Raw genomic sequence first — 57,671 nt, 5'->3', positions numbered from 1 at the left:
CCGGCCAACGATTGTTGCCGGACAAAAAACTGGCGGCGAATCCGTATCTTCCGCTTGGCTGCGACAACTGCGCAGCCGCCTCCAGCAGCCGTTCCCATGTCCAGCCGCTGTCCGGCTCGGGAAGCCCGGCAGCGTGGAAATGTTTCCGATTATAGGCGAGAATGACCGGCGAAAACACCAAAGGCCGGGCATAGCTGATGCCGTCGACAAGCAGTTCGTCGCGCAGAAACGGATACGTGTCGTCCGCGAGCCGCATCGGCTCCAATACGTCCAGCCGACGGTGCTCCCGGGCATGCTGATAGTAAATATGATTGGTCATCATCACGTCGAAGCGGCCGGATGTCATCAGATCGTCGATCGTATCCGACGAATAGTTTTGCGAGATGGAAATCGGACGGATCTCAATATGCGGATGCTCCCGGTGAAACAAGGCAAGCAGTGCGGCCAAGTCGACATCCCGGTACATTGTATCGTGAAACCCGAAATGAACCGTTTCCTTCTTGACGACCTTGCTGCCTACCCGGCGTATTTTGACCAGCAAGCCTTCGGCCGCCAGTTGGTCAAGCCCCTTTGCCACCGATTTGTAGCTCACATCGAACTGCTCGGCAAGCCTATCCTCCGAAGGCAAAAACGAACCTGGCACGTAAACGCCCGACTCGATATCGCGGCGCAGCGTGCGGATCATTTCGTCCATACGGTCTCTGAATGTGCTTCGGCTCGGCTTTGAATTCATCGCTGTACCTGCTCCCCGCCTGATTGAAGATGGATTTTTGGACTTCTCCAAAATCTTATCAATTCGCACCGGTGATTTCAAGTCCTGCCTACTATCTACGGAATATAATGGCCAGTGAAACGGCAAAAAGAAGCGAGCGGTTCCGTTTCCACGCCTTCGAACCGACGCTCGGCTCGACCTTGGTTCACAGCTAATTTGCCACGTGAATAGTGTTGCCGATTCAAACTTGCAGTTCATGCCTGACAAGCAGATTACAGCCGACTCTTACGCCTGAGCAAATACAGAAAAAAAGGCGCCCCGATCACCCCCGTCACGATTCCTACGGGCAATTCGACCGGTGAGAAAGCGATGCGGGCGAGCGTATCGCACAAAGTCAATACAAAGACACCGAGCAGCGCGGTGCAAGGCAACAATATCCGATAATCATTCCCTACCAGAAGCCTTGCGGCATGAGGTACGATTAATCCTATGAAACTTAGAAGTCCGACGACGCTTACGGAGCTTGCGGCAAGAAGAGCGCCAACGGAAATGAAGAAAAAGCGGTATCGTTCTACATGAAGACCCAGCGAAAGGGACTCTGCCTCGCCAAGCATCAGAACATTCATCCGTTGCGCCCCCCAGAAAGACAGCAATGCTCCAATAACCGTATACGGCAATAGCGTGTCGACGTGCGACCAGCTCTTCGCGGCCAGACTGCCTACCATGTAGGAGACAGCGCCTTCCACGCGATTGCTGTAAAACGTAAACAAACCCGAAATTCCCGAATTCAACAAGGCGGAAACCGCAACGCCGGACAAAATAATGCGCATCGGCGATACGCCTTGATCCCAGGCGAGTAAATAAATGAGCAAAGCCGAGGCCATAGCGCCTAAGAAGGCAACGGGTACAAGCAAATGCGCGAAGGATGGGAATACGATAATCATCATAATTCCCAACAAACCGGCTCCCGACGATACCCCTATGATGTGCGGGTCCGCCATCGGATTCCTCATAATACCTTGCAACAATGCTCCGGACAAGGAAAGTCCGATACCGGCTAAAGCGGCTACAATCGTCCGAGGTAACCGAATGTTCCATATGATCGGGTAATGCTCGGCATCTGTATTTCCAAAGACGATTCGGATAATTTCAGGGAGCGGAACATCGACGGCGCCGTAAATCAGCCGCGGTATCCGCCTTATCTACGATTTTGCCGAGCAACAGCGCATTGTTCTGCATATCCTCTATCGTTTTTATCGTCAAGATGGCAAACGGAATTCCCGCTTGTTCGAACGAAGGCGCCAATTTGGTATGGAAAACGGGCTGGCCGACTACTAAATCCGGTTTCAGGCTAAAGATTTTCTCCATATTCACATTGCTGATCAAACCGACCTCTTCTGCCGCTTTCGCTAGTTCGGGTACCGGGACGCCGGGGGCAGTGGCGCGGCCAACCATCTCCCCTCCCACTTGCTCGAACACATGCAGCAGTTCGGTGTTCAAAACGACAATTCGCTCCGGCTTCTTGGACAAGACGACTTTCTTCCCGGCCTGATCCTCAAAAGATAAATGCGTTGCAGGCTCGGCAGGCGGCGCAGTCGCAGCAGGTTGATTTCGGTGAGAGGCTTGGCTGCACCCGAGTAAAGCCGAGCACACCGTCACCATGAGAGCAAAAAGGATTAGCCAACGTTTAATAGTCATTATGCAGGTCCCCCGTTATAAAGATTAAATATTAGACAAGCACCGCCATATTTCAACCCGATCGAAATCGTGTATTTCAAGAGCTCGATCACCTCGATTCCCATTCTTCGGTTTATTATCGCAGCGCTACATTTTTGCTATAGGTAAAGGTCTGATTCAAGCTGTCTGTAAAATGGACCTTAATGTCCCACCGCTCTACACCGGCTTTCATGAAATTTCCTGCGGCCTCATAGGTGTACTTGTGAAATCCTTCGTAGCCGTATGGATCGGGACCGCCCACGACGAAGGACAACGGAACTTGCAGGGAGATAGCCGGTTGCTCGTCGGCTTCAGTTTGAAGCCGCAGCTCGGTTCCGGCCGGAGCCCCTACGCCGGACGGTAGCCATACATCCAATCGCACGGATTGCCGATCGTTTCCTTCCGATGAAATCCGTAAAGACATGTGGGCTTTTTCCCCCATTTCATGCCAGTACACGGGATCCGCTCCGACTCCATCTGCCGGGGGAGCGGTGGTGGTAAGCATGCCGGCCAGAACGAAAAGCGCCGCCGCCAGCACGATCTCGGCGCGAACGCCTAATACGAAGCCGCGCAGCGCCTTGGTCCGTTCGACAGCTGAACTGCCCGAGATGGCCGAACGAATACGAGGCATGAAGCGAAGCCGATGAAACACGGCTATGACCAGAACAACGAACAGAAGCCCGCTCTTGACCAGCACCAGTCGGCCGTATCCGCTGTTCGTCAAATCCGTCCATCCTTCAAGGCGAATGACGGTCAGCCACACCCCGCTTGCAGTTACTATTCCGATCAACGGCAGCGCGAACGCGGAAAAACGGGTAATTAGCGCATCCAGCTCCATCCATATCGCCGCCCGTTCCCACGCGGCAAACGTAGCCGCAAACAAGCCTGTCAGCCCGCCAAACCAAAGAGCGGAAGCCAGCATATGCAACGTGTGCGAAAATACGGCCGTCCACTTGCCCGATTCGCCGGCGAAGGCATGCCCGGTCAAGGGGAATGTCACGATCAGCCCGCATGCCGCGATCGCTTTCAGCCAACCGGCCCACCTCCGATCCCGTTCGGGAGCGAAGGCCAGCATGAAAATGAGCAAGGCGGCCACCGGACGAAGCCATGCCGACGCGCCGAACAGCGTGGACGCGACGATCATCCTCGCCCGTTCTCCGAGCGGGTACATGCCGGACTCGCTTAACCGTTCCGCCAGCAGCCACACTTGAGCAATCCCTGCCGCAAGAAGGATGAGTGCAGCGAGCAGTGCCAGCTTCTTTTCGTTTCGCTCGGAGAATGGCGGAGGAGCAGTCCCCCGATTCCGCCCCCATACGGCATCACGGAAAAAGAGGAAGCCTGTCAGCGCGACAACCGCCAGCACATCGGCGATCCGCAGCGCATGCCCGACAAAGGATCGCCAATCGATCGGCTCGTGCGATCCGCCGCCATGGTCATGTCCGTGGTCATGCGACTCTACAGTGGAATCCGTTGTTCCAACGACCGGCGATGATTTGATTATCGGCGAGTCAGTAGAAGGCTGCTTTACCGGCATAGGTTCGACCAAAGCCGTTCTCCCGTTCGAATCGGCGGGCGACTCCCGTACTGATTCGGAAGCGGACGGCTGTATGGCTTCGGCAGTTTCAGCCACCTCTGCTGCTGACTCGGCCCTTGAAACGGATGGCGCAGCACTGGAAGTCGTCGGTGCTGTCGCGACAGGCTTCGTTAGCGGAGCTCCTCCTTCCGCATGCGGTTCAGCCTCCGAGGCCGTACCCGGCTCATGAGCTTCCTGCGAGGAATGATCATCCGTTTGCTGTCTCTGTGCAGACGACGGTATTGCAGTTGCAGCCGGTATCTGAGAATCGGTCGTTCCAGTGTCCGCCTTACCTGGTGTCCGGGGATCGCCATCGAGAGAAATCGTTTCGCTCGAACGCGATTTTTCCATAGGGGTATTGATCGAGAATCGATACGAGCCTTCCGTTGCATGCGTATCTACAGACAGCACTTGCCATTTGACCTTGTAAATTCCGTTATCCAGCTTTCCGATTTTGTAAATAAGCACATTGCCTTTCTCCGAACGAAGCTCGCCAGCCACCTTGGCTCCCTTTTCGTTCTCGAGTGCGATCGTACTGAGCTTCGGATCGATGTTCTCCGTAAATTGAATACGAATCTCCCCGGGGGACTCCTTCAATTCCGCATCCTGCAGCGGAGTCGATCGCTCCAAATTGGCATGCGCGTTCGCCGGAGAAGCCATGCCGCACACGATCAGCAATACGACTAGGGTACAGCGTAGTAGCGATATCCAACTAGGTTTGCATGCATTCAACCCGGGTCTCCTCTCTCGATAGACCGCAAGATAAGAAAACGTCTATCGATGTATTTCATGGATGAGCGACCGCGATTCGGCGGTTGTTTTTCCTTGGTAAGAAAGTCTCATTTCGCATTAGTACTTTGCAAAGTTAACTTTCTTTATCGTTAAGAAGAGCCGCCGGAATCGTTCCGACGGCTCCGAACCAAAGCGGTTAATCTTTGGTATATAGAAGAATCGCAGCTCGCAGGCCGCCTGCGGCAGGCAAAAATTCAATCGTTGCGCCTGCTGCTTCGGCTGCTGAGCGTAAAGTTACCGTTCCGTTTCCGGCATACCCCGCATCCAGATATGCGCGAATAAAATCGGCGTTGACACGGGCGGACCCTTCCTCAATGACGGCCTCTTGGTCCGTGACCGGCTTGCCGTTAACGTACAAGAAAGGTACCGGATTCGTATTTATTCCCGGCAGGCGCGCCGTTCCGTTCTGCACCGAAAAAGTCATTGTCGCTTCATAGTTGACGGTGTCATACTCGCCTTCCTTTTTCTCGGCCGAGCTCGGTTTGGCTCGCAGCAAATAGTAGTCGGCGGCGCCGGTTTCGAATGTAATGACTCCGAAAGCATCCGTTTTGAACACTTGCGACTCAGAGTTGCTTTTGCGGATCAACGAAACGTCCGTATCGGCGAGCGGTGTACCTTTCAACAGAAGCTGCACCGATACTTGCTCCTTCGGAGTGACGGCTGCCGGATTAAACAACGGGACTATCTCCGCCCGATCGGTATTGACAGGTCGGGAGAACCCTTGCAAGGCTTGTACCCGCTCCACGGTCGGGATATCGCTGACGGCCACGAACGATTTGGCGCTGCGCAACGTCCGGCTCGCCGATGCGGCACTCTTGAACATGCTGTCGCCTTCGACCGTTATGATGTAGGCGCCCGGCGCCGATGCCGAGAAGGAAGCTTCGAAGCCGTTGTTCACCGCAGGCTCGGTTTCCGTAGCCGCCTCGCCGGTGTAGAAACGGGTGCTCGTAATATCGGCCTTTTTGCCGGATGGCGGGGTAACGAACACTTTGCTTGAATCCGGACTCCATTGCCCGGCTATCCGGTAGCTCTTATGCCCGTTGGAATGGTTGCCGAGCAAAAGCTCCACATAAGACACTTCCCCCGGAGCGATAATCGGCGATTTCGTCTGCGACCAGCCGTCGTGGGCGAACGCCGAGACCGAAACGGACATGAACAGGGCGGCGGACAAAGCGGTTGAAGCCATCGTTTTTTTCCAATTCATACTGATACTCCTCCTTGGCGAATACGTTTCTCCTTCTGAATCATAGCTTGGTTGCTTTCGTCTTAGAATGACTCATCGGAGTCATAGATGTTAATAAAATGTGAATGTTGGTTAAGTAATACTGACTTCCGAACAGCTTTATATGCTCATCTTGAACGGTAAAGGGACGTTGCCCGCGTTCAAAAGCTCTTTGCAGGAAGAACAAGTCGCCAATCTTGCACTTTGGCCCGCCCAACATAAATAAAAACGGAAGCCCGGTTCCGATAACGGGGCTTTTCCGTTTTTCCTTAAAGAAATCACTCGGTCGCATGCGCCGAACAACCGCAAAGCATGCATTGGGACGAATGCTTCCACGAATAGTTCCTTGCGTCTAATGCTTGCCTACCTTATAGATCGTATCGCACAACCGATTCAAAAGGCTCGTCTCATGGCTGACCACAATGACACCCATGTCTCTGTTTTTGCATATGCGGAGAAACGCACTCCAGATTTTTGCCTGGGTAATCGCATCCAGCATGGTGGTCATCTCGTCCGCAATAATATATTTTGTAGCGGGATTCAATGCGCGGACAATGCAGAAGCGTTGCTTCTCACCGCCGGAAAGCTCGACGGGCCAGCGGTTCATCCATTCCTCCCGTATTTCGAAAGCATCCAGAATGTCTTGCGATGGCGTGTAGGATTCGGTCAAAACATCCCGCATACGCCACTTGGGGTTAATCGCCTTTTCCGGGTGCTGGTAAATCAATTGTACCGGCCGAAAAGCCCGCGCCTCCATCGCCTTATGATCGGACGTTACACGGCCTGTCCGGGGGGAGATATAGCCGGCCAATATTCTGGCCAGCGTAGTTTTTCCGCATCCGCTGTAGCCGGATAAACCAACCACCTCGCCCGGAGCGACAGATAGGTTGATATCCTTAATAATCCAGCGTTCTTTTTGATAAAAGTGACCCAGATTCTCTCCAATCAGAGCCATTGCTTCTCCACATCCTCCCTAAATTCCATATCGAACTCATTTTGCGGTAAGGCTCTCCACAACCTTTGCGCGTATTCGGTTTTCAGGCGTTCGCCCTTGCCTTCAAAAGCCGCCGCTTCGGAGATCTCCACCGTGGTTCCGTCCTTGATAACAGCCACGCGGTCAGCGATTTCCAACGCCGACATAATATCGTGGGTAATCAGCATGACCCCTGCGCCCTCTTTTGCAAATTGCTTTAGTTGCCTTAAAATTTCGAAAAGCGCCTGGGGATGAATTCCCGGAGTTGGCTCGTCCGCAATGACCAGCTTGACACCCTCTCGGACGCTGGTGGCAAACAACACCCTGCGAAGCATCCCACCCGACAGTTCAAACGGGAACAACCGTCCATCGCTCTTTTTCAGGTCATATTGGGCAAATAGTTTTTGCTGCTTTTCCTGTGCGGTTTTCTTATCCAGTCCAATCTGTACCTGCCGCCCCACACGCATGAGAGGGTCCAGATAATTAACGGACTGTGGGATGAAGGAAATCTCTCGTCCCCTAAGCTGTTCCTTTCTCTTTTCTGTCAGTTCTTCTCCTCTATAAACAATGCTTCCGCTGCAGATGGCATTGCCGGGCAGTATCCCCAGCACAGCGTGTGCCAACAGGCTTTTACCCGAACCACTGGCTCCCGCCACTGCCACAATCTCCCCTTCGTCAATATCCACATGCATATCGGCGATGGGACGGATCACACGTTTCTGTGTTCCCTTCACATATTGAGAGAAGCCGATCGACAGATTTTCCACCTGCAATAATCTTTTTTTCTGTGCGGTACTCATCATCCTATCCCTCTATTCATTGGAGCTGGCAGGCTCCATCAAAATGCGAAGCTTCTCTCCAATACTGTCAAAGCTTTTAACGACTATTACCAACAGCGCTCCCGGAAAAACCACCAGCCACCATTTTCCGGTAGAAATATGATTCATCGCTTCGGATAATATAATACCGACCGCCGGGGTCTGGGGGGAAAGTCCGAATCCCAAGAAGGTCAGCGCCGCTTCATGCAAAATCACATGAGGAAACATCAACAGAAAACCGATCATAATTTGAGGAAAAATAGTCGGCAGTATGTGCTTTCTGGCGATATACCATGCGGATTTCCCATAGCTTTTGGAGATTTGAATGTATTCGGCATTTTTGATTTGGAGCACCTCGGAACGAACCAACCTTGCCAATGCAGTCCAGTGAGTCAGCGAAATGCCGAGTACGATGCCGTATACACCGCCACCTGCAATAAAACAAATCAAAACCATGAATACTAGATGAGGCATTCCGATAAACAAATCGATAAGCCAGGAAATAGCGGCATCCACCGCTTTGCCAAAGGTCGCCGCGCAAATTCCCATCGCGGTTGCGATGAGAACGCTGAGCAAAGAGGTAAACGCTCCTAATGTCAGTGATAGACGCAATCCCTTGATCGTCCGTGTGAACATATCCCGCCCGAGCCAATCCGTGCCGAATATATGGTCAAGATCGGGGGCAAGGTTTTTCGCGCTACTCAGACGAAGGTTGTCGCTGCTAAGCCAAAAGCTGAAAATCAGAATGGCCAACAGGAAACCGGAAGAAAAAGCAAGCGACAAAATCATTTTTTTTCGTACATTCAGCCCTTCTTGTACACTCAGCAACTTAGCCATCCCCCTTCATACGCGGGTCTACAACCTTGCTCAAAATATCGGCAATCAGATTTCCTGCAAATACAAACAAGGAACTGATCAGAATAATACCCACCATTAAGGGTAGGTCTCCCTTTAACCCGGCAGTGGTCAAGGTGCTTCCCAGCCCCGGGTAGGCGAATACTTGCTCCGCCAGCATCGAGCCGCCGAAAAGCTCGCCGAAGTAGGCAAACTGCAAAGAAATTGCGGGAATGATAGAGTTCCGCAAGCCATGATTTTTATAGATCTGCCACTTGCTCTCTCCCCTTGCCTTTGCAAAAACGATATACTCCGCGTTTAGGATATCGATCATCTTCTCGCGGGTGTGCATCGCCACATTGGCAACCCCCAAAATGCTTAATGTCAGGGCGGGCAACACAAAATGGCGAACCCGGTCGATAAGCTGCACGTCGCTCTCCAGTACTCCGGCCGGTACCGCCAAGCCCACGGGAAACCATCTCAGCCAGACGGCAAAGACGATTAAAAGAAGGAGCCCCATCCAAAAGATCGGAGTCGATACCAATGTGTAGCTGTACCATTTAATGATTTTGTCAACAGCCTTACCCCGATTCATGGCGGCGGTCATGCCAAGCATATATCCGAAGACTCCCGATAAAATCCATGCCATGCCCATTAGTGCTAGTGATGTTGCAAACCGACTTTGGATAATATCGATGACAGGGCTGCGATAAAGCATCGAGGTTCCAAAGTTGCCTTGGAGCAGCGCCCCAGCCCAGGAAAAGTATTGCTCCACCGGGCTTTTGTCCACGCCCCAGTATTGTTTGAATTTCTCGATTTGCTCCGGCGACGCCGAGCTGTCCCCTCCTATATAAGCATTGACCGGATCCATCGGAGACAGATGGATCAGAGAAAAGGTCAGGATGGACAACCCGATCAACAAGGTCACAACGCGAATCAGGCGAATAACGATACTTTTTGTCACGATAACTCCCCTTCTCTCACAGAAAAGGAGGCTTTCAGAAGCGGAGAGCCTCCAAAAACCCCCTTTTCCCCAGAAATATCCGGTAATCAGTTGCTCCATGTCCACTCTGTTATATTGCCGAACAATGCCCACTCATGACCGTGCGTGTGAACCGGCTGTTTGCCGAGATTCAGTTTTTCATTAGCAAGATACAAGTGGTCCACACGCAGCAGCCAAACGATCGGAGCATCTCCAATACCGCTGAAGCCGGTTTCTCCGTCCCACTGAGCTAGCTTCCAATATGTATTGGCTTCTTCCTGTGAAGACGCAGTGAGCGCTTTATTCAAATACTCATCCACTTTGGGGTTGTGGTAATTTGACATATTGTCGATGCCTTTGTTCATCCTCTGAGAGGAATTCATCGAGTACAACTGGTGGGGGTGATGCCTGCCGCCGCCCCATGCCACCGCCGCGGTTTTGCCCTTGAGATAGATTTCATCCCAAGTAACGCCAATCGTATTGATCTTGATGCCGAATTTGATCGCCTGATCTGCCACAGCCAAAGAAAGATCGCTACGAAGCTGATCGCTTGAGCTGAAATACATGTCAAACTCCGCTTTTCGGCCGTTTTTTTCCAAAATTCCATCTTTGTTCGTATCTATCCAGCCGCCGCTAGCGAGGATTTTATTTGCTGCCTGAATGTCTCCGTCTTTAACAACGGTTTTCTCGTTGAACCACGGCATATTATCGCAAAGACAATACGCTTTTTGCCCGTGCCCGTCCAACGCCACATCCAGCAGCTTCTGGCGGTCTAGACCGATATTGAGCGCTTTGCGTATAGCAAGGTCGCTGGTTACATCGTTGCCGCTGTTCACTTCTTTACCGTTGGTCATGCCTTTGCCGCCGCCGGGCTGTGTGGGCAACATGATTCCGCGGGAGTCGATGCTCTCATAGGTACGCAACGTCATTCCATTCACCTTTTGATTCGCGAATGTCGGTGGAACATAGACAATGTCGGCTTGCCCGGCCTTTGCCGCTGCAAGGGAGGCATCCTCCGCGAGAAGAAGGAATGTCAGCTTTTTGAACTGGGGCTTTTTGCCGTACCAGTAAGGATTGGATTCCATAATAATTTGTTGTCCATCATTGTACTGAACCACCTTATACGGGCCAGAGCTAATAGGATTTTTGGAATAGTTGTCATTGTAGTGGGCTTTGGGGACAATTCCGATCTCTGTGAGTTGGCTTACAAAAGTAGAACGCGGCTCATTAAGCGTGATAACGACTGTGTTGCCGGCCCCGACTTCTATCGTCTTGACAAAAGACAAATCAAATTTGATCCCGTCCTTCTTGAGCATTTCATAAGTAAACTTGACATCCTCCGCAGTAACTTGCTCCCCGTTGGAAAACTTGGCATCGTCGCGCAATGGAAAGGTCCAAGCAAGGGCATCCTCGCTGATTTTATAGGATTTTGCAAGATCCCCGATAAAGTTAAGGTCAGAGTCGATAGTCAACAGCGAGCTATGGGTCAGACGAATTTGTGTCATTCCCCAGCCTTTCTTGGGATCAAACTGCCCGCCGTCCATTTTTCCCACGGCAAGCACCAAATCCTCTTTCACCGTTATCGGGTTCAGAGATCCGGACGGATTATTCTGTACCGAAGAACCGGTTTCACAACCTGCCAACAGCAAAAGCACTGACAATACCATTGTTACATACAAGAAAGTCCGGTTTTTAGTGAATGGTTTTCCTTTGGCTTTCATGTTAAACCTCCATCGTTTGGTATTATTGGTTTGAATGTGAAGGGAAAGATGAGCTTTAATCGTAATAAATACTAATATGATCATCGTTAATTGTAATGATAACGATTAACCTTGTCAATCGATAATTTTTGCTTGTGAGAAATACCTGAATCCGCTTTTGTTATAATGTATTTCACTCGGAATAGTCGGACGATCTACGATACACGGTTTCGACCGCGGAGTAAAAACCGCTCTTAGAACCCCAAACTTCGACAGCCGGCGCGAACTGCCGTTAAATAAAAAAAAGCCGCGATTTACGCGGACTCGCAACGAGATATGTTGTTGGTTCAATCATCTATCTATTGACTTGTTGCCGATAGTGACTTATAAATTCGAAAATCTCATCAACTGCTTGATGATACCCGCCTGATTTTCGAAAGGATTCCCCAACATTTGCAACAGCTTTCTTGAAAGATGAGAGGCTTAGCACATGATCTACGGCTTCACGTAGTTGATTTGCAGTCAAGCTTTGCATTTGTAATGTAATGTAATGCCTGCTCCGATATCGGCGACTCGCCCGGCAATTGTCGGCTGATCCGCGCTTTGTGGGATTACAATTAGCGGAACCCCGTAATAGAGTCCTTCATGGGTACTGTTCATTCCACCATGTGTAATAAATAATTTAGTGTATTGCAATACATCAGTTTGTGAAACATAATTTTTTACGATGATGTTTTTAGGAATTTCCCCTAAATCGGAAATTCGGGCTTTATTCCCAATAGACATGACAATAGTATGATCCGTGTTCCCAAATGCCTCAAAACAAAGCTTATAGAAATCAATTGCTTGGTTAAAGACTGTACCCAGTGAAATGTAAATTGGGTTTTTCCCCTTGATTGCAGCGAAGTCGAAGTTTTCTTGAGTTAGTCGCGAAGAGATGGATGGACCTACAAATTTATAAGTTTGGTCGAATGCTTCTCCATAAGGCTGAAACTCCCTTGTTGTATAAACGATTGTAAGCGGTGCGGGATTACAAAACACCTCGTATGGTGAACGGATCTCCACATCATATTTTTCCTTCGCCATTACCGTCAGGCTTTGAAATTTATCGTTTATAGGTTTTACTATTTCTGTAGGGACTTTTATAGAAAATTGTTCCAGCATCTTATCGAAGGATACGTTTGTCTGCGCAAAAGAAGTACAAGAGTTGATTGCAGGAAGCTTAAGAATTTGAGCAAGTAGACGTCCACAACCAAACATGGAATCATGGATGATGTAATCAAAATGCTCTCCTTTGATCTGTTCAAGAACGCTTGGTATGACTATATCCGCCGTAAGTAACAGACCGTTGATTCTTTCGAGCAAATAATCTCTTCCGCCTGAGATAAAGGCTTTTATAAATTTCTGATCGTCAAATGTTCGTACTGAAGCTCCAGTCTTCTCAATACGCTCCCGAAAAGCTTCTATAGAAAAGTACACTACCTCTTCTCCACGCGAAATAAGCTCTTGCACAACTCCAATAGTTGGATTGATATGTCCCTCCGACCCACCATTAATAAATAAAACGCGCGCCATTTCTACCACTCCTTAGGTATACTGTTCTCTAAATTGTGTAAGAGCAAGGCGCACTGTCCCATACCATCGCTCGAATCACTCCGATAGATCGTATTTCTTGGAATTATATTAACAACAAATTGACGTTCACTTGTATCACCAACTTAACAAACAATTTCACACTATTCGATCTATATAAGTTGACCTAAAGGTTTTAACGTTCATTCCATTCCAGTAGGGATTGCCTTGCAGCTTCAGACAGGTTGTTTTGAGTTTCCTTGTTTGTATTGGCCTACGGCAAGGTTGAAACTTGGGAGCCAAAACTCGCTCACAAGGCAATTCCCTTCTTCCATTGCATTGGGCTACTCTTAGTTGGTTCTTTAGTTCATCTTATATAGCGCATCCTAATAATCTAGAAGGCGTCCATTATCATGCCATTGACCGTACATTTTATTTTCTTTAGTGTTTGTTATAAATTTGTCCAATCTACTCATAAATAATTCCGGCTGATTTTTATTGCTTTGTATCGTGTCGATCCGAACTCTTCTATAAAGAGCTGGAAATGCCAAAAAATTCTCATATGCTTGCCTTTCCTCTTTTAACCTTTGCTCTATAACCCTATCTATTTTAAAAGAATCGTGGTCCATATCAGGAAGTACCCTTCTTCCTTCGTCTCTCATTAATCCTAATTTTTCGAGGCGGCGGACACGTTCTTTATTCAATTCAGTCCATGAACTTTTTTTGCTTCTAGGAGACAGTCTCTGCGCCAGTTGGGTTTCGGATATTTTCTTTTTGACTCCATCAATCCATCCAAAGCATAACGATTCTTCGACCGCGTCCAAATATAGCAACATATCCGGGTTTGGCGACATACTAACTACTACCCAACAAGACGTTTCAGTCTTACCATTTTCCTGCAGCCAAACCCTCAAATCTTCTCTCGATTTTACAGGAATTAGATTTTCAATTTCCATAGATAACATACATTCTCCTTTCTAGGTATGGCGCACCCCGAAGTGGCGCGAGCTTGTACACAGGCTAATAAAGAAAAGTCCCCAAAAAGCGTCGTCTTATTAGCCGATACGAGGATTTCCGGAGAACAGTTTGATCAATTGGCCTCGACCTTTCAACGACAGCTTGCCATAGATGGAGCTGACATGCTTTTTCACCGTAATTTCGCTGACAAAAAGCGTTTTGGCAATTTCCCCGTTGGTCAAGCCGTCGAGAACGAGTGCAACGACTTCGCGCTCCCGTTCGGTGAGCTGGGCGTCGGGTCCGCCAAATAAGTTCAGCTGGTCCGGATAGCCGCCGCGCTTCAGCAAAAAGCGGAGAAACGCTTCCAGCTTGTCTCCCCGGGTGTCGAGTACAAACGTAGGGGTCGGCGTCTTTCCGTCGTACTGCCGGTGAACGACTCCAGTCGCCGGCTGAAAGCCGAGATGCAAATGCGCTGTGCGAAAAAACTCCATCGGCGGGGGAGATGCGAAAAAAAGTCCGTCCGAACACATGTGCGAAAACATCAAATACATCGTCTCGATCACCATATCCCGGTTTTGCCAATCGGCATAGTCGATCGTCCGGATGAACCATCCCGCCTGCCCGGGCGGTTCGACCTCCAGAAGCCGATTCTCGGCCGGCGACAGAGACCGCAAATACGGACTTGCAAACGGATCGCCATTTAAATAAGGCAAAGTGGCCTTGTGGATCGGAACGACAACGGCTAGCCCGATCGCTTCCCCGTTCGCGGAACGAAGCAGCATGGCCGACTGCTGATCGAGCTCGACCCAAGTGCGCAAATTCAAATGCTTAATCGTCATCGTCATATCATCTTTGCTCACGAACTCGTAATAGCGCTGATCCGTTTCCGGATCCGTGCCGGATAACGTCAGAGGAGTTGCCGCTTCGAGCCTTCTGCGCAAATAGGCCTCCCCTTCGCATAAATTCGCAGGCGTCAGCGGCTCCCAGGTGTAACGGCCTCTGGAGTAGGACTGGAGCAAGGCGCGTATCATCGCAATACCGGTATAATAAAATAGCTCTCTCACTTCCCACTCCGTGCTCCGGTAAGGAGCGGCGTCGCGGATACGTGTCGCGTAGTAGAACGCCGCCCTGCCCCGCAGCCGTTCGAAATAGGCCGGCATTCGCTCCTCGAGCTGCTTACGCATAGCAATTCGCATCAAATCGTGCAGCATCCATCCGCGTTCCGTCTTGCGGACGAAAGACAAAGAAACAAGCTGCTCGAACGTATCTTCGTCGATTTCCCGGTCCATCACCGCCTGAAGCACTTCCCTGTTGACGTGCAGCAAAATTGCAGCTGTCTCCACCACTTTCCGCAGCAGGGCGTCCGGGACCTCCCTCAACCACGCCTTGGCCAAATGATCGAACCATTCCGTCTCGTCCCCAGGCGGATTCGTCCAGTCCTCATTCGTACGGACGACGGACGCCAGCGACAGCGCGAGCGGATGTCCGCCCGTTTTACGCCAAACGGCGTCGATCCGATCCTTGTCCGCGATGCCGCATGTCCGCAAATAGGCCTCGCTCTCCGGCTCGGTCAAATGCTCCAGGGACATAAAGTAGATGCGTTCGCGCAGAGCCGGGGATAGGATCCATTTGTCTTTCAGCCGATAGCGGCCTGCTGCGATAAACAGGATGCTGTCGGGCAGCCATTTTATAAATCGCTCCCGAATCCAGCCATCGAGATCGCCCATCTCCTCATAGGTGTCCAGCGCCAAGACGATCTTTGTTTCCGCCGCCAATTGTCCCAAGCGGGCGAGACACGCTTCCACCGGATTTGATATCGACGTATTGACGTCCGTCCCGCCAGGCAATTGCCTCAGCAGCTGCCGGCAGAACAAGTCTCCTTTGTGATTGAAATCGCGGCTGTCCACCTGCAGCATAATCGCGCCCGCCCGTACCGCCTGGCGGCGAAATGAATCCAACAGATAGCTTTTCCCGATCCCGGCCGTGCCGTATAGGCTCCATATCGATTTGCCGCTTTCTCCGTCGGACAAATAGCGGCGAAACAGCGCAAGCTGCTCGCTTCGGCCCGTAATATACTGATCCTCCCGATTATCGATCTCATTGATTGATTCCCGCCCGTCCCATGCAGCGGATTTGTCCATGTCGTTCGACACATTTACCAGACCCCTTGATCGTTTCAGAGCATACATCCGAGCGCCGGACTGATCCGAACGCGATACGGGGCTGCCCCAAGTTGTATACTGCGGAAATCAGAGCGAACATGGTTCTTTATACCGTTCAGTCCTAATGCAGGCAGGGTCTTGTTGCAGTATAAATGGAATCGATTCCCCTTGAACAAATCGATTCGCCACCCCTCCTTAAAATCCTTTTTTGAAGTGGCGACATGTCACGAAGGCGTGTTCCGCGATTTTCCGGACCCATAATTTAAAGAAGCCGCATAAATGCGACTGCGGAGGTGAAGATCGACATGAAGATAACATCAATCGCCCTCTACTTGGCTATCTAAGCCAGGTGGAGGGCGATCTTAAGCTCAAAGATGCGCGACCTTCCATCCGATACAGGATCGTCGCCGGCGGCTCATTTCTAAAGTCAGTAATATCATCATGCCGGTGTCTTGGACTTGCTAACGTCAACTGCCAATCCGCACTACGGCATCCGACGCTAATCCATATTTATTCCGCCGTTCACATTCATACACGTCCCTGTTATGAACCTGCTCTCCTCGCTTGCAAAAAAAGCGATCGCACCCGAAATGTCGTCCGGCATTGCCACCCGCTGCAGCGGAGTCATGGCTGCGATTTGCCCTTTGATCTCCTCCGGCGTTTCGCCAGACGCATCCGTCTGGACCAATCCGGGCGAGACTACGTTTGCAGTTACGCCATAAGGGGCACTTTCCAACGCCACATACTTGGCAAACGCATTAAGCGCCGCTTTGGCCGAGCCGTGTGCAGCCATATACGGTAACGCGACGTCGGCCGCGTTGCTGGAAATGTAAATAATTCTTCCATAATTCCGCTCAATCATGGCGGGTAACACCGATTTCGTCAAAGTAAAGGCCGCCCGGATCTCATCGTTCATTTTTTGGGCAAGCTCCTCCCACTGCATCTCCATCAATGGCTTCATTACGAAAGACACGTGAGCATTGTTCACCAAGATGTCGATATCTCCCAGCGTTGTCCGAATATGAGCCATCGCCAGCTTCACCTGTTCAGGATCACGCACGTCCGCCTTAACCGTTTCGGCCTCCCCGCCGGCATGTCGAATCCGATCTACGACAGCCTGTGCCGAGTCCGCCTGTCGAACATAATTTACGACCACCTTTGCCCCCTGCCGAGCCAACGTCAATGCAGCAGCAGCTCCGATTCCACGTCCCCCTCCCGATATGAAAGCGACTTTTCCGTTTAGATTCTTCATTCATGTTTCCTCCGATTTAATAGAATGTTCTTCCTTGTCGATGTCAAGAGCTCACATTGGCTTTACAATCATCAGAATGATCAATGCGGTTCCCATAATTGAAGCCGTATTGTACAGCCTGTTGGCTTTTGCGAGAAGGGGCGATTTGACATCCGGCCCGTTTGGTTTACTTTCACTTTCATCGACCGCGTTCAGCGCCTGAACTAATTGACCCAACACCGGGCCCAGCATGCCCACCGCAACCGCTTGAATGAGCACATATAAGACCAGGGAGCCGAGAATCCATAAGTCCGAAAAGTTCCATCCTGACAGGGCAACGAGCAGGATGCCCGAGACAACGGCAATCGAACCGCCTATTTTCGGGAAATAGTTCAGCAGCTTGAACATTGACAACGATTGAAGAAGCTGCTCTCGGCGCTGCTTCTTGCGAAGCAAAATATGACCGAAATATGTCGGTCCGATTCCAAGAACTGCTGACAGCACATGAATCGTTAGAAGCCATTCCATAGTTCATTTCCTCCCCGTTCTTCATCTTTCTTTCAATAGCTGTCATCCGTCAATTCCCTTAACAGAACCATGAGAATTTCCTGCCATTCAATTTACCATGAGGGACTTCATTGCCGGTATTATACGATCGTATAATTTATGGATCTGCTCTTAGGCGAATCGTTGGGTGCAGACCCATAAAAATCCCACACCCCGTTCGATGCGAGAAATATGCTACGACAAATTGCGATTCAATTGCACACGCTGCGAGAGGAATGCAAAAGCGATTTCCCCCGCACGCTCCGGGAGCTGAAGCCCATAGCGGCGTCGAGTGGTAAGTCATCGAGCAGGACAAATGCCGGAGAAGTCCGATGGACAGCGCGGAAGCTGGTTTACGAACAAAAGCATGTCGGCCGGCGGGCCGCTGATCGATCTGGGCGTTCATTGTGACGCCTGTGCTGCCGAAAGCGCAACGTCCGGGACACGCCGAGCATCTGCACCATTTCTTCGACTGTCTGCAAGGCCGGGCGGAGCCGATCAACACGCCCTCCAACGGCGTCGATATGATTAAAATTTTGTGCTCCATATACGAATCGGCCGAAAACGGGCGTGAAGTGCGACTGTAGCTTTTCCGACCCATACCGCAGCAAAAAAGCCTCCCGGTATAGATGTTCCGAGAGGCTTTCGCTTCCAAGCATAGCGTCACCGGGCATATCGCCCCGATCCGGCTTTATTCGGTTACGGTCCAGACCGGCTCTCCCAGATCGTTCAAGGTCAACACCTTCTTGATCGATCCGTCCGGCGATGTCAGCGCAATGCCCCGTCCCGTTCGATGGTGCGGCAAAAGCGGAAGCCCCGGCGATTTTCCTGCTCCCTTCCACACTCCGCATATGCTGATTGCAAAGTCGAATGAACGCACATACGGTTTTATCGAGCCGGGTACGCACCAATGCAGCCTGTTCCCTGGACTGGCGATGTCCGCCTCGTGGAACGCCGGCCATCGCTAAAATAACACCTGTCTCCCTTCATCCGCCGATTGCCGTGCCTTCAAGCAAGCTTCCGTTACGGCGAACGCGTCCTCCGCGCTTACCCGGCCATCCTCCTCGTCCAGCTGCCGAATGAAAGCCGGGAACAGATCTTCCTTGGGCAAAAGCGGCAGCTCGCGAATGCCGGGTTCCCGATCGTTCATCAACAGAACACGGCCGTCTCTCACCTCGAGCACGCCTTCGGTACCGGCGATGCGGATGCGGTCGTCCCCGTGGCTCGGCGCTGTCGGAGGGCGCAAATAGTCGAGACTGACCGAAGCGAACACCTCGTTCGTCATTCGAAAGTGGCACAAGGCCGTCGTCTCCAGCTCCCCGTGGTCCTTGTTGTCCCGGGTTGAATGCATCGCCAGCACGGATTCGAACGTCTCCCCGCCAATCCAGCGCACCCAGTCGATCGCATGGCTGCCTACCCACGGAATCGTGCCGCCATAGCTGCTCCTTTGGCGGTAAAAGGCGTCTCGCGACCCGAGACGGTACGACTTCTGCGCCTGAATAAGCCGGATGTCGCCGACGGCCCCTTCCCGCACAGCCTGCCGCGCCGTGCGAAAATGAGGCATTTGCCGGGAGCCGAACATCGCTGCGAGACGGGCGTCGCCGGCGGCGTACACATCCCTCAGCATGCGAAGATCGGAATAGGTCGTCGCCACCGGCTTCTCGACAAACGCGTGAATGCCCCGCTTCAGCACTTCGGCGGCCACCCTCGCATGATCGCCGAAATGACAGGCGACCGCGGCGACATCCGGGCGCAGCTCATCCAGCATGTCCAAACAGTCGTCGAACAATCGGGGGGCCGCCCCCAGCCGGGACGCCCCGGCCAGCACTTTATCCATCGTTTCGCCGGGAGAGCCCGGAGCGACGCCGACCAGCCGCGCCTCCGGCACTTCCCGCAAGCCGTCAAGCACATAGCCGAAATGGCCCGAGGAGCCGATGATGCATACTTGTATCATGTCCATTCCACCTTTGCACGTTTATTGGCCGACCGGCGCGATCCGGAACCAGTCAAAGTCGGCTTACCGGCGTCTTCGCCATGTAGAACCGTAAATGGTCCATTTCCTTACACGCTATCGCTCATTTGGGCCGAAATTGATCCTATATGTCGTCATAGGTCCGCTGCAAGATCTGCATATAATCGCGGGTGTCGATCGGACGTATATTGCTGGCCGTGGACGAGTTTTGGCTAGCCAGCTCGACGATGCGCGGAAAATCCGCTTGCCGGACGCCCGGCAAGCTGCGCAGCTTCGGAATTTCCAATGCCCGCGTAAATTCGCGGATACCGACGATCATTTTGTCGATGGCCGTTTCGTCGCGATCCGTCTCTTCCGCGAAGCGCATCAATCGCGCCAGGTCGGCATGCATCGGCTTGTTTTCCCCACTATTGAATTGCAGCACTTGCGGCAAAAATACCGCGTTCGCCACCCCGTGTGGCGTATCGTAAAGCCCGCCAAGCGCTTCGGCCAGGCAATGAACGGCGGCCACGTCGCTCGAGCCGAAGCACAACCCCGCCAGCAGGCTGCCCTCCAGCATGCGGGAACGTGCCTGCTCATGCTCCGGATCGCGGTATGCGACCGGCAATGCGGACACGATCGTCTGCATCGCCCTGGCGCCCATCGCTTGCGAGATCGGATTCGTGGCCCGGCACGTATACCCTTCGATGGCATGGACCAGCGCATCGACCCCCGTCGCCGCCGTAACCGGCTTCGGCACCGTGTAGGTCAAAGTCGGATCAAGCACGGCGAGCAGCGGCCGCAACGAAGCATGCTTGAGCGTCAGCTTCCGATGCGTAGAGGACTCCGTAATAACCGCGGATCGTGTCACCTCCGAGCCGGTTCCCGCCGTAGTCGGGATGCACACGACGGGAGCGATGCTGGCATATGGCCTTCTCCCATCGCAGTAATCCGACGGTGTGCCTCCATTCGGGCCGAGCAGCGCGATCGCTTTCCCCGTATCCATCGCGCTTCCGCCGCCGACGGCCACGACCGCCTCCATGCCTTGCTCGGCAAACAGGCGGGCACCGGCCAAACATTCCGTATCCCGCGGATTTGGCGATAGGGCATCGAATCGGACAACCCAGTAGCCCGCCGCCTCCAGCGCGGCTTCGATCGGAGCGGTCAGACCCGCCTTCACGACCCCGGGATCGCTGACCAGCATGACGGACGAGCCGATCCGCAGCGGTTGAAGCCATTCGGGCAGCCGTCCCGCTTTTCCGCTCCCCATCTCGATTCGAACCGGACAAAAATAGCTGTAGCTTTGCATCTTTCGCTTCTCCTATCTGAGCGTGGATGTTGTAACGGACTATACTATGCCTACCATACCACAGATGCCGTCCAGCGGGCATCCCCGGCTTTGTGCCGCCCCAGAACGCCGGTGAAAAACTTCGCCACGGGTCTGGAGGATGCCTCCGACCACGCCGAGCGCGGGACAACATTTAGAGATCGTACACGGCACTCCGCTTATATCGCTTGTTTTTTATATCGAATAGATATAATATATATATCGAATCGATATATTTATCAAAAACGGAGGTCGTCATGTACGAAATATTTGTTCTGGGCGAGCTGACAGTCGGCGATCGGCATGGGTACATATTGCAAGAAATATTAAAAAGCGCGCTCGGGCCGTTTCGGCAAATTAGCGCAGGCACGCTGTACCCGCTTCTCTCCCGTCTCGTCGAAGACGGGTTTATCGAGCTCCGCCCGGAGAGCGGATCGTCCGGAAGCAGACCGCGCAAATTGTATGCCATTACGGAATCCGGCCGCATCCGGTTCCGGCAGCTGATGGAGGCCCCGCTCGAGTTCCAGGCGGACACGGAAATTTTGTTTCAATTCAAGACCGTTTATTTCCGATATGTGTCGAAAGAAGCTCGGCTCGCCTGCATGGAGCAGTATTTGACTTATGCGCAATACAAGCTCAAACACGTAACCGACCGCGAGTTCCAATTGCACATGCAACGACCGGAGCCCGAAAAGCAGCGCGCCCAATTGCTGCGGGTGCTGGATTACCGCAAACAAATCGGAGCGGCGGAAATCGAATGGGTCAAGCAAGAAATCGAACGTATGAAAGCAGCGGCGGATTAAGAAACTGCGACGGAGGAATCAGACATGACCCGTTTATGGACGAAACCCTTTATTATGCTGACGGCCGGAATGCTGTTTCTGGGAACCGGATTTTACTTGCTGCTCCCGACTTTGCCGCTCTACATCAAGCAATTGGGCGGCAACGACGCCATGATCGGCTTGGTGGCCGGCATATTTACGCTCGCCGCCGTCGTGTTCCGTCTATTTGTCGGCGGCTTGCTGGACCGGTACGGCAGACGGCCGTTCATGCTGTTAGGCCTGCTGTTGTTCGGAATATCGATCTATGCTTACGAATGGGCGGGCGGCATTGCCGTACTGATCGCCCTTCGGATCGTGCACGGCGCGGGCTGGGCTTTCTCTACTACCGCGATCGGGACGAGCATTACGGATGTCGTGCCGGAAAAGCGCCGCGGAGAAGGCATGGGCTGGTATGGCGTTTCGATGACGGTCTCCATGGCCATCGGGCCAATGCTCGGCACATGGATCATCATGAACTACTCGTTCAGCCACATGTTCGGAATTGCCGCCGCTTTCTCCGCCATGGCGCTGGCGCTCGCCTTCGCGGCCAAAATACCGTTTCAGCCTCATGCGAATAAAGGGTCTATATCGCTCATCGAGAAATCTTTGCTGCCCGTTATGGCGGGCCTGTTCTTCTTGGCGGTCTCCTATGGCGGCATAACGGCGTTTATGCCCATTTTCGCTGATACGATCGCCGTAAATCCCGGCTTCTTCTTTCTCGTTTACGCCGTTTCGTTGACGGTTATCCGACCGGTGGCGGGCAAATTGTCCGATCGGTACGGAGAAACGGCCATCATCATCCCATCGCTGATCATTACCTTTTTGGCTTTGATCGTAGTGAGCCAAGCCGGAAATATGGCGGGGGTCGCCGTCTCGGCCGTGCTGTACGGCATCGGCTTCGGTTCAGCGCAGCCGGCCTTTCAGTCCGTTGCGCTGAAGCTGGCACCGCCGGATCGCAAAGGGGTGGCGAACGCCTCGTTTTTCACCGCGTTCGACCTCGGGATCGGACTCGGCTCCATTGCGCTGGGCTCGCTCTCGCTATACATCGGCTATCAGGGGGTATTTGCGGCAAGCGCCGTATCGGTGGCTTGTTCGTTGGTGATCTTTGTGTCAACCGTCAGAAAAGCGAGGAGCAGAACGCCCGCGAAAACCGGATGACGGCCCGAGGTTTGAATCTTGCCTTGTTGTCCTTTTAAGGTGTCGACTTCGATGACTTTGCTGCTCGAATCAGCCCCGTGCGTGCAGCCTGGTCGGGAAGCAAATAACGAAAACGGTTTCTCTGCAGGACGAGTTTCTGCAGAAGGGCACCGGGCGGTATGCGCACGGGGAGGTACGTGCATGACAGATTTTTTTGAGTCGTTCCATCCGAAAATCATTCACGTCTACCATCGGGACGCGCTGTTTTGGCGGCAGCACAAGCAGCGGATCGTCAGCCGCCCGACACGGCTGCTGAGCTTTGTGTACGCCTATGCCGGGCACGGGGTGATGGAGCTGGACGGAGAGCCGCACGAGCTCGGTCCCGGGTACGCTTTCCAGATCCCCTAGGAAACCAATCTGCCGATCGCCGAGATCGCCCGTCAGGTCGGATACGAGGATGCCCTTTATTTCACCCGCGTCTTCTCCAAAAGTATCGGCATGACGCCGCGCGCCTTCCGCAACGGTTAGCCGGCGCTCCTCCAGATTCGGCTATCCGCATCGCTGTGAACAAATTTCCTTATTTCTCGATTTTTATTACATTTACTTCCTTCCTCCATTTCGCAATACTGGTGTTGGAAAGGCTTTCCGTGCATCGTTGAAATTCGTTGCGGCGCGAACGGTTCCGCCACTGGGCAAGCGCTTCATCCTCCTGCCCATTCGGCATCGTTCGCCATGCGACCGATTTCGGGCCATTCCCATCCTATTCGATCAAGGAGGAAATGACGGCATGATCAGAACAAAACAACAGCGACTGGAGGGACGTACCGCACCACGAAAAGCTCGGATCTGGACCGCTTTGGCACTGGCGCTGGCGATCGCCATCCCGCCGCTCGGTTGGACAGAGCAGAAGGCGAGCGCCGATGCGCCGTCCTGGAGCACTACGCTGTTCAGCTACGATTTCGAACAGGACGCCTTGGGAGGACCGCCTGCCGTCCAAGCTTCCAATCCGGACACCTGGAACGCAAGCGCAAGCAGCGAGCAGTCCACCTTGACCATCGTTTCCAGCGAAGGCGGGAAAGCGCTTCAGTTCGAGCGGGTCAGCGGTTCGGTCGGAAGCGGCGGCCCCCGGGTGGAAAAACGTCTCGCCACGTCAGCCGATACGATGGTGCGCGTCGACTTCCGCGTGAAGACGGGAGGCAACCGGTTCGATTTCGAATTGCGCAGTACGGACAACAACGCGCCCGCGTCGACAAGAATGCTGTATTTGACCGGCCCGGGCTTGATTCCGAGCCCGCCTTCGGGTTTGTCGCTTAGCGGCAGCCAGATGGTGAACGCCACCGTCATCATCGACTTCGGCTCCCGGACGTATGAAACCGCGCTGAACGGTGTCACGATCGCCTCCGCCCAACCTTTGAACGAGGATCTGGTCGTCGGCGGACCGCTCAACTTCCGGTTCTCGAGCATTTTGCAGCCCGGACAGCGGCTGACGCTGGACGATGTGCTCATTCGAACCAACAATACGCCGCCCGGCGTTCCGGTCATCGAGCATTTGCTGGACGAGCATCCGCGACTGATGGCGACTGCGGCGGACTTTGACCGCATCCGTCTGCAAATCCCGACCGACACCCTCATGCAGGGCTGGTACAACACGCTGAAAAACCAGGCCGACGCCATGCTGACGCAGCCCGTATCCGAATACGGCTTTCCGGACGGACGCACGCTGCTGCAGATCAGCCGCCAAGTGCTGAGCCGCGCGAACACGCTCGCCTTCGTATACCAGATCAGCCAAGATACCCGCTATGCAGAGCGATTGTGGGACGAATTGGAGGCCGCTGCCGCCTTCCCCGACTGGAATCCGGTCAGCTTTCTGAGCACCGCGGAAATGACGAACGCCTTCGCGATCGGCTATGACTGGCTGTACCAGTATTGGTCCCCGACCCGGCGAGCGGCATTGGAAAATGCGATCATTAACATGGGACTCACACCGGGCATCCAGGGCTACTATGACAGCGCTTGGTGGGCAACTACCAACAACAACTGGAATATTGTCACCAACAGCGGTCTCGGCATAGGCGCTCTGGCGGTCGGCGACAAGGCGCCCGAACTGGCGGACGAGATTTTGCGCCGGAGCATGAATAACTTGCCGATCGCCATCGCCGAGTACGCCCCGGACGGCGCCTATCCGGAAGGCGTCGGCTACTGGGCCTATGCCACCTCGTACCTGGTTCCCTACATCGCCGCGCTCGAAACGGCGCTTGGCGACGACTACGGCTTGGCCGATTTGCCGGGTCTGTCCGATACGGGCAAATACCCGATCTACATGAGCGGCTCGAGCGGAACAACGTTCAACTATTACGATTCCAGTATCGGGCGGCAAAATATCGGGGATCTGCTCTGGCTGGGACAACGGCACAACGAGCCGACATACGGCTGGTGGACGCTGCAGGGCAGCGGCGCGACGCCGCGCTACTTGCTCTGGTACGATCCGTCCAAGATCGAATCGCCGATCAGCGCCGGCCTGCCGCTGGACGCCTCTTTTCGCGGCTCCGAGGTTGTGACGATGCGCAGCGCCTGGCAGACGCCGGACGCCCTGTTTGTCGGCTTCAAAGGCGGCCTGAACGGAGAAAACCACGGCGACCTCGATCTGGGCACGTTCGTGCTCGATGCGTTCGGACAGCGCTGGGCGGAGGAACTGGGCCAGGAAAATTACGGGCTTCCCGGCTATTGGAGCGACGGGCCGAACGGACAGCGGTGGACGTACTACCGCAAGCGGGCCGAAGGCCAAAACACCTTGGTCGTACAGCCTGGGGCCGGTCCCGATCAGGACGTGCCGGCAGAGGGCGAGATTGTACGTTACGAAAGCGGCGCCACGGAAGCTTTTGCGATCGCCGACTTGAGCGCGGCCTATGCGTCTCGGGGCGTGACCGATTGGCAGCGCGGTGTCAAGCTGCTCGACAACCGCAGCCAAATACTGATTCAGGATGAACTGACGGCAAGCGACCCGGTCGAATCGTGGTGGTTCATGCATACCCGCGCCGACATCGAGATCGGGCCGGACGGACGTTCCGCACTGCTGAAGATCGGCAATGAGCGGATGCTCGCGCGGATCGTATCGCCGGACCCGGACCCGGTCTTCACCGTCATGGACGCCGTCCCGCTCTGGTCGTCGCCGAATCCGGCGGGCCAGACGGCCAACTCGAGCCTGCGCAAATTAACGGTGCAGCTCGATGCCGCGAATCAAGCGGCGCTGTCTGTCTTGTTCACTCCGGTGCGCGACGGAATTCCTACGGCTGCCGCTCCCGCCTTCCAGCCGCTGAACGCTTGGGGCATACCGACGCAGCCGACCGCGCAGCTGACAAATCTGCTTATCGACGGACAGCCGCTTGCCTCCTTCGTGCCCGGCGTGTACCAGTATGAGCAGCGCCCGCCTGCCGGAACGCCGGTCAGCGCGGTTCCGCCGGTCGTCGCCGCCTCCGCCGCGGCAGCGGCCAGCGTAACGGTGGAGCAGGCCACCTATGTGCCGGGCAAAGCGGTTATCACGGTGACCCAGGCCAGCTACACGCCGGCGCGGTATGAGGTCTATTTCCGGGGCGGACACCCGGATCACGAGAAAGTCAAAGCCAGCATTATCGGGACATACCCGCCGTCCCATACGATCGACGGTAAGCTGAACACGTTCTTTTCCGCTCAAGGACACGGACAATGGGTTCAGTACGATCTGGGCCAGACGCGCCCGGTCGACGGCGTAGAGCTCGCCTGGTATCAAGGGAACGTCCGGTCGTTCAGCTTCAAGGTGCTCGGCTCCGTTGACGGAACACAGTGGACCGAGCTGTACAGCGGCAGCGGCGCGGGCGACAGGCTCGATTTGGAGGCGCATTCGTTCGCCGCTTCTCCGGCACGTTACGTACGCATTGTCGGATACGGCAACACGAGCAACGACTGGATGAGCGTCACGGAAGCCCGCATTCGTTACAGCGGCCAAGCGTGGCCGGATCTGGTTCCGACCTGGACGCATCTGGATCGCCTCATTCTGCAGGCTAGCGCATCGCTGGTCCAAGGCGCCACGCTTCCGCTTTCGGTCCAAGGCGTGAACTACGACGGTACTCCGGGCAATCTCAGTGCGCTTGATATCGCCTATGTCAGCAGCAATACCGCGGTTGCCACCGTAAACGCAAACGGCGTCGTCCAGGCCGTAGGACCGGGCACGGCCAAAATTTCCGCCTACGCCGTAACGCAGCAGGGCAAATGGGTGCATGCTTCCACCGCAGTCACCGTCACCGCCGCTTCGCCTTAAGCACATTCGACACGGACGTGCGACTCAAAGGAACATTAACCGAACGACCGCCCTGACGGACTAACCGGCCTTGCGGTTCCGACAAACTTCGGTCGTCGGAAGACAGGTACGTTATTCCGTTCATGTTCCTGAGTACAATCGTTGTTCATGTCGCGTCTTGCCCGCTGACGCATAAGGCTTGCCGGAATCGGCAGCCTTTCTGCGTCCAACGGGCCGTGCTTTCGCAACCGTTCCCGATCAGCAAGAACAATGAGCCAGCAGCTCCGCCTTTTGCCGGACCGTCGTCCCAAACGAATTGCCGGCATGCTTCTTCCCTCGATTTGACCTCAATCGTCCTTTCATGTCGTACGGTCGATTACGAACGCTGCGTATCTCCCAGATGTCCTTCATCCAAGGTCAGCTGAACATCGCCGCTATAATCGACAGTCCTGCCATTCTCCTGTGGCAACCTTGAATATGGTGAGTGATATAAACGACCTCCAACCCATCCCGCTCCCATTCCGCAAGGTAACGATAGCACAATAAAAGCAGCGGCAGTCTGGGATTTTCGGGATCCTGGTCTGTCACTGCTTTTTTAACGAGTCGGTAATAATGGAATTTTGATACTCGGTTTGTTGAGTGATCGTACCGTTTCAGGTTAAAGTAGGAAATCCCGCGAAGAAATCGCGGATGCGGTCGCCAAGGTAACGGTACTATTGCAGGCGACGGTTCGTCGGGAAGCCGCTCCTTCAGCGGACGATCGCGCACCCGACGTCCGGACGAGCCGGAATAGCAACAAAACAAGCTCTGAATGCGTACATAACAATGGACAATAGAAAGGAGCGGATAGTAAGTGAAAAAATGGATGATTGGTGTAGGGAGTGGTATTGTTTTATTCGTTTCAACGGCTGCAGCTCTTCCTTCGAATGCTTCTAATGCGATTTACGGAGTGCTGTTTCCGAGTACCGTTACGATCCATAGTGGGTCCGAAACCAAAATGATCGATGGTACTGGTCATAATGAAATTCTTAATTACAACAATAAGGCATACATTCCCTTGCGTAGCTTTGCGGAGGCAATGGAGTCTAGAGTGGATTATCAGCCTCCATCGGATTATACGGGGATGCATAAAATCGACATTTTTCAAGGTATAGCTCCGATTAAGTGGTCCTTGCAACGTTCAGATTCAGCGCCGCTTCCTCGCTGCAATGACCCTTTCTTTATTGTTCCGGTTTTTTCTCAAGACAAATATAATTTTAGAGTCATGGTTCATAACCAAATGGAGGAGGATATCAATGTAGATTCAATTGAATTAACCCTTCAAGTGCGAGATAAAGATGGAAACGTCGTGTATAGTCGTTCGCTTCCTCCAATTGAGGGCGTTTTTCCAAGTAAATTTGGCTACGAAGCGACGGTTTCTTGGGATCACACCGGGATGGATGGGAATCAGGTGTCTCCTGGCGAATACTTGATTTTCCTAGAGCGTCCGAATGTGGTTAATTATAAGGTGTTAGGTAATGATGACAGTAAGTCAATGAGCATTACTAGAAATATGGCGTGCAATCTAAACTTTTATGGGATCACTATATAATTTTATAAATAAATCGTTTGAATTAGATTTCTATTCCTTAAAAGGATAACCATCCTGCCCATTCGCTCAAACAGCGAAAATTATAGCGTTTTACGCATAAATTCCATAATATACTTTTCCTTAAAGCCAAGACTATCATACAGATTTCTGGCATAATTCCCGACGACACACCAAAGGTCGACGCTTGCGCTGCCACGCTGATAGATCTCATTGCATAAATACATAACGAACTTTCTCCCGATCCCAAGCCCCTGAAAGTCTGTACGGACGGAAATACTGCTGAGTTCATTACCGGAAAGGTGGCTATAAGCGACGATTTTCCCATTTATTTCGTACACAAAACGGTTTTTCGCATCCTCTTTCCATGTTCTTCGTTCTTTTTCACTGGGTTGAGCAATTACAGAATCAGGAAAGCACCCGACACGGACGCGCATTTCATGAAAAGCAGCGGCATACAATGACTGACTGGCAATATAGTCTTCGTCCGTATACAGCCTCACCGGAAGCTCCTCCAGGGAAAAGAGCTCGCCGGTGCGCTGCATTAAAGCAGATGAAAAGTATTTGACATAACCGAGCTTGTGCGCAAACGCAGGAGATGATTGATGACCCTCACGAAAGGAACTCCTGATTTTTTGGGTTCCGCCCGCCCTCAATTCGTTTTCAGCATACTTTACCATTGCAGAACCGATTCCTTGCCTGCGAAACTGTGGTGCGACAAACACTGTTAAATAGGACTGAGAACCAGGCTCGTTCACTTGGGCCAGTGCAACAAGCTTATCCTCAATAAACGCGGTAATAAACAATTTCGGTTCCTCAGCAAGCACCCGAAGGATGTTTTCACCCCCGTCGGCGTCATAGCTTACTAATTCTCTGGCGGCATTATAATCTTTTTCATTGAAGCGTTCGTATCGGACACCTGATATGTTCATCAGCATTTGATTCCTCCGTACTCCTATTAACGCAGCGAAGTTGCCGGTCATCTCTGCGGTTGCATCGTGAAGTAATTTATACTCCGTTATTAGCCTGAAATAAATGAAGGCGTCCCCAATTAAGGGAAAGAACAGCCCTGAATCCGAAATCTGGCATCTTTTACGATTTCCTCAGCGAGTTCTTCCGGCCGCTTACGGTCGGCATCCAGCAGGAATCGCTCATTGGTCGGTGACGCCATCAACTTGTTCCGCAGGAAGAGCGAACGGTGAATATATTGCACATCTCCTCGCTGATTGAGTCGATCGGTGAGGGTGTCCGGTTCCGCATGCAGCACAACATAGTGGAGTGTCGCGTCGAGATCCGATAGTTGGTCATAGAACCATTGCAGTTCGTCTTCGACGACGAAATCGATAACCACGTCTAACCCGTTCCGGAGTAAATTTCGCGTCACCGCAGAGATATTAAGCCAGGCCAGTCGGAGTCGTTCCTCCCAAGGCGGTTCGGTCTCACCGCGGTAGATATGGAGAAGGAGATCACCCTCAATCCATGCACATTGGTTCATCGCGTTGGCCAAAGTCTTGGAGACAGTCGATTTGCCTACACCAAGCGGACCTGAAATAAGATAGACGGCTACTGATTTTTTGATGTCATGCATAGGCTAATCCCTCCCCCGCACACCATTTCTCTAACCATTCTTCTAAATTTTCGCATTTGCGAATCTGTGTATGCCGAAATCTTTTATAGATGAGTTTAAAATTGCGTTTCTAAGTGGATATAAATTCGGTGTAAATCTAAGTTCAATCTTTAAAATTATTAGTCTATCTATAAGATTATCCAGGGGCTCAACCTCGATTGGAATTACTGCTTGGGTCGAGATGTAGTATCCAGCAACCTCATCAAACAGTTGAAATGTATCGGCAGGCAATCTATATCTATATTTTCAATTGCCCAAACGACTGGAGGCATATCCGTTCTATTTTCTTTCACTCTTGGCTTGAAAATCTCAATTGAACTTTCTTCGCTAAAATGAAACAGCTTCATAGATCGCCCTCTCTCCTTTTCAACATAATTTACAACTACCCACACAAAACTCCCTTTAACCCAACGTAAATGGGGAGCAACTGCCGAGGCAAGTTCCTCCCTGGTCGCTCCCAAATTAACCCAATAGTTTTACAGTAGTATTTTACCATCTAATTGATACTTCGTCTGGTAATGAATAATTATATAACAGCTTTCCCCGCAAATTTTATTAGTTATTTTGTCGCGTTAACGAAATCATCCCATAATGAAACGACAAGACCCTCTTCGAACGGATCTTGTCGTTAGGTAGTAAACCTTTCATTGGCCGGTTCGCGGAAAAGGCGATAGCTTCAGTTCATCCATCCTTTTTCCTTCGAAAGGGTAATCGCTTCAATCCGATTGTTTACATCGAGCTTGTCCAATATGCCGGATATATAATTGCGGACCGTTCCCGTAGTCAAAAACAGCTCTTCCGCCATTTCCTTCGTCGTCTTTCCGGCGGCCAGCAGCTGCAATATTTCCTTCTCGCGGTCCGTCAAAGGGTTTTCCTCTCCGTACAGATCAACGATCAGCTCGGTAGCATAAATCCGTTTCCCGGTCATCACGCTCCTGACGGAACCCGCCAGCTCCTCGATCGGACTGTCCTTCAGCATGTATGCGCTTACTCCCGCTTTCACTGCCCTTTCGAAATAACCGGCGCGGGCAAAAGTCGTCAAAATGATAAACTTGCAGCCTTTTCCTTGCAGCTCTTCCGCGACATCCAATCCGGTCTTCCCCGGCATCTCGATATCGAGTATGCAGACGTCCGGCTTCAGGCGTTGGATCAGCTCGATAGCTTCGACACCGTTACTCGCTCCGCCGACGACTTCCAGATCGTCCTCCAAATCAAGCAGTGCTCCCAGAGCGCCGAGAAGCAATCGCTGATCCTCCGCAATGACGATTCGAATCATACGTCCTTCTCCCTTTCCAGTTGTTTAATGACGTTCGGAACCGTTAACACGACCCGCGTCCCGTTTTCGGAGAGAATCGCCAGGCTTCCGTTAACAAAGTCCATCCGCTCCCGCATGCCCGTAATTCCGTTTCCTTCCTTGCGGCCGCCCGGAATGCCTTCTCCGTTATCCCGTATCGTTATGATCGTATCCGTAGGGGTTTGTTCGATATTTATGGCGCATTCATCGGCGTTGCTGTGATTGACGACATTGTTGACCGCTTCCTTGATGCACATGCTTAGCACATTGTGCACATAAGGAGTTATATTCGGCAAAGCGGAATCACCCGTACAAGTAAGCCGGATATGAGCCGCGGTTAAGATTTGCTTGATGCGTACTAGCTCCTCCTCCACCTTCATTCCCCTCATTTTCGATACGAGCTCTCTCACTTCCTTCAATGCGGTTCGGGCGGTGTGGTGAATGTCGAACAATTCTTTTTTCGCTTGCTCGGGCCGTTTCTCGATCAATTTGGAAGCCAATTCGCTCTTTAACCCGATCAGGGACAGCTTTTGGCCCAACGTGTCGTGGAGATCGCGCGAGATTCGCTCCCGCTCCTCCTGCTTGATCAAATCGGCGATCCGTTTATTGGCATCCGCCAGCTGGTCTTGCAATTGACCGCGCCTCTGCTGCGAATATTGGTTGAACGGAATCAGGACTACCCCGATCAGACAGAGGATCACGAACGGAAATTGAATCATGAAAAAAACTTCTCTTGTATGGAAACCATAATTTATCGCAAGGAACGTAATCGAAGCATGCATGGAATACAGTATTCCGAACGGTATTTTGCCCCTGATATTCCCGATGTAAAAGGCGACCGGAAGAGCCAAGTAGACGTAGCCGTACACAAGCGTAATGACGACGGACGTTGCCATCTGCACGATCGTGAATACGACGCGCATGCCGTCATTCGCGCGATAAGAGCCCAGATTGATCGCAAAAAACAGCAGCAGCAAAATGATGCCTATCGTGATCTGTTCCGATGTCGGCGCCGTTACGACGAAATAAAACGGAACGAGGAAGGACACGACCAAGACGTACGGCACCAGTCCCGAAGAAAGCTGAAAAATATAATGCCATCTCTTTTCCATACGTACCTCATCCTGTGCCGGATCAAACCGTGATAGGACTTATCATATCATGCCGATCGGTCAATGTTAATAAAGGATGGCCATACCCGGGGGATAAGACCAACCTTTATCCTGCGTCGTCATAATCGATATGATGCCTTATTGCACCATTTGCGTCAGCAGTCGTTTGCTCTCGCCGGTATCCGTCTTGAATACCTCATATATTTTCAGCGTCAACGGATAATCGAAGCTTTGCGTCGTGCCGGTGAAGCGGATTTTATTGATCCCCGACACCAATCGCCCGGTCCCGGTCAGCGGGTTTGTGCTGCTCGCGACAAGCCGGTCGGAGCCGTCATGCAATTCGAACAGGAGAGCGGGGAACGTTTGATCGACTCTTACGCCGGGTTCGCGCTCGATCGTCAAATCATAGTTGCCCATGTAGGAATACTCCATCGTTTGCGGATTGAAAATAAAGTTGGTGCTGTTGCTCTTGACGCCGATCCGGAACGGATACAGGTTGAACTGGTCCTTCGTCACGTAAGGTACGGCTTCCACTTGGTATGCGGCGATAGTAGACTTGTAAGGCGCTGTCGTAACGGCGTCCTCGATTTTCAAAACCAACCCTTGGCCGGTTTCGGTCGCGGGCAAGGTGAACGAATAATTCACCGTGACGCTCTCTTTGGGCAGCAGCGGCGTTCCGCCCGCGGTTTGTCTGCTGCCGTCGTAGTGGAAACCGTCAGAGCTCAGCAGTCCGGACTGGAATGCCGGAATCGGGATCGGGCTGTCGCCGTTGTTGGTCAACAGGAATGTCGCCGTTACCGTTTTGGTGCCTTCCTCCGTATTGTCGTTGATCGGAAGTCCGACCAGCGTCAGTTGAAGATCGGGATGGATCAGCTTATTTTTCGCATCCAACTCTATTTTGTCTCCGAACGTATAGGTCGGATATGAGCCGGAGCCGGGCGATGCGGACAATTGGATATGCAGACGGCCGACCTTGTAGCTGACCGGGGCACTTCCCGCCGCGTCTAGGAACGACTCCGTCGTCAGAACGTTCAAACCGGACAAAATCGTGTCCGTATCCGTCGGGATCGCATAATGAATATATTTTTCCTCTCTCGCCTCGAGCGCAACCTGTTCCTGCTCGACACGGCTCCCCGCAAAAACTTTGCTGTCGCTTCTCCCGTCGATCGTAAAATCGGGGACAAGCACGCGATAGTCCGCCGTATTGGCGGCGAGTAATTGGACTACATAGACCGTACCTTTCTCCGTCATATCTTTCTGGATGCTGACCGGCTTGTAAGAGATCGGAGATTGCAGGGAAGGAAACGAGAACGCCTCTTTCCATGCTTGCGATACCGTCGGATCGATCGCCACGGCGCCCTCGCTTCCGTTCCATGGCCGGGAGACGATCGGAATGGACAAGAGCAGCGTTTCTTTTTTAGGATAAACGTAATAATCGACTTCCTTTAACAGCACCTCGGTTATTTCCGCATCGTCCGTTCGATCGATGGTAGCCAAATAACCCAGATCGGCGCTCGTTTTCGGCTGGACAGCTTTGGCGTTTGCGGCGCTTGGCTGCAGAGCGTATTCCGTCCCGTCCCGCATGCGGACGAGCAGCTCGTAATCCGCCAGACGTTTTACGGTATCGCCGGTATTATTCGCCCGCAGAACGATCCCGATACGGTTTCCACCCGTCAGACGTTCGTTCAGGGCGCTTTTCAGTTCAACCTGCAGCTGCTCGGCCAAGGCGTATACGGCTGCCGGTTGGGCGGACGCAGTTGCGGCGCCGGCTTCCGCCGAAGCGGAAGCGGTCATTCCGGGGACACTGAGCATGGCCGTCAGCAGGGATGCCGCGATCGTAATCCGAAACGTTTTTTTCAAAGGAACTCGCCTCCATTGTTGTTTATGGGTTCGCTTGCTGTACGGTTTCTTTGTCCTTCAACAGGTTTTGGCCGGATACGATCACCCGTTCGCCTTCTTTCACGCCGGAGATCGCTTCCTGGAACGTATCTTTCAACCGTCCCAGCTCCACCTTTCGTTTTTCCGCGACGTTTCCGTTCAGAACGTATACGAACGTTTCGCCGCCCTCACGGATTACGCTCGTGGTCGGAACCGTGACGACGACTTGGTCGGCTTCCTCGTTCAGCATAATTTGCACTTTCATCCCCGGCTTCAGCTTGCGCTCGGGATTTTGCACCTCAAGCTCCAGGGAGTACGACTTCGTCTGGGCACTCATCACATCGGCCAAATAGGCAACCGATCCTTTCAGCTTCTCCGTCGAGCCCGGGATGACGATATGGAGCTCTTGCTTGCCGCGAATCAGCTTGGCGGCATCTTCCGTCAATTCCGCAACTACCTTGACGGGATCGATCCTTTGAATATCTCCCGCAGAGAAGCCTGCCGGAACCGTCATCCCCGCTTCGACGGCAAAGTCCGTCAAAACCCCGCCGACGGGAGCGCGCACTTCCAGATTTTCAAGCGTCCGATCGATCTCCTCAATCGACAACCTCGCTGTTTGAAGCCCTTGCTCAAGCTGAGAGAGGGAGTTGGTCGACTCCATCGTTTTTAATTTGCCGCGGCTGCTTTCCAGATCGAGGCGAAGACCGTTTAACTGGGTTTCCAGCTGCTCCAGTTGAATTTTGGATACCAGTCCTTGGTCGTAATCGTTTCGCATCTTGTTGTAGTTTTTCTCGGCATCCCGCACCGACTGCTCGAGCTTGGCGATGCCGTTCTGGAGATCCCGCTTGCCGTCGGCCAAATCCTGGACCGCCTTGCTCAGCTGCTGCTGCGTCCCGTTTATTGAAACTAGCGCCTTTTCTTTTTGCAGCAGCACGTCCTTCGGGTCGATACGGAACAACAGCTCGCCTTTCTCGACCGTATCGCCGCGCTTTTTCAACACTTCCAGCACTTCCCCGCCCGCCTTGGTCGCGACCGTCATGCGGGTAGACGACGCGACATCCGCGACGTGCTCAGCGGGATCGTCGATCGTTCGTTTTTCGATTTTGGCGGTCTTCACCGTTTTGATCTGCGATTGCTCCGCGGCCGCCGCCTGCTTTGGCTCGGGCGTAGCGCTGCAGCCTGCGAGCAGAGCGGCTCCGAGCAGGAGCGCTCCGGCGGCGGTTATACGGTTTTTGGTACCCATTCGGAATGGTTGTTTCATACGGACAGTTCTCCTTTTTACGTCAATGACTCATAGGGTTCGAGTGGCCACCCGAAACGTTCGGCTTCGTTTTCCGTTTGCGTGAGAAACGGCTCTTCATGTTGGCGATCAATTCGTACATAACCGGTACGACGACGAGCGTCAAAATGGTCGAGGTTGTCAGTCCTCCGATTACGACGACGGACAGTCCTTTGGAGATCAGAGCGCCTTCGGAGAAGCCCAAAGCCATAGGCATCATGGCCATGATCGTCGCTCCCGCCGTCATAATGATCGGACGGAACCGGCTCATTCCGGCTTCCATGAGCGATTCCCGCGTTCCCATTCCGGCTTCTTCGTTTTGCTGCACGCGATCGATCAGGACGATGGCGTTGGTTACGACGACACCGATCAGCATGAGGAAGCCGATCAACGATGTGACGTTTATCGTTTGACCCGTCAAGAACAGACCGAGGAATCCGCCGATCGCCGCGAGAGGCAGCGAGAACAAAATGACGAACGGCGCGCTTGCGTTGCCGAAGGCAAGCACCATGACGAGATATACGATGCAGACGGCCGCCGCCATCGCGAGCAGCATTTGCTCGATACTCGATTGAATATCGTCATTGACGCCTTGCGTTTCGGTGCGAACGCCGCCAGGCAGTTCGACCTCTTTCAAGGCAAGACTCACTTTGCCGCTGACTCCGCCTTTGTTTTTGCTGTCGATCGCGGCGGTGATTTTGACGTACTGCTCTTGATTTTCCCGCGTGATCGACGTCGGTGCGTCGGCTTGCCGGACTTGGGCTACGTCGGTCAAATTCACGATCATATTCGTCGGGGTGCGGATTTGAAATTGCCCCAGCTTGAGCAGCGAATCTTTATAATGATCGTCAAGCATAATCGTTACGTTGAAGACCGTGTTGTCGAATCTGTACTCCCCGAGCTTCACCTCGGACAACCAGCTTGATACGCTCTCCAGCACCTGAGCGGCCGTCAAGCCGTACAAGCGGGCTTTGTTCTGGTCAACCTTCACTTCCACCTCGGTCTTTTTCTCGCTGAGACTGTCTTTGATGTCGGTCAGCTCGGGGAACTCTTCCATTTTTTGCTTGATCAAGGCCGCCCCCGCTTCCAGCTGAAGCAGGTCGTCTCCTTTGAGCAAATAGGCGAAATCTTCACCGGTTCCCATGCCTGCGCTTGCCGCCAAATTGCCGGTAACCTCGGAACCGTTCGGCATTAGCCGGGCTATTTTTTCTTCCATCTCTTTCACGAGCGCCGTAGGATCCGAATCTTCCGACGAAGATGTCAAAATAATGCTTTTGTAAGGTACGCGATCGTCGCTATTGTCATAGCCGACCATCGATTCGACATACGTGAAGGCCGGATTGCCCATCGGATCTTTCTGTTCGGCGAGCAGCGCCTCGATCTCCTTTACTTTGGCATCCATCGTTTCCATGGAAGTTTCACGCTGCATGCTGATGTTGAACTGCATTTCTTTGCCGTTCATGCTTTCCGGGATAAATTCGCTGCCGAGAAACGGCACGGTTCCCCCTATAGTGACGACGAGCAGCAGCACCGACGTCAAAACGGTTTTCTTCGGATTGTCGAGTGCCCAGCCGATGATTCGTTTGTACGCTTGCATGAATTTGCCGTCGGTCGACTCGTGATGCTGGATGTTGCCGCTATTCAGGACAAGCAGCTTGGCCAGCATCGGAATAACGGTCAGAGCGACGAGCAGGGAGGCCAGCAGCGACACGACGAGCGTTATGGCGAACGGTCGGAAGATGTCTCCCAAAATGCCGCCTACCATCGCGATCGGCGCGAACACCCCTACCGTCGTAATCGTCGACGATGTAATGGCCGATGCGACTCTGGCCGTAGCCAGCTTGATGACCGATTCGTTGCGCTCCTGACTTTTTTGCAGCTCGCTGTATATGTTCTCGATGACGACGATACTATCGTCCACCACGCGTCCGATCGCGATCGTCAATCCGCCGAGCGTCATAATGTTCAGCGTTATGTCCAGACCGGACATGACCAGCAGCGTAAGCAGAACCGACAATGGAATGGAGACCAGAACGATCAAGGTCATTCGTACGTTTCGCAGGAACAGCAGGATCATGGCCGCGGCGAGAAATGCCCCTATTGCGCCTTCCTTCAACATCCCGTTGATCGATTTTTTGACCTCGACCGCTTGATTCATAATCGTCGTAAACGTAATATTCGGATATTCCGTTTTCCACTGTTCGACCAATTCGTCGATTTGGGCGGCGAACTGGACGGTATTGGCGTCCTTCGTTTTGAACAGCGACACCGCGATTGCCGGTTCGCCGTTCAGCCTGGCGAAAAACGTCGATTCTGAGATCGCTTCGACCTTGGCGATCTGATTCAACAGCACCGTACTTCCCGCGGCTGTCGTTATTTTCATATTTTCCAGGCTGTAAAGGCTGTCCAGGTCGCTTCTGATACGGACCATTTGGTTGTTTCCGGCAAACGTGACGCTTCCCGCGGGACTCGATATGATCGACGCCTGGATGCTCTGAGAGACTTGGTTCGGTGTCAAGCCGTAGTTCAGGATGGCATTCAGATCGAGCTTCAGCTTCAGGAGCGCTTCTTGGTTGCCGATCGCATCGACGTGATCGAGACCGGTGATCGTTCCGAGCGTGGGCTCGAAAATATCGTTGAAAATCCGGTCCAGCTCTTCCTGGCTCATCCCGTTTGTTCCGCTGATGGCCAAGTTGTATACCGGGATGGAGCCGAAGCCGAACGTGAGCACCTGCGGCTTGTCCGCTTTTTGCGGAAGCTTGACGTTGGCGAGCAAACTTTCGATATCCTGTTTGGCGTCTTCCGGCTTTCGTCCGTTCTCCAATTCGACTTGGATCATCGAGAAATTGTCCGAGGAGGTTGAGTGAATTTTTTTGACTCCGTCCGCTCCCGCGATCGCTTTCTCGATCGGTTTACTGACATCTTCCATCACATCCCGCGGAGGAGCCGTATATACGGTGGTCACAAACACCATCGGCAGCGAGATGTCGGGCATCGTCTCTTGTTTCAGAGAAACCGCGGAAAGCCCGCCGGCGCCGAACAAAATCGCGCAGATGATCAAAACCGCCGCCACGTTTTTCATCGAAAAGCTCGTTAACTTGTTCATCATCTCTCTAATCCTCCGTTACGATGGCTGGCAAACCTGCATGCAAGTGAAGGTTTCGGGTACTTTCGGATCGGCATTCGGCATGGATCGATTTGTCATCACTCCTTGAAGTTTCCGTCGCGCCATGGTGCGAGTGGCGCTGCAGGGTCTGCTCTTGCGACTCCCTTTCATGTGTCATACCGGCCAGACTTAATAGCATCATCTCGAACAGGGCCGACAGCTCCGACAATCTATCGATCAGAATGCGGTGCTCCGCTTCTTCCGATTCGGAAATAGGTATGGAAGAAAGGGAATGCAGCGTTTGAAGCAGCGTTTGCTGTCGCGCCGTCCAGAAATCCGTCAAGCTTTGTGCGATGTTTTTGCCTAGCGGCTCCGGGAGCATGTAGTAGTCCCGGCGATCGTTGCGCCGCGGAAGCTTTCGGCACAGTCCCTTGAACACCATAGTACGAATCTGGACGCTGACTGCCGCTTTGCTGACCTGCAGCCGCTCCGCGATTTGTTGAAGGGACAATGGCTCCGGGGCGAATAGCAGCAAGGCGTAAATTTTCCCTGCAAGCGCGCTATTGCCGATTCTTTCCGCTTCCGCAGAAGCGTTATGAACGATAGCCTGTTTTACATCTGCGAACGATTTACTCGAAATGCTCACTGGAGGCTCCTATCGATAAGCTAGTGTCTACTCCTTATTGTAGTAATGGGGGAATTCCCGTTAAAGTAGCAAACGTAAGGAATTGCACATGACAAATATCATATTGTGGGCTAAACCCGGTAAGGGAGGCAGACAGGGGTAGTTGCGGAGTTGCCGCGGGACTGTTCGATAATTGTGGATGTTTTCGCACGATTCGGTTAATACTATTAATGTTTAATAGCATTAATTTCAATGCGCAATAAGCCATTGTGTTGCGGATGGAATGATCACGGGCAGCAAATTCATGGTTCTGATTTTTCGATTTTTATGTGTTCCAATCGTTGGAAAGGTGCGCTTTTCCGATTGTTAGTTTAAAGCAAATGGGAGCAACCGCTTGAGGCAGCCGCTCCCATAGACTAGAGCCACACCGTTCGGCCGGTTTCCGCGCTTTCGTTCGACGCTTCGATGAAGCGGACGATCTCCAGCGATTCCTTCGCCTTAATGGTTGGCACGCCCGTATGAAACATCTCGACGATCGCTTCCAGCAAGCCGGCGAAGTACGGCTTCGGATGCGCGCTCACGTCGGCGTACCGGGCGCCTTTCTCCCGATGAATCACGGCGGCGAAATAGTAGCCTTTGCGATTCCCCCGCACCGTGCCGATCCGTCCGTCCCCCCATTCCCCCACGGCCAGGTCGTAGTCGGCGTTCGAACGGGTGGTCACCCGTGAGCAGCCCGACCCCATGATCGTGTACAGCATCTCCACCGCGTGAATCCCGTAGCAGAACAGTCCCGGCATCAAAGGTTCGAGCGTGGCCGGACCGATGCAATCCGCGCCCAAAAGGGTACCCTCCTCCGGAGTAGCCGCGTCGAGCGCATCCTTCAAGCCGGCCGCAAACCGTAACGAGGAGCTGCTCATCATCGGAATCCGGTAGCGCTCGGCTAGTCGTATGATTTCCCGGGCGTCGGCCGATGAGGTCGCAAACGGCTTGTCGATAAAGGTCGGCTTGCCGTAAGGCGCAATATGGCGGAATTGTTCGAGATGCGCGCGGCCGTCCACCGAAGTGAGCAGCACGGCGTCGCATTGCTCGGCCACCGCCTCCGGCGAATCGGCGATCGTCACGCCGAATTTCTCGCGCAATTCGTTCGTATACCCTTCCACGCGCGAGATGCTGATGTGCATATCCGGCGATCCGCCCGGATACGCGACCGATATGCTCCCGCCGGGTATGTGGTACGGATGCTCGGTCCGGTTGAGCAACTCGCTGAATACGACGACATGGGACGTGTCCAAGCCGATCAGGCCCAGCTTCAACGATTTTCTGGCTTCCATCTTTTATAAGCTCCTCTCCAATCTGTCGATCCTGGCGTTCCTTACTATTGTAAAGGCCGTTGCGAGCCTGTTCTTGTCCTTTTCAACGAAAAACAAGGCCGATTCCGCAAACAAGGCGGCCCCTCGGGCACCTGTCATCATGTCCCGAAGAGCCGCCCGAACGATCGAGAAAGCCCGTTAATTCAACGGTGTAACTTGGAAATCGTCCACGTACAAAGATTCGCCTTGGTTAAACGCGTTGGCGTATAGGACGAGCGAGAGCTTCGCGACCGGAACGCCGTTGATCTGCGCGGGGATATCTCCGACCCAGGCGAGCGTCGCCCAGTCTCCCGACGTGTCGGCGGCGATTCTCCGATCGGTTCGGAAGGTGGAGAGCGTATTGTTGTTCGCATCCAGCAAGCTTCCCGTCATGTAGACGCTCCCCGTTCCGTGGATGCTGTCGGGCGGCGAATAGTAGTCAGCCGTGACCCCGTACGTGCCTGCAGTAACCGAAGTGATCAGCGTTACCGCGCCGAATCGGGTAATTCCTTTCAACTCCGCGCTGTAGCTGCCCGTATGGGCTACGGCATTCGTCCGTCGGATCACTTCGCTCGTAACCGGGGGCTGAATCCAGAACCCGAAAGGCGGCGCGCTCGTCGCGGTCCCCGTCTCGAACGAGGCATTGGTGTTGATCGGGGCGGTTCCCGCGGCTTCGGCCAATATCAGCTTCAGATGATTGCGCACTTTGGCCGAGCCGGTGGAGGCGATCAACTGCTGGATTTCCGTTCTCACGCCCCCGTTAACCGGTTCGGCTGCGACCCAAGCGGCCAATGCATGGAGTATCCGATCATTGAACCCGTTCCAGATCGTATTGTAATTGAACGTGCTCGGCAAATAGCCTTGAATGAGCCAAGGATCGGAATTGAAGCTTTGCACCAGCGTCAGCCGCGAGTCGGCCAGCTGCAGGCTGTCCACGTACCGTTCCAGCCAATCGAGTCCCTCCGCTTCGCCCGAGATAGGCGGGATTTGGAGATTTCTCGGGTAACTGAGCACGGATGCTTCATAGAACTCGAACTGATCCAGAAGCATCTGCGCCCGCTTCAGCTGGGCGGCCGTCTGCGTACTTGCGACCGCGCTTTCAAGCCAGCCGCGGCTCAAAGCCATGTCTTGGTCCGTCACCGCCTGCAAATACCCCATATTCTGCAGATGCATATAGTTGCTGCGCGGCTCCTTAATCCGCCAATTTTTATACCAGCCCGTCTCGAATACGCGATCCGTCCAAAATTGCTCCCAATGCTCGTAATACGTCTTCACATAAGGCGCAGCCTGGGGCCCGACCGCGCGCTCGTACCACTCGTCGAGCAGCTCGTCCTCGTCCGCATCGGGATTCCACTGCAGCTTGGCCGACAGCCACAGCTTGGGACCCTCTCCCCAGTTCGGATAGGCTTCCGCAATTTGGACGTCGGCACCTTGATCGCGGGCGTACCGATAATTATCCGCCATTTGGTGCGGGTATACCCTCGGGACCGTATAGGGAGACCCGTACAAATATTCGTAAAAGCCGAAGGTCGGCGCCGCATCGCTCCATGCATCGGTCAGGTCGTGTCCTTCCGTGCCCGCGGCAGTCTCCGCCCAAGAGAGACGGTCGTCCGTAATGAACGGGATGACGCGCGAATTTAAGGTGACATTGGTCGGCGGATCGTATACCTCGGCATAAGCCAGCACGCTGAAATATTTGTCCGGATAATCCAGCAAGACGCCTGCGGCAACCTGATTCACCCAGGAGTAGTACACGTTCGACATGTCCTGCAGCCCGATCGAGTTGAGCTTGTTCGGATAAGAAGGATGGCTCGGATTGGCTTCGCAATACCCGCCCGAATCGTTCACCGCAAGCGAATACGCGACGGCGCCAGGATTGGCGGCAAAGTACTGCTTGATCGTGGATATCGCTTCCGGGATCGTATCGGGATTCGAGAAGCAAGGCTGCCACCCGATGTTGCCCGCGGGAACTTGACCGTTCGGATAAAATTCCGGATGGGTCGAGCCGTACTTCGACGGCGGGAAAAGCTGGTGCAAGTTGTGGGCGGGATTGACCACCTGGCGGATTCGATTGTTCGACGTCCACTCCGTATACATCGGCCAGATGGACGAATTGGCCGACGGATAGATGTAGAAGTAGCGGGAGAAAAATGCAGGATCTTGGCGAACCGTTTCTTCGGGTACTTCAAGATCGGGGCTCGTCGGCACATCCTCGCCGTCCGGTCCGGGCAGCAGCCAGCGCACGCCGACATACCGCTCCAAAAATTCGTTCACCCCGAACTCGGTTCCGAAAGCCGTCGGTCCGACAATCGAGATGCTCCGCCCTTCCGCATGGATCACGAACCCGTCATCCTTCAGGCCGGCGAGAAGCGCGGGGACGCCGGTATGCTCCGGCGCGGCCGAGCCGACATACACATGCACGGTCACCGTAGGCTCGTTAGGGTCGATCTGCGTCTCCACGGGCAGAACGGCGCCGGTCGACTTTTCTACATAGTCGGACAGCTTGTTCGCGGACGCAACCGTTTTCGCGTCGGCATTGGCCGCCACGAGCACGACGGCTTGGCTTTGCCCGTTCTCCACAAGCGTCAGAGGCGCGGTCAAGGATTGCGATGCCGACAATGTGACCGGCAAGACGGCCGTGCCTGCCGTGTCGCCTGCGACTGCCCGCGTTCCTTGTGCGCCGGGATCGACCGGTTCCCCCCCTATCGTGCCGCTCCAAGCCAATAGAAGAGTAAAAATCGATACAGTGCCTAACATACGACGAATGGTTTTCGCATTCACACCATGTCCCTCCCAAATTGAAAGCTGCTTTCTACCGGCAAACGTTTACGGTAACTTGCGCGCTGCACTTCCTTCTGTCCTCCTTTCGCGATCATTGCAGCTTTATATAGAAAGAGCCATGCACAGAAAAAACGTTCCGCGCATGACTCGTGCTGCCATCTATTCATCACTCGCCGTCTCGGGCGGTTTCCCGCGTTTCAATCCAGACGGAGGAAGCTCCAATCGTCGACAAACAGTTCCTCTTCCTTGAAGAACAGGCTGGCAAAAAGGGCGATGCGAACGCCGGCCACCCGGCTCCCTTCTATTTCCTCGGGAACGTCGCCGACCCAGGCGACCGTCGTCCAGCTTCCCGACGCGTCGTCGACTAATCTTCGATCCGTCTGAACCTGGGAGAGCGAGCGAGCTTCGCCGTCGAGAAACTCGACCGTCATATAGACGTTCCCCCGGCTCTTGATCGTATTCTCGGCGGTAAATACTTTGGCGGTCATGCCGTATGAACCGGGGGCCGGAGAAAACGTATGGGAAATGCTGCCTTGCCGGGTGATGCCTTTCATCAGGATGCTGTGCGATCCCGTGCGCGCAACCCGGTCCGTCCGCCGAATCGTCCCTTCCCCGCCCGGTTCGAACCGATAGGACGCGGATTCCCCGACCTCCGATTCGAACGACGAATCCGCATTGAGCGACTCCCGCCGGTCCGCCGCCGCCAGCAGCAGCTTGACGTAACGGCGCACCTTGGACGATTCGGACTCGAGCAATTGCCGAATCCGCTTCCTTACCGCTCCGCTCTCGCCTTCCGCGGCAATCCAAGCTGTCAACGCCTGCATCATGCGGTCGTTGAATCCGCTCCACATCGTATCGAATCTGAAAATATCCGGCGAATACCCGTGAATCAACCACGGATCCAGATTGAAGTCCTTCACCATGACCAGCCGCTCGTCGGCCAGCTTCAGACTGCGCACGTACTTGTCCAGCCAGGCCAGACCGTCCGTTGACTGTGCGATCGGCCGGATGTTCAGATTTCGCGGATAACTGAAAACGCAAGCTTCGTAGTATTCGAACTGCTTCATGATCATCCGCGACCGTTTGCGCTGGGCGGCGGTTTGCGTTCGGGCCGTCATTTGCTCCAGCCATTCCCGGCTTTTCTCCATATCCTCGTCCGTCACCGCTTGCAAATAACTCGTTATATGAAGATGCATATAGTTGCTGTGCGGCTTCATGGCGTACCAATTGCGAAACCAGGTCGTCTCGGGCACGCGTTCCGTCCAGAATCGTTCCCAATGATCGTAATACGCCGCCAAATAGGGGGCCGCTTCCGGTCCGACTGCGCGTTCGTACCATTCCTGCAGGAGGGCGTCCACATCGGCGTCCGGGTTCCATAGCAGCTTGGCGGCCAGCCAAAGCTTGGGTCCCTCGCCATAATTGGCGTAAGCCTCCGCGATCTGGGATCGAACCCCCGCATCGCGCGCGTATCGGTAAACTTTGGCCATATGATGCGGGTAAATTCTCGGAACCGCATACGGGCTGCCGTACAAATATTCGTAAAAGCCCAAGCCCGGCGCCGCCTTCAGCCACTTTTCGGTCAACGCCTTGCCATCCGTTTCCGCGTTCGGGTCCGCCCAGGAAAGACGATCGTCCGTTATGAACGGGACGACATGCGGATGCAGCTTGACGCCGGTCGGCGGATCGTACACTTGGGCGTAGGCGAGCACGCCGAAATATTTGTCCGGATGCCGCTTCAGCACGCCTTCGGCCACCTGATTGACCCACGTGTAATACAGATTCGACATGTTCTGCGATCCGACCGAGTTCAACCGGTTCGGGTAGCGCGGATGATCCGGATCTTCCTCGCAATAGCCGCCCGAATCGTTGACCGCGAGCGAATAGGCGGTCTCGTCGGGATGGCTGTCGAAGTACCGGCATATCGTCTCGATCGCTTCCGTCACCGTATCCGGGTTCGTGAAGCTGGGCTGCCACATGATCCTCCCCTCGGGAACCCGTCCTTTCGGGTAAAATTCCGGGTGGGATTTCCCGTATTTCTCCGGGGGAAACAGCTGGAACAAATTATGGGCGGGATTCACCTTCTCGTGCATCCGGTTATGCAGCGCCCAATCGTTGTACCAGTCCCAGAACAGGATACCGTTGCCCGGACGGATGTAGAATCGCTGCGACAGGAAGGCCGGCTGATCGCGAACGATTTCCGGCGCCGCCCGAATCGTCGAGACGGCCGGAACGTCTTCCCCGTCCTGACCGGGGAGCAGCCAGCGGACGCCGACATACCGCTCCAGAAACTCGAACACGCCGAATTGCGTTCCCCATGGAGTGGGCCCGATGATCGTCAGGCGGTTGTCGCCGGGATAGATGACGAATCCGTCGACATTCAGTTCGGCGATGGCATCCCGAATCGGCCGCTCTTGATCCGCGGGAACGATCCCGACGTACAGGCGTACGGCGTCGCTCCATCCCTCTCCGGCCGCCGCCAATTGCTTCTCCGTCATGAGCGGGATCTCCGAACCGGTCGCAGTGCGAACATAATGGACCAGCTTGCAGGCCGCGTCGCGCGTCCTCTCGTCCGTTTCGTAATCGATCAGCACGACGGCGCGGGCTTGCCCGTCGCGGACGATGTCCAGGCAGGCTGCAACGCTTGAAGCTTCAGTCATGGTTTTCTCTCCTCCGTTATTCCTAAATTGTAGGCAGGTGTATCGATCATTTGCCTTTTTGCGTTCGAATTTGCTTGTTGGCTTCCTCTTCCGCTTCCCTCAACGCCGTATTCAAGTCTTTCTTGCCCACGGCGGCATTGATGACGGCGTAATAAAATTGCGTAGTCGCGATGCTGTTGTATCTCGTCCACAGGCTGGAAGAGCCGTACTTCTCCGGATAGAGCGCTTTCACGTTTTTGTTTTGAAACAGAGGCGCATCTTGACCGAAGGCGTTTTTGATCGCTTTGTCCTTGACGGCGGGCAGCATTTTTCCCGCCTTGGCCAGAGCGGCTTGGATCTCGTTGGAAGTCAAATAGGCGATAACCTCGAATGCGTCGTCCTTGTACTTGCTCGTGCCCGTAATATTGAAGAATGTCGGATACGGCTGAGCGCCCACGCCCGGCGCATCCTTGTCGCTCGGAAACGAAGCGATATCGAAATTCAACCCTTCGAGCTGGGCGTATTGAAGCCCGGTGATCGACAAGTACATGGCGGTGTTCCGGTCTTTGAAGAAGCCGTTGTTTTGGGCGGTCACGTTCAGCTGCTTTTCGTCGTAAGCCGAATCCTGGTAGAACCGGATGATGTTCTCGGCGAATCGCTTCCATCCGTCAGTCGTAATTTTTGCTTCGAGCGTGCCCGGATCGATCGGATTCAGTCCGCGCTGATTGAGCAGCGCGAAATGGGCGAAGGCGTTGCCCAATCCGAAATATTGCGTTTCCCCTTCTTTGCGGACTAGCCGTTTGTTGAGATCGTACAGTTCGTCCCAAGTGATTCCGTCCTTCGGATACGGCACGCCGAATTTGTCGAATAGATCCTTGTTATAGTACAGAGCGGAAGGAGGAACATACACCGGCAAGCCGAACAGCTTCCCGTCGTTAAGGCTTTTGCCCATATCGACCATGGTCGGCTCGAGCCGGTTCAGATCGTACTTGTACTTCTCGAGCTGGGGCGTGATGTCGTAGATCAGCTTCGTATCGACCAGATAAGGAACGACGGATCCGATCGAGGAAAAGATGATGTCGATCTGCTGTCCCGCGGCGATCAGCTCGTTGAGGCCGGTTTCCTTCGTTCCGCCCAGAATGAACTGAGGCGTGATGTGCGGAAATTTCTTTTTGATCGGGTCGCCGAACGTTTTCATTAAGCCATCCGCATCGAATTCGGTATTGAACGGATAGTAAATGACGAGGTTGACCGGGTCGCGTTTTGCCGGTTCCGGATTGTCGCCCCCTTGTTCGGCCGGTTTTGCCCCATCCCCCGGGGTGCTGCAAGACGCCAATGTCATGAGAAGCGCCAGCAGGAGGACCGATGTCTTGGTCCTGTTTCGGTTGGCCATGCCTGATTCCCCTTTCGTATATGTGAATGTTTGGACATTTCCATTATAAGAGCGTAATCGGGCCGGTTTCTTATCCTTTTGAGCAAAAACTAGACCGAACCTGCAATAAATCGTTTTTTACGGGTTTCTGTATGCGGCTTCCCGTTTGCGAAATGCCGTCGGGGTCAAACCCATCGTTTTTTTGAACATCCGATTGAAGTGGGTCACTTCGTTGAACCCGACCTCGAAGCAAATGTCGGCCACGTTTTTGTCACTGTTCTTCAGCATCTCGAGCGATTTGTTGATGCGCCGGTCGTTGATGTACTCGGTGAACGTTTTGCCGGTCAAATATTTGAGGAAGTGACTGAAGTACGTTTGCGACAGCATCGCGTATTGGCACACCTCGACGAGCTTCAGATCGTCCGCGTAATGCTCGTCCATGTAGCGGATCGTAGCCAGCATCGCCGTCTTATGCTTGCGCAGCAGCTTCTCGTCCTTGTCGCTCTCGTAATTCGAATTGGAAAATTGTCTGCCGATGATGACGAGAAGCCTCAGGAGGTCGGCCTTCAGAAGGTGCTTGTATCCCTCCTTTCGCTTCTCCTGCTCCAACAGCATTTCTTGTAAAAGCGCTTCCAATTGCTGCCGGACCGAATCCGACAGCACGAGCTTGGGACGCAGCTTGTTGGCGGATATGACGAACGGCTCGATGTAGGCGAAATCGAACAAGCCCGAATCGTAACGCAAGCTGTCGAAATGTTCGTTGATGAAGGAGGGCATGAAGTCGATCTGGATGAGCTCCGGCTCGGTGCGGTCGTTGATGCGCTCGAACGTATGATAGATGTAGGGCGGGATGAGCAGCAAATCGCCCTTGACCGCTTCGCTCGCGAATTGCTCCATGTAATGTCGGCATTGTCCCTTGTTGACATAGCACAATTGAAGATAAGTATGCGCATGGAACTCCACACCGACCGCCGTCGGCTTGTAGATCTTCATCAACGTGTCCGGATCGGGAAATACGTCGGTATCCCATACCGGAAACGCGGGATGGTTTTGTCTGAATACGAATCCGTCAGCGCAGTACGCTTTCTCTTCCGTCAATCGGCATGCGTTCCATGCTTCCAGAGCCAGGTTCAACGCTTTCAACCTCCCGTCGAACTGAAAATGTTTGTACGGGATCGCCTATGCAAGCCTCTGCTGCACATGATCTCCGACCATGCCGCCTTTCGGATGCAACGACGACGCCGTGCAAGCCGCAGCATGCCGAACCGCCAAGCCCGGCATGCGCGTTGCATTTGCCGCCGTCAATCCACGGGTACGAGTCTGAGCGCATTGCCCGCGTAAATTTTGGCCAGCACTTCGCCCGGCAAGCCGAGCGAATTCAGAAACTCCTGGTGTCGGTTGTCGAAATAATCTCTTCCGTACAAGACCCTGTCCTGGAATTCAAGCAGGAAGCGGCGCGCGTGCTCCCGATCCCTGCCGAGGGCATGGACGCCCGACCCGGCGGAGATGTCGCAATGCAAATTCGGATACTTGCGCAGCATCTCCTCGACCTTGCCGCCGGGCAGGACGGGACCTGACGGATAGGCCGTCTTGTCATGCAGATCGTCACCGGAAATATGCGCCCAGAAGCCGGGCGCATGGCCGAGGAAGACCGTCCCGGGACAAGCGCGAACCGCCCGCTCGAACGCTTCGATACCGCCCCCGTACCACCAGTTCGGCCTGGGATAACGGCTCCCGGTGTCGAACTCGTAATCGATATGGACGACCACGGGGAGCCCCTTCTCACCGCAGAAGCGGAACATTCTCAGCGCGTCGGGATTGTCGTAGGTCATGCGGAGCTTCAGCTCTCCGTACACCCGCACCCCGTACAGGTCGATCGCCATCTTCAAACGGTCGATCGCATCCGGAAGCCGCGGATCGGGCGCATAGCCCAGCACGAACTTGTCGGGGTACGCTTCCGCATAGGCGGCGCATCTGGCGAACGAGATCGGACCGATTCCGTCGTAATCCGGCATCACCGCGTTGTAGGCCGGGTCGTACTCGTCGCGGGGAGCTTCCCAGCTGAGCATCCAGGTACGTTCGATACCGTGCCGCTCCATATCGGCCAATACTTTGTCCACGTTGTGACCGTACCAGTCCGGGTGATTGTGGGCGTCTATAATCCTCATGCGACCGTATTCCTTTCCGCCGAATAATGCAGCGCCACCTTGCGTATGCCGCGGATCGTCTCTTCCAGATCGGAGTCGCTGTAAAACTCGTTCACCGGGATGACGATGGCCGTCCTCAGGATCGCTTCGGCTTCCGGACACAGCCCTTGCGGATATTCGACGCCGGACAGCTCGAACGGGAAACGGCTGCCGAGATACGCCGTCTTGTTCTGGAACATCGGCTGCATATACACGACCTGCTTGATGTAACCGGCGCCGTTGGCGATTCCTTCCGCCCGGAGCGCCTGCGAAAATTCGTCGCGCGTGCAGCCGAGCGTCGACTCGTCCACCCTCATCATATAGAACCAATACGTTCCGTGATTGCCTTCCTGCACCCGATGCGGGGCGATACCCGGCAAATCGGCTATGCCCGCGGTCAGACGGTCTCCGTACGCATTGCGCTTGTCGCATATCCAGGCCAGCTTCTTCAGCTGAGCGATGCCGACCGCGCCTTGCAGCTCGGTCATCCGGTAATTAGGCGCCAAATACGACAGATCGCGCACGACGGTCGACCCGAGCCGTTCGTAATTTTTGTCCGCAAAGGCGTGCGTGCGATGGTAGTCCGCCTCTTCGCCGGAATTGACGAGGACGATGCCGCCGTCTCCCGTCGAAATGTGCTTGAAGTCGTTCGTGCTGAAGCAGCCGTAATCGCCGATCGTACCCGCGAGTCTGCCCTTGTATCGGCACAGGTAGCTCTGCGCGCAATCTTCGATTACCTTCAGGCCGTACCTCCTCGCGATATCCAGGATCGGGTCCATGTCGCACGGATTTCCCGCAAGGTGAACGGCAACAATCGCTTTCGTGCGCGGGGTGATTCGCGATTCGATCGACGCCGGATCGAGACCGTATGTATGCGGGTCCAGATCCGCGAACACCGGGATCGCGTTCTGGTACAGGATGCCGATCAGCGTCCCTTGGTCGGTGATCGGTCCGGTAATGACCTCGTCGCCGACCGTAACGCCCGCAGCGCCAAGCGCAACGTGAATCGCCGCCGTGCCCGAGGATGCCGCGACGCTGAACTTTGCGCCGTACAGCTCGTTGAATTCCCGCAAAAACGTCTTCACCTTCGTCCCTTGATGGTAGAACAGGGTGTTTTGCTCCAATGCTTCGATCAGCTGCTTGACTTCGTCCTCGCCGAATCGCTTGCCGGTGCCGTAGGGGGTCGTCTTGATCGGCTTACCGCCGTGAATGGCCAATTTTTCGTGTTCCATCGACATCTTCTCCTCTATCCGATGATGCTACTTATGATAAAATAGATCTCGACCGGGTACATGCCAGAACAGACACGCGGCAAGCCAATTTTGCGACGGGAGCGGATTGCGGGATGTCGATTTATCCGATCTATCAGGACGTCATCGCCGAAATGAACTTCAAAGCCGGCGATTTGCCGTTTTTCATGTTCCGCTACTCGATCAAGCGGACTCCCCTTCATTACCATGACTTCATCGAATTTACCTACATTCTCGAAGGCGATGGCACTCAGACCGTTAATGGAACCCCTTACAGCATACAGCCTGGAACGGTCTCGCTCATCCTGCCGCAGCATCTGCACGAAGCCGAGAGCGGGGACGGCTCGTACATTCGCAAGTACGGCTGCTTGTTCGACATCCATATGCTGGGCGAATCATCGGGCGACTCCGATTGGATCGAGCGCTTGCTGGCCAGCGGCTCCCGGCTCCCGTCCTGCCTGAATCTCGCTTCGCCGCAAGCCGATCGCATGCTCCGCATATTCGAGGAGTTGTATGAGGAGAGCTGCGTTCCGGACGGGATCGGTCATCACAGTCTGGTCCGGGCCAAGCTGACCGAGGCGCTGCTGCTTTTCGTCCGGCTGGGCGCCGGAGACGATTGGCCGCGCTCTCCCTTCATCGGCGAGTCGGCGGCCAAAGCGTCGTTTCGATCCATTATCGGGTATATGCACGTTCACTTTCAGCAGCCCATGACGCTGCAGGAGCTGGCCATGCAGTTCGGCGTCAGCGTGGCGTACATCACCCGCTCCTTCCGCTTGTACAAGGGCGTCAGCTTTCTCGACTATTTGCACGGCCTGCGGATGAATCGCGCGGCAGGCTTGCTCGTCACGTCGGCCATTCCGATTACCGATATCGCGCTGGAGGTCGGCTTCGAGTCGTTCCGCACCTTTTCCCGGGTGTTTCGGGAGACGTTCGGCCGTACGCCCAGCGAATTTCGCGCAGCCGGAGGCGTGCAGCCGACTTTGGAAGCGGTCCGATCGTCTGCGGGAAGCGAAAGTACGGAAATTGCGGGAACTTAGCGCAATTTTCCATGTTTTCCGCTCCATTGCCCGACAAATGACGACCTTCATTTTCAATTCATTCGAGTGATATTCAAGAAGCTGCCGAGATTGTCCTCGGCAGCTTCTTTGTTTGAGGATACGGAACCCTCATTTTCGTCGGACTGCATTACAATTGACGCTTGCGTGCCAGTATCAGCTCGTTCCAGTACCGTTTGCGAATTTGGCCGCCATAGGCCGTTTCGATTAAAGTGATACAGTCGAACAGCTTGGGCGTCTTCTTCTTTCATCATCCGGTGGTCCGAATAAGTGGACAGCAGATCGAGGTACCGCGAACGGGTATAGACTTCTTCCGAGGCGGCTCCCCAAACGACCGGGAATTCGAACAAACCGCTTTCTTCGAGCTCGCCCGTATCGGGCTGAAGGGCTGAAGCTTCCGGCAGCCGGAAACCGGGAACGGTACCCGGCTTATACCGCTCGTAGCAAGACTGCACCTGTTCAAAAAAGCGTTCATCGCCTCCGGCCACGTGATGATAACGGATGATGGCCAAATGTCCGCTGGTCCTAATTCATTTATCATATACTTTATTTCAATATAAGGAGCCGATGCTTCATCGGTTGCTCAAGCATAATGGAACCAGCAGTTGGTGCTGGCTTTCACTTTTATTTCGAACGTAAGGAACATTTTGAAATGCAGGCGGACACTTGTCCTGAAGAGTGATGTTGACCGTTGAATCGGGAAAATATGTAGTTCGTCCAAAAACTGACGCATGCTTATATTCATTTGGCATCTTGCCATATGAAATATCACCCATATAAATTTTGACGAATATCGTTCGGTTGTAGGTAAGTATTTCATTGATTTCACTAAGCATTACAGCCCGTAGCGTAACAAGGCCGCCGGTTTGTGGGCCTGTTGACAAAAGACAATTTTGCGAAAATTGACTTTTAGAAACCCAGTGTTTATACGGGTTTTCAAACGTCAATTTCTTTAAAAAGGTATTTAGCTCTCGTGCACTTTACTCCCCTATCACACTAAACCCTTCCTTTAATTGGCGACGCCCACACCACACCAAATGAACGGTATTAAACTTGGATTTTTCAAAATGGGGTCCGTTCCTTCAACTGCGCCCGATGCATCCGTCTTTTTATCATAGTTCGATCCGGTAGAACCGCCGGGCGCTATCGGGCCGAAAACTGCATTTTTTTCCGGTCGCGCTGAACAAGGAAAACAATCATGAATAAGCTGACCGCAATAACGCTGAAGCTGGTCCACTGTCCGGCTGTCCAATCGAACGTGTAGCGCGGCGAATCCCCCCGCAACCATTCCAAGTTGAACCGCCCGAACGAATACATGATGTTGTAGGTCAGGAATAACACCCCTGTTGGCCATTTCATGTTTTTCAGCAGAATCAGTATGACGAATACAACCAAATCCCACTGTCCCTCCCATACTTCGGCCGGCCACAACGTTTGAGAGCCGTAAACGTCATAAGCCATCGAGCCCTCCGGGTATACAATGCCGAAGCCCGATCCGGTTGGCGAGCCGTACGCATCTCCGTTGAGAAAGCAAGCAATTCTGCCGATCGACTGGCCTAATAGGATTGCCGGGGCGAGTATATCCGCCAGCTTCCAGAACGACAAACGATGCTTCCGCGTATAGAAAAGCGCAGCAATGAAGCCGCCAATCAACGCGCCTTGAATTGCAAGGCCACCTTGCCAAATATAGAAGATTTCCATAAGATGCTTCGAGTAATGCTCCCATTGAAAAAAGAAAACATGCCAGATGCGCGCAGACAAAATCGCGCTTACGATCACATAGGGCATCATATTCAAAATATGCTCCCGATACGGAGTTCCTTCCGCTAAATAACGAGCCATCCCCAACGCCAACAACACAGCCAAAGCTACCACGACCCCATAGGAATGTACTTCGTAATTTCCGATTGTAAATAAAACAACTCTCATCCGCTTACCCTCCCAATAATTATACTACAATGCGTAGTATGATATCGTAAAAAAAGGGGTTATGTATCCCCGCCCAACATCAATAGAAGCAGCAGTGAAAGAGATGCTAGCAGTGGTCTAAGCAGTGATATCTTGACCTTCACTGTCTGATGTGGCTCTAGAACCTGCAACATTCGATAATGCATCGCTGACGCTGCAAAATGAACGGCAGTTACAGGTTCCGTCTTCCCCAATTTTGACAGCTTCAAAAGAACGCTGCCCAAATGCAGCTCTGTCCCCATCTGGCGGATCGCAAAGCGATCGGCAAGCAGCTCTGTCCATGTTTGGTAGTAGCGAAATATCGGCTTCATAATCGGCCAATACCCGAAAGCCTCCGTCAACAGGGTCATTATAAACAGTTTTATACTATCGTGATTGCGGCAATGATGCCACTCATGCAGCAGAATTGCCTTCACTTCATCGTCGTTGAACATATGAAGGACCTGAGTGGAGATAACGATTTTCGGTCTGTACATGCCAATCGCCAGCGCAACGAACGCTTCGTTCCGCACAACAATGATTTCCGTTCCCAAGCCGCGATATTTATAGTTCAGATGCTTAGTTAGTTTGGCGTGCCGGTTGGAGGAAAACAGCTTATGCCATTTTCTCGATAAATACGCTTGCGCAGTGATGCGCCAGATCGCCCTTATGAGCGTATATCCGATTATTAAATCGAATACAATGTAAATCAAGATGCCAGTCCCTAGCCCTCTGCCTTCCATTTGATGGGCGACGAAGAGCCCCATTTGCACGCTGAACAAAGCAAGGAAGACGACCATCAGTATATAGATCCATCTGAGCTTAACCGAAGGACTCATTCTTTTTTTCCTCGTTTGATTTCGCTTAATTTGCGTTCCAGCCTAGCGATCGTCTCCTGATCCACATCGTCAAGCGCATCGATCATGTGGCTTACGACCAAACTGCCAAATTCCTGTATAAGTCCTTGCGACACTGCTTTCGTTTGTTCTGAAAGAAACTGTTCCCTCGACTGCACCGTACTGAACTGTGCCGCTTGGGTTCTACCGGCCCCGGTCTGCACTTTCGTTAGATGACCTTTGCTCTCCAATCGGTTCATCACCGTCATCACCGCGTTAACCGAAATCGGACTTTCCTGATTAAGGATCGACTGCACTTCCTTGATCTTCATGCCGTCGGAAGACCAGAGAATGTCCATAATTTTTGCTTCGAGCGGCCCAAAAAAACGATTCAGCCCCTCCCCGCCCACATTCAGTTTTTTAATCCGCATACTATCACATCCCATCATACTACGAATTGTAGTATGATTGTTTTGGGTTGTCAATCTTGGCTTTCAAGTACGTCTTGCCATCCTTCGGGCCCGCCGCGGCTGCTTGTTTGCACGCATGCTAATAACGATTAGGTGATTCGGACACCGGTTCCTGCTTGTAACCCGGAGCGAGCTTTTCGATCATCGCTTGTGGAAGAAATGGCGCGAGACCGACCAGATGCTCGGGACGCAGACCGTTTACGCTACTGCTCTCGATCAGCATGACTATTTGGGATTGCTGGTTGAATGCGGTGAATTGTTGCTGTATTCCGATTTGGCATTCGCTTCAACACAGGCTGGCTCCGCATCTTGGCCGGTTTTCCGTTGTATTGAAAACGTAAGTAAAATGAAACTAAAAGTAAATTTATAATGTAGGTATAATGTGGTTGTCGAATAGGATGCTACATTACAATATCGAGAGGAGATTTTTCCCAGATGATCAATTTTGACCGTTTGAAATATGCCTCGCATATTACGCCGGAGCGTCATACCGGCACCACGATCGATGCGGATCTGTGCATTTACGGAGCGACATCCGCAGGTATCGCGGCAGCGGTGCAGGCCAGCCGGATGGGCCTATACGTCGTCATTGCGGAATTCCGCGGCCATTTGGGCGGTTTGACGACCGGCGGGCTCGGCGCAACGGACATCGGCAATAAGGCGGCGATTGGCGGAATCTCCAAGGAGTTTTACAAAGCGCTGGGCTTGCACTACGGAACGACGGAAAACGAAGGAACCCATTGGCTGTTCGAGCCGGGCACGGCCAAACGCATTTTGACGGATTGGCTGGAACAATTCGGGATCTCCGTCTATTACGGCCGGCAGCTGGAAAGCGTGGACAAGGAGAAAGGCCGGATCGTGCGGCTGGTCATGACTACAGGCGATATTTTCCGTGCGCGGATGTTTATCGACGCTACCTACGAGGGCGATCTGTTGGCGATGGCCGGCGTATCGTACCATGTCGGCAGGGAAGACAATTCGGTCTACAAGGAAACGTTGAACGGAGTCCATTACGGGCATCCGAACCATAATTTCAAAGCATGGGTCGACCCTTATGTCATTCCGGGCAAGCCGGATAGCGGGCTGCTGCCGGGTGTGGCCGACGTGCCGCCGCTTGTTCAGGGAGTAGGCGACGCGAGCATCCAAGCCTACAATTTCCGGATTTGCCTCACCGACGACCCGGCGAACCGGCTGCCGTTTCCTCAGCCGCCCGGCTACGATCCCGGCGACCATGCGCTGCTGGCGCGTTATTTGGAAGCGGGCGTGTGGGACGCGCTGAAGCTGCACAAAGTGATGAGTCCTACGCGCAAAACCGACCTGAACAATTTCGGCGCGGTGTCGACCGACATGATCGGCGCCAATTACGATTGGGCGGAAGGCGACGTCGCGACGAGAGAGCGGATTTTCCAAGCGCACTTCACCTACAATCTCGGCATGCTGTATTTTCTTGCCAACGATGAGCGCGTTCCGCTCGCGATCCGCAACGAAGTCGGGCAATGGGGACTACCCGCCGACGAATATCCGGAGACGGGGCATTGGTCGCCGCAGCTATACATTCGCGAAGCGCGCCGGATGATCTCCGACGTCGTCATGACGGAGCATCATTGCCGCCATTACGCCACTGTGGAAGACTCCGTCGGCTTGGCGGCTTATACGATGGACTCGCACAATTGCCGCAGATTGGCGATCGGCGGCCGATGCATCAACGAAGGCAATGTCGAGGTCCCGGCCGCCGCGCCTTATCCGATATCTTACCGGTCTATCGTGCCGAAGGGCGAGCAGTGTGTCAACTTGCTCGTACCGGTATGCTTGTCCGCGTCTCATATCGCCTTCGGATCGATCCGGATGGAGCCGGTGTTCATGATACTCGGCCAATCGGCGGCAACGGCGGCGGCGCTCGCGCTCGAAGCTTCCTGCGCCGTTCAGGACGTCGATTACGGCAAGCTGAGAGACCGGCTGCTGGCGGACGGGCAAGTTCTCC

47 protein-coding genes and 1 pseudogene (1 of these 48 running past the window's edge) are annotated in these 57,671 nt (G+C 53.7%); 10 read left to right on the top strand and 38 right to left on the bottom strand.

Annotation, left to right across the window (positions count from 1 at the left end):
- The 15 genes and pseudogenes from FE784_RS31775 to FE784_RS31705 all read right to left on the bottom strand — a co-directional run.
- Window positions 1–733, bottom strand: partial view of an extracellular solute-binding protein gene (locus FE784_RS31775; RefSeq protein ID WP_176706666.1) — the 5' portion only. Its footprint begins 656 nt before the window's first position; 733 of the gene's 1,389 nt are visible here — the first part of the coding sequence; it begins with the start codon at window positions 731–733; the stop codon falls past the left edge of the window.
- Window positions 734–984: 251 nt separating this feature from the next.
- Window positions 985–1,851, bottom strand: coding sequence for a FecCD family ABC transporter permease (locus FE784_RS31770; RefSeq protein WP_246132287.1), 867 nt, complete (start codon window positions 1,849–1,851; stop codon window positions 985–987).
- Window positions 1,852–1,861: 10 nt separating this feature from the next.
- Entirely contained in the window at window positions 1,862–2,410 is a 549-nt protein-coding gene (locus tag FE784_RS31765) for an ABC transporter substrate-binding protein (protein ID WP_139606288.1), read from the bottom strand.
- A gap of 115 nt (window positions 2,411–2,525) precedes the next feature.
- A complete protein-coding gene (locus FE784_RS31760) occupies window positions 2,526–4,733 on the bottom strand; it encodes a copper resistance protein CopC (RefSeq protein ID WP_139606287.1) in 2,208 nt (735 codons plus the stop codon).
- A gap of 196 nt (window positions 4,734–4,929) precedes the next feature.
- Window positions 4,930–5,997, bottom strand: coding sequence for a DUF4198 domain-containing protein (locus FE784_RS31755; RefSeq protein WP_139606286.1), 1,068 nt, complete (start codon window positions 5,995–5,997; stop codon window positions 4,930–4,932).
- A gap of 370 nt (window positions 5,998–6,367) precedes the next feature.
- Window positions 6,368–6,970: an ABC transporter ATP-binding protein gene (locus FE784_RS31750; protein WP_139606285.1), complete on the bottom strand. Its 603-nt coding sequence runs from the start codon at window positions 6,968–6,970 to the stop codon at window positions 6,368–6,370.
- Window positions 6,961–7,791: an ATP-binding cassette domain-containing protein gene (locus FE784_RS31745; protein ID WP_218103842.1), complete on the bottom strand. Its 831-nt coding sequence runs from the start codon at window positions 7,789–7,791 to the stop codon at window positions 6,961–6,963. The genes FE784_RS31750 and FE784_RS31745 overlap by 10 nt, the downstream gene beginning before the upstream one ends.
- A 9-nt stretch (window positions 7,792–7,800) precedes the next feature.
- The gene (locus tag FE784_RS31740) at window positions 7,801–8,634 is read right to left on the bottom strand and encodes an ABC transporter permease (RefSeq protein ID WP_246132284.1); all 834 of its coding nucleotides are present in this window, start codon (window positions 8,632–8,634) and stop codon (window positions 7,801–7,803) included.
- Window position 8,635: 1 nt separating this feature from the next.
- Window positions 8,636–9,604, bottom strand: coding sequence for an ABC transporter permease (locus FE784_RS31735; RefSeq protein WP_246132283.1), 969 nt, complete (start codon window positions 9,602–9,604; stop codon window positions 8,636–8,638).
- A gap of 86 nt (window positions 9,605–9,690) precedes the next feature.
- A complete protein-coding gene (locus FE784_RS31730; protein WP_139606282.1) occupies window positions 9,691–11,343 on the bottom strand; it encodes an ABC transporter substrate-binding protein in 1,653 nt (550 codons plus the stop codon).
- Window positions 11,344–11,677: 334 nt separating this feature from the next.
- Window positions 11,678–12,897, bottom strand: a pseudogene (locus FE784_RS31725) (macrolide family glycosyltransferase).
- A gap of 383 nt (window positions 12,898–13,280) precedes the next feature.
- Window positions 13,281–13,850, bottom strand: a complete 570-nt coding sequence (locus tag FE784_RS31720; protein WP_139606281.1) for a YdeI/OmpD-associated family protein — start codon at window positions 13,848–13,850, stop codon at window positions 13,281–13,283.
- 99 nt (window positions 13,851–13,949) lie between these two features.
- A complete protein-coding gene (locus tag FE784_RS42505) occupies window positions 13,950–16,004 on the bottom strand; it encodes a helix-turn-helix transcriptional regulator (RefSeq protein ID WP_176706665.1) in 2,055 nt (684 codons plus the stop codon).
- 508 nt (window positions 16,005–16,512) lie between these two features.
- Window positions 16,513–17,265, bottom strand: coding sequence for an SDR family NAD(P)-dependent oxidoreductase (locus tag FE784_RS31710; protein WP_139606279.1), 753 nt, complete (start codon window positions 17,263–17,265; stop codon window positions 16,513–16,515).
- 51 nt (window positions 17,266–17,316) lie between these two features.
- On the bottom strand, window positions 17,317–17,772 hold the full coding sequence (locus FE784_RS31705; protein ID WP_139606278.1) for a DUF2269 family protein: 456 nt from the start codon (window positions 17,770–17,772) through the stop codon (window positions 17,317–17,319).
- Window positions 17,773–18,197: 425 nt separating this feature from the next.
- On the opposite strand from FE784_RS31705, the gene FE784_RS31700 reads away from it, so the two are divergent.
- Together FE784_RS31700 and FE784_RS31695 are read left to right on the top strand one after the other, a co-directional pair.
- On the top strand, window positions 18,198–18,377 hold the full coding sequence (locus FE784_RS31700; RefSeq protein WP_176706664.1) for a hypothetical protein: 180 nt from the start codon (window positions 18,198–18,200) through the stop codon (window positions 18,375–18,377).
- Between the two features lie 42 nt (window positions 18,378–18,419).
- On the top strand, window positions 18,420–18,758 hold the full coding sequence (locus FE784_RS31695; protein ID WP_139606277.1) for a hypothetical protein: 339 nt from the start codon (window positions 18,420–18,422) through the stop codon (window positions 18,756–18,758).
- On the opposite strand, the gene FE784_RS31690 is transcribed toward FE784_RS31695, so the two are convergent.
- Both FE784_RS31690 and FE784_RS31685 read right to left on the bottom strand, forming a co-directional pair.
- Window positions 18,755–19,744: a Gfo/Idh/MocA family protein gene (locus FE784_RS31690; RefSeq protein WP_139606276.1), complete on the bottom strand. Its 990-nt coding sequence runs from the start codon at window positions 19,742–19,744 to the stop codon at window positions 18,755–18,757. The genes FE784_RS31695 and FE784_RS31690 overlap by 4 nt on opposite strands.
- A 142-nt stretch (window positions 19,745–19,886) precedes the next feature.
- Entirely contained in the window at window positions 19,887–21,050 is a 1,164-nt protein-coding gene (locus tag FE784_RS31685; protein WP_139606275.1) for an iron-containing alcohol dehydrogenase, read from the bottom strand.
- A 275-nt stretch (window positions 21,051–21,325) separates the two neighbouring features.
- Here FE784_RS31685 and FE784_RS31680 point away from each other — a divergent pair, with 275 nt between their 5' ends.
- The 6 genes from FE784_RS31680 to FE784_RS31655 all read left to right on the top strand — a co-directional run bounded on the left by FE784_RS31680 (window position 21,326) and on the right by FE784_RS31655 (window position 28,890).
- Window positions 21,326–21,871 (top strand): PadR family transcriptional regulator, encoded by a 546-nt coding sequence (locus FE784_RS31680; protein WP_139606274.1) that lies wholly within the window; start codon window positions 21,326–21,328, stop codon window positions 21,869–21,871.
- 24 nt (window positions 21,872–21,895) lie between these two features.
- On the top strand, window positions 21,896–23,047 hold the full coding sequence (locus FE784_RS31675) for an MFS transporter (protein WP_139606273.1): 1,152 nt from the start codon (window positions 21,896–21,898) through the stop codon (window positions 23,045–23,047).
- Window positions 23,048–23,227: 180 nt separating this feature from the next.
- Entirely contained in the window at window positions 23,228–23,434 is a 207-nt protein-coding gene (locus FE784_RS31670; RefSeq protein WP_139606272.1) for a cupin domain-containing protein, read from the top strand.
- A gap of 9 nt (window positions 23,435–23,443) precedes the next feature.
- Window positions 23,444–23,554, top strand: coding sequence for an AraC family transcriptional regulator (locus FE784_RS31665; RefSeq protein ID WP_139606295.1), 111 nt, complete (start codon window positions 23,444–23,446; stop codon window positions 23,552–23,554).
- Between the two features lie 259 nt (window positions 23,555–23,813).
- Complete coding sequence (locus FE784_RS31660; RefSeq protein ID WP_139606271.1) at window positions 23,814–27,320, top strand: discoidin domain-containing protein; 3,507 nt, start codon at window positions 23,814–23,816, stop codon at window positions 27,318–27,320.
- An 832-nt stretch (window positions 27,321–28,152) separates the two neighbouring features.
- Complete coding sequence (locus tag FE784_RS31655) at window positions 28,153–28,890, top strand: T9SS type B sorting domain-containing protein (RefSeq protein WP_139606270.1); 738 nt, start codon at window positions 28,153–28,155, stop codon at window positions 28,888–28,890.
- 80 nt (window positions 28,891–28,970) lie between these two features.
- On the opposite strand, the gene FE784_RS31650 is transcribed toward FE784_RS31655, so the two are convergent.
- From FE784_RS31650 to FE784_RS31575, 17 genes are all read right to left on the bottom strand, one after another.
- Window positions 28,971–29,825 carry a GNAT family N-acetyltransferase gene (locus tag FE784_RS31650; protein ID WP_246132282.1) on the bottom strand — a complete coding sequence of 285 codons (855 nt, stop codon included), beginning with the start codon at window positions 29,823–29,825 and terminating at the stop codon, window positions 28,971–28,973.
- 113 nt (window positions 29,826–29,938) lie between these two features.
- Window positions 29,939–30,475 (bottom strand): P-loop nucleotide/nucleoside kinase family protein, encoded by a 537-nt coding sequence (locus FE784_RS31645; RefSeq protein ID WP_139606269.1) that lies wholly within the window; start codon window positions 30,473–30,475, stop codon window positions 29,939–29,941.
- A 42-nt stretch (window positions 30,476–30,517) separates the two neighbouring features.
- Window positions 30,518–30,745, bottom strand: a complete 228-nt coding sequence (locus FE784_RS42705) for a DUF6886 family protein (protein ID WP_342779152.1) — start codon at window positions 30,743–30,745, stop codon at window positions 30,518–30,520.
- Window positions 30,679–30,861, bottom strand: coding sequence for a DUF6886 family protein (locus FE784_RS42700; protein ID WP_342779151.1), 183 nt, complete (start codon window positions 30,859–30,861; stop codon window positions 30,679–30,681). The genes FE784_RS42705 and FE784_RS42700 overlap by 67 nt, the downstream gene beginning before the upstream one ends.
- A 329-nt stretch (window positions 30,862–31,190) precedes the next feature.
- The gene (locus FE784_RS31635) at window positions 31,191–31,790 is read right to left on the bottom strand and encodes a response regulator transcription factor (protein WP_139606268.1); all 600 of its coding nucleotides are present in this window, start codon (window positions 31,788–31,790) and stop codon (window positions 31,191–31,193) included.
- A complete protein-coding gene (locus FE784_RS31630; RefSeq protein ID WP_139606267.1) occupies window positions 31,787–32,920 on the bottom strand; it encodes a sensor histidine kinase in 1,134 nt (377 codons plus the stop codon). The genes FE784_RS31635 and FE784_RS31630 overlap by 4 nt, the downstream gene beginning before the upstream one ends.
- A gap of 138 nt (window positions 32,921–33,058) precedes the next feature.
- Complete coding sequence (locus tag FE784_RS31625; RefSeq protein WP_139606266.1) at window positions 33,059–34,780, bottom strand: hypothetical protein; 1,722 nt, start codon at window positions 34,778–34,780, stop codon at window positions 33,059–33,061.
- A 22-nt stretch (window positions 34,781–34,802) separates the two neighbouring features.
- Complete coding sequence (locus tag FE784_RS31620; protein ID WP_139606265.1) at window positions 34,803–36,059, bottom strand: efflux RND transporter periplasmic adaptor subunit; 1,257 nt, start codon at window positions 36,057–36,059, stop codon at window positions 34,803–34,805.
- A gap of 22 nt (window positions 36,060–36,081) precedes the next feature.
- Window positions 36,082–39,183: an efflux RND transporter permease subunit gene (locus FE784_RS31615; protein WP_139606293.1), complete on the bottom strand. Its 3,102-nt coding sequence runs from the start codon at window positions 39,181–39,183 to the stop codon at window positions 36,082–36,084.
- A gap of 7 nt (window positions 39,184–39,190) precedes the next feature.
- Window positions 39,191–39,829: a GbsR/MarR family transcriptional regulator gene (locus tag FE784_RS31610; RefSeq protein WP_139606264.1), complete on the bottom strand. Its 639-nt coding sequence runs from the start codon at window positions 39,827–39,829 to the stop codon at window positions 39,191–39,193.
- 395 nt (window positions 39,830–40,224) lie between these two features.
- A complete protein-coding gene (locus FE784_RS31605; protein ID WP_139606263.1) occupies window positions 40,225–41,139 on the bottom strand; it encodes a Gfo/Idh/MocA family protein in 915 nt (304 codons plus the stop codon).
- Between the two features lie 177 nt (window positions 41,140–41,316).
- Window positions 41,317–43,938 carry a DUF4838 domain-containing protein gene (locus FE784_RS31600; protein WP_139606262.1) on the bottom strand — a complete coding sequence of 874 codons (2,622 nt, stop codon included), beginning with the start codon at window positions 43,936–43,938 and terminating at the stop codon, window positions 41,317–41,319.
- A gap of 197 nt (window positions 43,939–44,135) precedes the next feature.
- The gene (locus tag FE784_RS31595) at window positions 44,136–46,595 is read right to left on the bottom strand and encodes a DUF4838 domain-containing protein (RefSeq protein ID WP_139606261.1); all 2,460 of its coding nucleotides are present in this window, start codon (window positions 46,593–46,595) and stop codon (window positions 44,136–44,138) included.
- Between the two features lie 46 nt (window positions 46,596–46,641).
- Complete coding sequence (locus FE784_RS31590; RefSeq protein ID WP_139606260.1) at window positions 46,642–47,967, bottom strand: ABC transporter substrate-binding protein; 1,326 nt, start codon at window positions 47,965–47,967, stop codon at window positions 46,642–46,644.
- 117 nt (window positions 47,968–48,084) lie between these two features.
- A complete protein-coding gene (locus FE784_RS31585) occupies window positions 48,085–49,080 on the bottom strand; it encodes an AraC family transcriptional regulator (RefSeq protein WP_139606259.1) in 996 nt (331 codons plus the stop codon).
- 167 nt (window positions 49,081–49,247) lie between these two features.
- The gene (locus FE784_RS31580; RefSeq protein ID WP_139606258.1) at window positions 49,248–50,114 is read right to left on the bottom strand and encodes an amidohydrolase family protein; all 867 of its coding nucleotides are present in this window, start codon (window positions 50,112–50,114) and stop codon (window positions 49,248–49,250) included.
- Window positions 50,111–51,364, bottom strand: a complete 1,254-nt coding sequence (locus tag FE784_RS31575; protein WP_139606257.1) for a DegT/DnrJ/EryC1/StrS family aminotransferase — start codon at window positions 51,362–51,364, stop codon at window positions 50,111–50,113. The genes FE784_RS31580 and FE784_RS31575 overlap by 4 nt, the downstream gene beginning before the upstream one ends.
- A 113-nt stretch (window positions 51,365–51,477) precedes the next feature.
- Between FE784_RS31575 and FE784_RS31570 the strand changes: the two genes are divergently transcribed.
- Entirely contained in the window at window positions 51,478–52,419 is a 942-nt protein-coding gene (locus FE784_RS31570) for an AraC family transcriptional regulator (protein ID WP_139606256.1), read from the top strand.
- Between the two features lie 53 nt (window positions 52,420–52,472).
- On the opposite strand, the gene FE784_RS31565 is transcribed toward FE784_RS31570, so the two are convergent.
- The 4 genes from FE784_RS31565 to FE784_RS31550 form a co-directional block, all read right to left on the bottom strand.
- The gene (locus FE784_RS31565) at window positions 52,473–52,949 is read right to left on the bottom strand and encodes a hypothetical protein (protein ID WP_139606255.1); all 477 of its coding nucleotides are present in this window, start codon (window positions 52,947–52,949) and stop codon (window positions 52,473–52,475) included.
- 631 nt (window positions 52,950–53,580) lie between these two features.
- A complete protein-coding gene (gene lgt / locus FE784_RS31560) occupies window positions 53,581–54,366 on the bottom strand; it encodes a prolipoprotein diacylglyceryl transferase (RefSeq protein WP_139606254.1) in 786 nt (261 codons plus the stop codon).
- 59 nt (window positions 54,367–54,425) lie between these two features.
- Window positions 54,426–55,223, bottom strand: coding sequence for a M56 family metallopeptidase (locus FE784_RS31555; RefSeq protein ID WP_139606253.1), 798 nt, complete (start codon window positions 55,221–55,223; stop codon window positions 54,426–54,428).
- Window positions 55,220–55,651: a BlaI/MecI/CopY family transcriptional regulator gene (locus FE784_RS31550; protein ID WP_139606252.1), complete on the bottom strand. Its 432-nt coding sequence runs from the start codon at window positions 55,649–55,651 to the stop codon at window positions 55,220–55,222. The genes FE784_RS31555 and FE784_RS31550 overlap by 4 nt, the downstream gene beginning before the upstream one ends.
- Before the next feature lie 474 nt (window positions 55,652–56,125).
- Between FE784_RS31550 and FE784_RS31545 the strand changes: the two genes are divergently transcribed.
- Window positions 56,126–57,671: FAD-dependent oxidoreductase (locus FE784_RS31545; protein ID WP_139606251.1), on the top strand; the 1,546-nt coding region annotated here is incomplete at its 3' end.

It is taken from the genome of Paenibacillus hemerocallicola (assembly GCF_006265175.1).
Classification (GTDB): Bacteria; Bacillota; Bacilli; order Paenibacillales; family NBRC-103111; genus Paenibacillus_AB; species Paenibacillus_AB hemerocallicola.
Note: the sequence above shows the minus strand (reverse complement) of the source record. Positions and strands in the feature narration are given on the sequence as shown.

What these genes read in the sequence shown, in the direction of transcription:
- FE784_RS31635 (WP_139606268.1), bottom strand. Translation starts at nt 31,790, where the DNA reads ATGATTCGAATCGTCATTGCGGAGGATCAGCGATTGCTTCTCGGCGCT.
- FE784_RS31750 (WP_139606285.1), bottom strand. Translation starts at nt 6,970, where the DNA reads ATGGCTCTGATTGGAGAGAATCTGGGTCACTTTTATCAAAAAGAACGC.
- FE784_RS31580 (WP_139606258.1), bottom strand. Translation starts at nt 50,114, where the DNA reads ATGAGGATTATAGACGCCCACAATCACCCGGACTGGTACGGTCACAAC.
- FE784_RS31630 (WP_139606267.1), bottom strand. Translation starts at nt 32,920, where the DNA reads ATGGAAAAGAGATGGCATTATATTTTTCAGCTTTCTTCGGGACTGGTG.
- FE784_RS31615 (WP_139606293.1), bottom strand. Translation starts at nt 39,183, where the DNA reads ATGAACAAGTTAACGAGCTTTTCGATGAAAAACGTGGCGGCGGTTTTG.
- FE784_RS31570 (WP_139606256.1), top strand. Translation starts at nt 51,478, where the DNA reads ATGTCGATTTATCCGATCTATCAGGACGTCATCGCCGAAATGAACTTC.
- FE784_RS31590 (WP_139606260.1), bottom strand. Translation starts at nt 47,967, where the DNA reads ATGGCCAACCGAAACAGGACCAAGACATCGGTCCTCCTGCTGGCGCTT.
- FE784_RS31690 (WP_139606276.1), bottom strand. Translation starts at nt 19,744, where the DNA reads ATGATACAAGTATGCATCATCGGCTCCTCGGGCCATTTCGGCTATGTG.
- FE784_RS31710 (WP_139606279.1), bottom strand. Translation starts at nt 17,265, where the DNA reads ATGAAGAATCTAAACGGAAAAGTCGCTTTCATATCGGGAGGGGGACGT.
- FE784_RS31670 (WP_139606272.1), top strand. Translation starts at nt 23,228, where the DNA reads ATGACAGATTTTTTTGAGTCGTTCCATCCGAAAATCATTCACGTCTAC.
- FE784_RS31575 (WP_139606257.1), bottom strand. Translation starts at nt 51,364, where the DNA reads ATGGAACACGAAAAATTGGCCATTCACGGCGGTAAGCCGATCAAGACG.
- FE784_RS31550 (WP_139606252.1), bottom strand. Translation starts at nt 55,651, where the DNA reads ATGCGGATTAAAAAACTGAATGTGGGCGGGGAGGGGCTGAATCGTTTT.
- FE784_RS31555 (WP_139606253.1), bottom strand. Translation starts at nt 55,223, where the DNA reads ATGAGTCCTTCGGTTAAGCTCAGATGGATCTATATACTGATGGTCGTC.
- FE784_RS42700 (WP_342779151.1), bottom strand. Translation starts at nt 30,861, where the DNA reads ATGAAGCTGTTTCATTTTAGCGAAGAAAGTTCAATTGAGATTTTCAAG.
- FE784_RS31755 (WP_139606286.1), bottom strand. Translation starts at nt 5,997, where the DNA reads ATGAATTGGAAAAAAACGATGGCTTCAACCGCTTTGTCCGCCGCCCTG.
- FE784_RS31745 (WP_218103842.1), bottom strand. Translation starts at nt 7,791, where the DNA reads ATGATGAGTACCGCACAGAAAAAAAGATTATTGCAGGTGGAAAATCTG.
- FE784_RS31695 (WP_139606277.1), top strand. Translation starts at nt 18,420, where the DNA reads ATGTTCCGAGAGGCTTTCGCTTCCAAGCATAGCGTCACCGGGCATATC.
- FE784_RS31685 (WP_139606275.1), bottom strand. Translation starts at nt 21,050, where the DNA reads ATGCAAAGCTACAGCTATTTTTGTCCGGTTCGAATCGAGATGGGGAGC.
- FE784_RS31675 (WP_139606273.1), top strand. Translation starts at nt 21,896, where the DNA reads ATGACCCGTTTATGGACGAAACCCTTTATTATGCTGACGGCCGGAATG.
- lgt (WP_139606254.1), bottom strand. Translation starts at nt 54,366, where the DNA reads ATGAGAGTTGTTTTATTTACAATCGGAAATTACGAAGTACATTCCTAT.
- FE784_RS31660 (WP_139606271.1), top strand. Translation starts at nt 23,814, where the DNA reads ATGATCAGAACAAAACAACAGCGACTGGAGGGACGTACCGCACCACGA.
- FE784_RS31705 (WP_139606278.1), bottom strand. Translation starts at nt 17,772, where the DNA reads ATGGAATGGCTTCTAACGATTCATGTGCTGTCAGCAGTTCTTGGAATC.
- FE784_RS31650 (WP_246132282.1), bottom strand. Translation starts at nt 29,825, where the DNA reads ATGCTGATGAACATATCAGGTGTCCGATACGAACGCTTCAATGAAAAA.
- FE784_RS31765 (WP_139606288.1), bottom strand. Translation starts at nt 2,410, where the DNA reads ATGACTATTAAACGTTGGCTAATCCTTTTTGCTCTCATGGTGACGGTG.
- FE784_RS31730 (WP_139606282.1), bottom strand. Translation starts at nt 11,343, where the DNA reads ATGAAAGCCAAAGGAAAACCATTCACTAAAAACCGGACTTTCTTGTAT.
- FE784_RS31620 (WP_139606265.1), bottom strand. Translation starts at nt 36,059, where the DNA reads ATGAAACAACCATTCCGAATGGGTACCAAAAACCGTATAACCGCCGCC.
- FE784_RS31680 (WP_139606274.1), top strand. Translation starts at nt 21,326, where the DNA reads ATGTACGAAATATTTGTTCTGGGCGAGCTGACAGTCGGCGATCGGCAT.
- FE784_RS31720 (WP_139606281.1), bottom strand. Translation starts at nt 13,850, where the DNA reads ATGGAAATTGAAAATCTAATTCCTGTAAAATCGAGAGAAGATTTGAGG.
- FE784_RS31595 (WP_139606261.1), bottom strand. Translation starts at nt 46,595, where the DNA reads ATGACTGAAGCTTCAAGCGTTGCAGCCTGCCTGGACATCGTCCGCGAC.
- FE784_RS31645 (WP_139606269.1), bottom strand. Translation starts at nt 30,475, where the DNA reads ATGCATGACATCAAAAAATCAGTAGCCGTCTATCTTATTTCAGGTCCG.
- FE784_RS31605 (WP_139606263.1), bottom strand. Translation starts at nt 41,139, where the DNA reads ATGGAAGCCAGAAAATCGTTGAAGCTGGGCCTGATCGGCTTGGACACG.